Below are 55701 nucleotides of genomic sequence, written 5' to 3'. Positions count from 1 at the left end.
ATTGCCGAGATGGAAGCCCGGCGCCTTCGAGATCGCGTTGGCGATGAGTTCGGCGCCGGCGGGGATGCGCGCCATGCGCATGCGCGCCTCGTTGAGCTCGGCCGGCGAGAACCGCTCCGACAGCATCGCGACGGCGCGCGGGTCGTGGTCGATCGTGACGCCGAAGGCGGCCGCGACCGCATCGGCCGTGATGTCGTCATGGGTCGGCCCGATTCCGCCGGTGGTGAAGACGTAGGTATAGCGGGCGCGCAGCGCGTTCAGCGCCGCGACGATCTCCTCGGTGACGTCGGGGACGATGCGCACCTCGCTGAGGTCGATGCCGATCGCGGTGAGGTAATCGGCGATATAGCCGATGTTCTTGTCCTTCGTCCGTCCGGACAGGATCTCGTCGCCGATCACCAGGATCGCGGCCGTGACGATGGTGGCGGAGGAACTGGCTTCGTTGGCGGACATGGCGGCGCTCCTGGCTTGCGCTCAAGAGCTAGGCTTTCCGCGCGAAGCGCTCAAGCGGGCTTGCGCTCGAACACCAGGTTCAGCCGCGTCTGGGCGAGGAGCCGGTAGCCGCTGCGCTCGAGCAGCCCGGCAAGGTCGCTCTGCCAGCGCTGGCGCGAATCCTCGATGACGATGAAGCTCGGCCAGAGCGAAGGCGGCGCATCGCGCAGGAAGGGCTCGAGGATCAGGTCCTCGGCGCCCTCGACATCGAGCTTGATCGCGTCGATGCGCTCGTAGCCCTCGCCCTCGACCAGGGAGAGCAGCGTCATCGCCGGCACCCTGACCGAGGTCCCGGCGCTGGAATTGAGGATGCGCACGCTCGATTCGCCGCGATTGGTCGGGTCGATGAACAGCGTCAGCTCGCCCGGCTTGTCGGCGAGCGCGCAGGCGACCGCCTTGACCGTCCCGAACGGGTTCTGCGCGATGTTGAAGGCGAGGCGGGAGAAGATCTCCGGCTGCGGCTCGACCGCCAGGATGCGCGCGCCGCGCCCGGCGCGGGCCGCGACGAAGAGCGAATAGGCGCCGATATTCGCGCCGACATCGATGAAGGTGAAGCCCTCGCGCAGCCGCCCAGCCAAAAGCTCACGCTCGACCGCGTCGAAATATTGCGGGGTGAACAGCACGCGCTTCTCGCAGACGTTGCCGCTCGGATAGAGGCGCATCTTCGCGCCCAGCGCCTCGATGTCGACCGGCGCGCCGCCGAGCAGGCGCAGGCCCAGCCGCCGCAGCGCATAGGCGAGCTTGCGCCCGAGGAAGCTGTCGGATGCCGCGCGCGTGCGGGCGATGATCCCGGCGAGCCAGGCTTTCGGGGCGAAGGCGCCGAACGGCCGCTCTTCCGCCGGATTCTGATCGATGATGGCCATGGCGCCAGCCTGATACACCCCGCCGCGCCCGCGCGCCAGCTATCCACGCGACTTGCGCGCACCGCCAAACGCAATAGATATGTCGTCGAGGAGCTGTCCGCGTGCAATGACCTACGAAGACGCCATCGGCCGCTCGCGCTCGCGCGAGCCCGCCATCAAGATCCATGGGCCCGAAGCCTTCGCCGCCATGCACAAGGCCGGCCGGCTCACAGCCGAGGGGCTCGACATGCTCGGCGCCCATGTCAGGCCGGGCGTCACCACGCAGCGCCTCGACGATCTCGCCTTCCAGTTCGCCATGGACAACGGCGCCTATCCGGCGACCCTGTTCTATCGCGGCTACACCAAGTCGATCTGCACCTCGATCAACCACGTCGTCTGCCACGGCATCCCCGACGACAAGCCGCTGCGCGAAGGCGACATCCTCAACATCGACTACACGCTGATCGTCGATGGCTGGCACGGCGATTCGAGCCGCATGTACGGCGTCGGCGAGGTCTCGCGGAAGGCCGAGCGGCTGATCGAGATCACCTATGAGAGCCTTCAGCGCGGCATCGCGGCGGTGCGCGCCGGCGCCACCACCGGCGACATCGGCTTCGCCATCCAGCGCTATGCCGAGGCCGAGCGCTGCGCCGTGGTGCGCGATTTCTGCGGCCACGGCATCGGCCGGCTGTTCCACGACGCGCCCAACATCCTGCACTATGGCAGCCCCGGCGAGGGCATCCTGCTGAAACCCGGCATGGTCTTCACCATCGAGCCGATGATCAATCTCGGCAAGCCGGGGGTGAAGGTGCTCTCGGATGGCTGGACCGCCGTGACCCGCGACCGCTCGCTCTCGGCCCAGTTCGAGCATCAGATCGGCGTCACCGAGACGGGCTGCGAGATCTTCACGCTGTCGCCCGCCGGCCTCGGCAATCCGCTCGCCGCAAGATGAGCGCTCGCCGCGGCAAGGGCTCGGGCAAGGCAGCGGCTGCGGCGCCGGCCGAGACGCCCGCGCCCGCCGCCGCGGCAGAGGCGCCCGCCCCGCATTATCACGGCCATCGCGAACGCCTGCGCGCCCGCTTCCAGGAGGCCGGCGCCGAGGCGTTGCCGGATTACGAGTTGCTGGAGCTCCTGCTGTTCCGCTCGATCCCGCAGCGCGACGTCAAGCCGCTCGCCAAGGAGCTGGTCCAGCGCTTCGGCTCCTTCGCGGAGGTGCTGGCGGCTGCGCCCGCGCGCCTGACCGAGGTGAAGGGCGTCGGCGAGGGCGTCGCGCTCGATCTCAAGATCGTCGAGGCGGCGCTCAGGCGCATGGCCAGGGGCGCGGTCGGCAAGCGGCCGGTCCTCTCCTCCTGGTCGTCGGTGCTGGATTACTGCCGTACCGCGATGGCCTTCGCCGAGCGCGAGCAGTTCCGCATCCTCTTCCTCGACAAGAAGAACCTCCTGATCGCCGACGAGGTCCAGCAGACCGGCACGGTCGACCACACCCCGGTCTATCCGCGCGAGGTGATGCGCCGGGCGCTGGAACTGTCGGCCTCGGCGATCATACTCGCGCATAACCACCCTTCCGGCGATCCGACGCCTTCGGGCGCCGACCTCAGGATGACACGCGAGCTCGTCGATATCGCCAAGCCGCTCGGCATCGCCATCCACGACCACATCATCGTCGGCCGCGACGGCCATGCCAGCTTCCGCAGCCTGGGGCTGATCTGATGCCGACGCTGACGGTCAAGCGCGTCTACGATCCTCCCGCCGCGAGCGACGGCACGCGCATCCTGGTCGACCGGCTCTGGCCGCGCGGCGTCGCGAAAGACCGGATCGACCTCTGGCTCAAGGATCTCGCGCCGAGCGACACGCTGCGCCACGAATTCCATGCGCATCCCGGGCGCTGGGAGGAATTCCGCGCCGCCTATGCCGCCGAGCTCGGCCACCCGCCGGCACAGGCCGCCCTCGCCATTCTCGAGGCCCGGCTGAAGCAGGGCCCCGTCGTCCTGCTCTATGCGGCGAAGGACGAGGACCGCAACAATGCGCAGGTCCTGCGCCAATGGCTGGACGGCCGCGCCAGCTGATCGAGACTGCGCGTTAAAAGGGCCATGAGACCAATGGCGCGGCTGGCCCCCCTCTTCCCGAACGCCGGCGAATACGCATAGGCTGGCCCGAAAGGGGAAGAGGGCTCAATGGTCGCATTCGATGAAATGACCGGGTCGGGAACCGAGCTCAGGCCCGCCTACGAGGCTCTCGATCGCTGGCTGAAGGAAGCCCCGCCGGAGACGCTGGCGCTCCGGCGCAGCCAGGCGGAGCTGTTCTTCCGCCGCATCGGCATCACCTTCGCGGTCTATGGCGACGAGGAATCGACCGAGCGGCTGATCCCCTTCGACATCATCCCGCGCGTGCTGACCAAGCCCGAATGGACCAGGCTCGAAGCGGGCCTGCGCCAGCGCGTCACCGCGCTCAACATGTTCCTGGCCGATGTCTACGGCCCGAAGGAATGCCTGAAGGCCGGCATCCTCCCGCCCGATCTGGTCTATCGCAACGCCTGCTACCAGCTCGAAATGGTCGATTTCAAGGTGCCGCACGGCATCTATTGCCACATCGCCGGCATCGACGTGGTGCGCGTCGACGCGGATACGTTCTACGTACTGGAAGACAACGCGCGCACGCCGTCCGGCGTCTCCTACATGATGGAGAACCGCGAGGTGATGCTCAGGCTCTTCCCGGAGCTGTTCTCCACCCATCGCGTCGCGCCGGTCGACAACTATCCAGACCAGTTGCTCGCGACGCTGCGCTCGGTCGCGCCGCGCAGCGCGCCCTCCGACCCGACGATCTGCCTCCTGACGCCCGGCCAGTACAATTCGGCCTTCTACGAGCACTCCTTCCTCGCCGACAAGCTCGGCGTCGAGCTGGTCGAGGGCTCGGACCTCCTGGTCAAGGACGACATCGTCTATATGCGCACCACGCAGGGACCGAAGCGCGTCGACGTGATCTACCGGCGCATCGACGACGATTTCCTCGATCCGCTCGCCTTCCGCAGCGATTCCGTGCTCGGCGTGCCCGGCATCGTCGGTGCCTACAAGGCCGGCAACGTCACGCTCGCCAACGCCATCGGCACCGGCGTCGCCGACGACAAGGCGGTCTACAGCTACATGCCGGAGATCGTGAAGTTCTTCACCGGCGAGGAGCCGATCCTGAAGAACGTCCCGACCTACAGATGCCGCGAGCCGGAAGCCAACGCCTATGTGCTCGACAATCTCGAGAAGCTCGTGGTCAAGGAGGTCAACGGCTCGGGCGGCTACGGCATGCTCGTCGGCCCGCACGCCAACAAGGCCCAGATCGAAGCCTTCCGGCGCAAGCTCAAGGCGGCGCCCGAGGGCTTCATCGCCCAGCCGACGCTGGCGCTCTCGACCTGCCCGACCTTCGTCGCCTCGGGCGTCGCGCCGCGCCATGTCGACCTGCGCCCCTATGTGCTCTCCGGCGCCCACGGCATCTCCTGCGTGCCGGGCGGGCTGACGCGCGTCGCGCTCAAGGAGGGCTCGCTCGTCGTCAATTCGAGCCAGGGCGGCGGCACCAAGGACACCTGGGTACTCGACGCATGAGCGACGCGCCCGCACCGGCCCTCCTCCCGCAACGGCCTGCCACCCCGCGGAAAGGCACACGCTGACCATGCTTTCGCGCACCGCAGACAGCCTTTACTGGGTTTCCCGCTATGTCGAGCGGGCCGAATATCTCGCCCGCATCCTCGATGCCACGACGCGCCTGACCAACCTGCCGACGACCTATGGCGGCGCCGGCACGGAATGGCAGAGCGCGGTCTTGACCGCCGGCTGCGAGGAGGCCTTCGCCAAGGCCTATGGCGAGGCGAACGAGCGCAATGTCTGCGATTTCCTGACCTTCAACCCCGACAACCCCTCCTCGATCCGCAACTGCCTCGCCCAGGCGCGCTCGAATGCGCGCGCGGTGCGCACGGCGCTGACCTCGGAGATGTGGGATGCGCTGAACAGCGCCTGGCTCGAGCTCCAGCGCTTCGAGAAGAAGCGCATGGACCGCGAGGAGTTCGCCCGCTTCCTCGACTGGGTGAAGCACGTCTCGCTCACCTTCGACGGCTCGGCCTACCGCACCATGCTGCGCGACGACGGCTACTGGTTCTCGCGGCTCGGCGTCTATCTCGAGCGCGCCGACAACACCGCCCGCATCCTCGACGTGAAATACCATGTGCTGCTGCCGGCCGACGAGCAGGTCGGCGGCTCGCTCGATTATTTCCAGTGGACCACGGTGCTGCGCGAGGTCTCGGCGCTGACCGCCTATCACTGGGTCTATCGCGAGGCGGTGAAGCCGATCCTCGTCGCCGACCTCCTGGTGCTGAACCGGCGCATGCCGCGCTCGCTCGCCGCCTGCTACGAGAGCATCTCGCGCTTCCTCGACTCGCTCGGCGACGCCTATGGCCGCCAGGGGCCGGCGCAGCGCCAGGCGCGCAAGACGCTGGCCAACCTCAGCAACACCCGCATCGACGATGTCTTCCAGCACGGGCTGCACGAATTCATCGAGGAGTTCATCACCGAGAACAACCGCCTCGGCAACACCATCTTCGAGCAGTATCTGCAATGAGGCCGTAACCCGGACTGGACCATGCGGATCAGGATTTCCCATACGATCGGCTATGATTATGCTGAGCCGGCGCGCCACATCACGCAGATCCTGCGGCTGACCCCGCGCGACCATGACGGCCAGCACGTGATGTCCTGGCGCATCGAGCCGAATATCGACGGGCGCCTGCGCGCCTCCCAGGACGCCCATGGCAACATCGTGCACTCATTCTATGCCGAGGGCCCGATCTCGGCGCTCACCATCCGCATCGACGGGCTGATCGAGACCATCGACCTCGCCGGCGTCGTGCGCGGCGGCCTGGAGCGCGTGCCCTGCGAGGTCTATCGCCGCGACACGCTCTTGACGGCGCAGGACGAGGCGCTGCGCGCCTTCGCCGAGGAGGCCGCCGCCGGCGCCGCCACGCCGCTTTCGCGGATGCATGCGCTGATGGCCGCCCTCAGCGAGCGGATGACATGCGTCAGGGCGAGCGGGCGCAGCGGCGTCGGCGCGCCCGCCGCCTTCGCCGCGCGCGAGGCGATCGCGCAGGACATCGCCCATGTCTTCATGGCCTGCGCGCGCCATCTCGGCCAGCCCGCCCGCTACGTCTCGGGCTATGTCGCCAAGTTGGATACCCTGCCGCACGGCAACGGCGCCCATGCCTGGGCCGAGATCCATCTCGACGATTACGGCTGGATCGGCTTCGACTGCGCCAACGGGCTCTGCCCGATCGACAGCCATGTCCGCGTCGCGATCGGGCTCGACTATGCCGATGCCGCGCCGGTCCGCGGCTCGCGCCAGGGCGGCGGGGGCGAAAGCCTCAACGTCCTCGTCAGCGCCCATGAGGCCGAAGGCCGCCTGGCCAACCAGTGAGCGCCCCGACGCGGGCAGCCTGACAAGACAAGGATGTGAAACCCCGTGACCTATTGCGCCGGAATCCTCGTGCAGGATGGGCTCGTCATGATCGCCGACACGCGCACCAATGCCGGGCTCGACGACATCTCGACCTTCCGCAAGCTCCATGTCTTCTCCTGGCCGGGCGAGCGCAATTTCGTGCTGATGACGGCCGGCAATCTCTCGATCACCCAATCGGTGGTGAGCTTCCTGCACGAGGGGCTGCCGGCGCCTGAGACCGGCGAGCTCGAGACGCTGCAGAATGCGGGCTCGATGTTCCGGGCCGCCCAGCTCGTCGGCCGCTCGATCCGCCATGTCCGCGAGATCGACGGCCCGGCGCTGGAGGAGGCCGGCGTCAAGTTCGAGATCGGCATGCTGTTCGGCGGCCAGATCAAGGGGCAGCCGATGCGGCTCTTCATGGTCTACGGCGCCGGCAACTTCATCGAATGCGGCATCGATGCCCCCTTCCTCCAGATCGGCGAGCACAAATACGGCAAGCCGATCCTCGACCGGGCCGTCACCTTCAAGACCCATCTCTACGACGCGCTCAAGGTCGGGCTGATCTCGATGGATTCGACCATGCGCTCCAATCTCGGCGTCGGCCTGCCGATCGATCTCGTGGTGATGCGGCGCGATGCCGACGATTTCGAGCTGAACCGCCGCATCGAGGCGGGCGAGCCCTATTTCCACGACCTGCGCGAACGCTGGTCGGCGGCGCTCAGGGCCGCCCATATGGCGATACCCCGGCCGCCCTATGCCCCCTCGGGACGCTGACGGCCCGAAAGCCGGAAAGGTCCCGCAACGGGATATCAATCATTCAGGCATTAGGACGTAGGAAGAGAAGTCTGTCCTGGATCAACGATGCCTGCAGCAACGGCCGCGAAGATGACGAATGCGGGTTCTTCCGCGCGCATGTTCGCGAACACCATCGTCACGCTGGGCTGTGCCTTCCTGCTGCTGATGGCGGCCGGAATCGCCGTCGTCGTCGCGATCACCCGTGAGGCCAACCGGCTCGAGGCGCAGCGCCAGGGCGAGCGGATCGAGGCTGCCGTCAACGCCCAGATGAGGCTGGGCGAGCTCCGGCTCGAGCGCCTCGTCGCCGCCGGCGATCTCCCCAACGCGCTGCACCAGCCCGGCGCCGAGGCGACGCCACGCGCCACGCTCGAACGGCTGAGCGGACAGCTGATGGATTTCGACGGCGCCTATATCGGCGGGGCCGGCGAGACGGTGCTGGCATGGGTCGAGAATCCGAGCACGGCGGATCACCCCGCACAAGCCATCCCGCACCATCTCGACGCCTTGCAGCAGGGCGTGTGGAGTGCCTTCGTCGCCCCTGCCGGCACCGGCGCCGCCGCCCTGCCGGGTGCCGCCCGCTCGACCATCGTCACGGATGGCGGCGAGGTCCTGATCCTGACGGCGGTCGAGCTGCCGCAGATCGCTTCCCCGGCCGGGGCGGCCCCGGCGCCGCTGTTCTTCGTCGCCTACCGGCATCTCACCGACGCCCTGCTCGCGGATCTGGCGGCGGGCAACCGCATCGCCGGCATCCATCTCGTGAGCGCCCCGCCCGCCGACCCGCTGTCGCGGCTCAACCTGCGGGCCGCCGACGGGACGAGCGCCGCCTGGCTCGCCTGGTCGCCGGCCCGTCCCGGCGACGTGATGCTGCGCCGCTTCCTCTGGGCGCTGATCGCGGTGGCGCTGCTGTTCTCCGCGGTCTTCATCTTCGTCGTGCAGCGCCTGAGCGCTTCCGCCGAGCAGATCGCTCTGCGCGAGCGCCAGATCCAGCACCTCGCCGGCCAGGACGAATTGTCCCTCCTGCCGAACCGCCGCAGCTTCGACCTGACGCTCGACCAGACGCTGGCGCATATCGATGAGAACGGGCCGGGACTGGCCGTGCTGCTCATCGACCTCGACCGCTTCAAGGCCGTCAACGACACCTACGGCCACACCGCGGGCGACGAGCTCATCCGCCAGGTCGCGGCGCGCCTCTCGGGCGCTGCCCGGATCGGCGACACTGTCGCGCGGCTGGGCGGCGACGAGTTCGGCGTCATCCAGACCCGCTCGGCCACGCCCTCCGGCAGCAAGGCTCTGGGCGAGCGCATCCTCGCCGCCCTCACCGAGCCGTTCATGCTCGCAGGCGTCGAGGTCACGATCGGCTGCTCCATCGGCATCGCCATGGCGCTGCGCGACGGCACCAGCCGCGAGGCGCTGCTCAAGCGCGCCGACACCGCGCTCTACGAGGCCAAGAACAGCGGCCGCAACCGCTATGCCTTCTTCGAATCGCAGATGAACCGCTCGCTCCAGCTCAAGCGCATGGTCGAGGACGATCTGCGCCAGGCGATCGACAACGACCAGCTCGTCCTGCATTACCAGCCGCAGGTCTCCATCGACGGTTCGGCCATCGTCGGCGTCGAGGCGCTGGTGCGCTGGCCGCATCCGGTCCACGGCCTGATCCCGCCTTCGGAGTTCATCGCCATCGCCGAGGAGCGCGGGCTGATCGTGCCGCTCAGCGAATGGGTGCTGCGCCGCGCCTGCACCGAGGCCAGACGCTGGAAGGGCCTTCGCCTCGCGGTCAACGTCTCGCCGATCCAGTTCCGCCACAGGGATTTCGTCGCCAACGTCATCCGCACCATCGCGGAGACGGATTTCGACCCCGCCCGGCTCGAGCTCGAGCTGACCGAGGGCGTGCTGATCGAGGATGCCGACGCCGCCGAAACCGCGATGATGAACATCCGCGCGCATGGCGTCGGCCTCGCGCTCGACGATTTCGGCACCGGCTATTCGAGCCTGATCTACCTGCGGCGCTTCGCCTTCGACAAGATCAAGATCGACCGCTCCTTCCTCGAATACATGGAGGCGACGGGGGAATCGGCGATCCTCGTCCACTCGATGGCGCATCTGGGGCGGGCGCTCGGCCTGCGCGTCTGCGCCGAGGGTGTCGAGACCGCGGGCCAGCGCCGCTTCCTGCAGGCGATCGGCTGCCACGAGTTGCAGGGCTTCCTGTTCTCCAAGGCCGTGCCGGCGAGCGAGATCGACCACCTGCTCAGCCTGGACAACCCCTTCGCCGAGGTCCTCGCCGCCGCCTGAGACGAAGCGTCAGAAGAACAATTCCTTGATGCCGCTGAAGATCGCATAGGCGAAGCCGGCGCTGAGCATGAGGCCGGCGGCACCCACCACCGCGCCGATGATGATCAGGACCCCGTCGCGCTCGACGAGGCCGAGCCCGACGAGGCACACCGCCAGCCCCAGCGGAATCTGGCCGATGAACGGCGCCGCCACGATCAGCCCGAGCGCCAGGACGAGGATCACCAGCCCCAGGATCGGAATGGCCCATACGCCGCCCAGCATCGTCAGGCGCGGCCGCGAGAAGCGTTCGAGCCAGGTCAGCACCGGCAGCGCCCGCGCCACCGCCCGGTTGAGCTCCGGCTTGCCGATGCTGCGGGCGAGCAGCGCCTGCGGCAGCCACGGCATCCGCCGTCCCGCCAGCATCTGCACGGCGACGAAGGCCAGCACCAGCCCGCAGACGAGCGGGATCGGCGGCGGCATCGGCAGGCAGTTCGGCAGGCCGAGCAGCACGACGAGCAGCGCATAGGCCCGATCCTGCAGCGCGGCGACGATGGTGCCGACGGCGATGCGCTCTCCGGGCAAGCCCGCCAGCGCCGTCAGCAGTCCGGATGTACGCAAGGGAGAAGACAAGTGAGCAGGCCGTGCCGAAGCGGAAGCGCCCGCCTAGCACGGCGGCACCCGCGCCAACAAGCGAGCCGGACGCAGGCTTTCAATGCCCCTGGCTCAAGGCCGCAAGCCCGGCGCGGCGTCAGTGCAGCGTCAGCACGCCGTTCTGATTGCGGATCTCCGCCGGCCGGATCAGGCGCGAATGCGCCACGGTGACCGAATGGAGCGGCCCCTCGAGCTCACGCTCCCAGAATTTCAGGAAGTCCTGGAGAACGGGAAAGCGCGGCGCCAGATCGTACTGTTGCCAGATATAGGTTTGCAGCACGCTGAGATGATCCGGCATCCGGTAGAGGATCGTCGCCGTGGTCAGCCCATAGCCTTCGAGTTGCCGCATGAAATCGGTCGAAACCATCGCCACTCTCCTCCGTTGCGGAATGAAAGCTTTGCCGGACACAATCGAGCCTGCGCCCGCACGGTTAACAAAGGCTTGCCAGCCCGGCGCCGAACTGCTGCAATCCTGGGGCCTGCGGCCGGCGGCATGCGGGGTGGCAGGCGTCGGGGGCTTCGCGTGGCGTATCGGGTGGGCAGGTCCGGGTTGGCCGGGCTGGCGATGGCCTTCGCCGCCGCCCCGATCTGTGCAGCCGGCGCCACCGAGGACGAGACCGAACGCGCCGCGCTCTCGACGGTGATCTTCGGTTCCATGGAAGCGGGCCCGACCAAGACCCTTCTCACGGTCGGGGTGAAGCGTGCCATCGGCGGCGGCGGGCTTGCCGCCAGCGGCCCGCGCCTCTTCGTCAAGGCCGGCGGCACGCAGGAACAGACCCACCGCCGCAGGCCCCACGGCGTCACTTACAAGAGCGAGTCGCAAGCGCTCCTCGGCTATGAATGGCGCATCGGCGACAGTTTCCTCGCGCTCTATGCCGGTTCGGACGTCGAGAGCGAGCAGCCGGTCGAAGCCTTCGGCCCCTCCCGCACCACCACGCGCTACGGCGCCCGCCTGCAGGCGGATCTCTGGCTCGTCCCCGCGCCCGGTATCGTCGTCCAGGCCAATGCTTACGTCTCCTCGCTGAACGGGCGCGTCTGGGGTCGGCTCGCGCCGGGCTGGCGGGTTCCGGCCGGCTTCCATCTCGGGCCCGAATTCGAAGCCTATGGCGAGCACGGCTACCGCAAATACCGGCTCGGCCTTCATCTCACCGGCCTGCGCGCGCTCGGGCTGGAATGGCGCCTCGCCGGTGGCGTGGAGACGACGAGCGACCGGCCCGCCGCCTTCTACGGCACGCTCGGCCTGCACTGGCAGCGTTAGATGGTCGACAGCTGAACGCAGCGGCGTGCAGCCACACCCTTGTCATTCCGTCAATGCAGCCCCCTCAGCCGCGCAGCGCCCGCAAGGCTTCCGGCGTATCGACGTCGATGGCGATGGCCGGGTCCTCGAAGGGCACGTCGACGACGCGCTCGCCGGCCTCGTCGAGGAGCCGCCGCGCACCGCGATCCCCGCTGAGCAGCGAAACGGCCGGAAAGATCTCCCGCGTCAGCAGCACCGGGTTGCCGCGCTGGCCGAACAGGGTCGGCACCACCGCCAGCGCCTCCGGCCGCGCCCGATGCGCTTCGACCAGGCGCTCGATCACCGCCGCCGAGACGTTCGGCATGTCGCCGAGCGAGATCACCACGCCTTGCGCCTGCGGCGGCAGCGCCGCCACCCCGGCCTTCAGCGAGGAGGACAGGCCCGATGCATAATCGGGATTGGCGACGAAGCGGACCGGCAGCTCCGCCAGCGCAGCCTCCACCGCCGCGCTCTGGTGGCCGGTCACCACGATGACGGGGGCAAGCCCCGCCTCGAGTTGCGCCTCGACGACATGGCGCAGGATCGGCTTGCCGCGCAGCGGCTGGATGAGCTTGTTGTCCGCGCCCATCCGCGTCGATCGCCCGGCGGCGAGCACGATCCCCGCCGGCGGCCCGCCCCCGGGCAGGCCGGGCGCGCGCGGCTGCGGCCGCGAGACGATCTCCATCAGAAGCCCGCCGACGCCCATGCGCTGGACATCGGCGCGGCCGACCGGAACACCGGCGAGATGGCGCTGCAGCACCCAGTCGAAGCTGTTCTCCTTGGGCGAGCGGGCGCAGCCCGGCGCGCCGATCACCGGCTTGCCGGCGATGCGACCGAGCATCAGCAGATTGCCGGGATCGACCGGCATGCCCAGATGCTCGACATCGCCGCCGGCCTCGACCAGCGCCTGCGGGATCACGTCACGCCGGTCGGTGATGGCGGAAGCGCCGAACACGACGATGATGTCGGCCTCGCCCGCCGCCTGCTCGGCGATGGCCTTGGCCAGCGGCGCGGCCTCGTGCGGCACGCGCTGGTCCGCCGCCAGCACCGCCTCGGCCGGCTCCAGCCGCTCGCGCATGATCCTGAGCGTCTTGTCGACCACGCTCGGCTTCAGCCCCGGCAGCAAGGTCGAGATCACGGCGACCCCCGCCGGGCGATACGTCGCGACCGAGACCGCCGGGACATTGCCGAGCGCGGAAAGCGCATGGTCCACCAGCGCCTGGGGCACCGCATAGGGAATGATCTTCACCGTGGCGACGAGCTCGCCCGCCACCACCGCCTTCAGTGCCGGCAGGGTCGCGACCGTGATCGCCTCGTCGATGGCGTTGAAGGCGTCGATCGCCGCAACGTCGATGCGCAGCACGCCGGCTTCGGCTGCGAACAGGTTGACCCGCCCGGTGAAGGGCGGCTCCGCCGTGACCGCCTCCCCGGTCATCCGCTCCGCCAGTTGTGCGGCGGCGGCGTTCTCGTCGATGTCGCCGGGTTCCAGCCTGACCGCGACGATCTCGGCGATGCCGGCGGCTTCGAGCTTGGCGGCGAGCTCGGCCGTCACGGTCGCGCCCTTCTTCACGATGGTGCCGTCGGCGCGGATGGTATGCGCCGCGATGCAGCCGATGGCATCCGCGATGGCGACCGGTCCGAATTGCATCGCCTAATCCTCAGGCCGGCTTGCGGCGCGGGCCGCGCAGCGTCGCGACGATCTCGGCCAGGATCGCAAGCGCGATCTCGGCCGGCGAGACCGCGCCGATATCGAGCCCGATCGGCGCATGGATGCGCGCCGTCGCGGCGGCGTCGAAGCCGGCTTCGGCCAGGCGCTCCAGCCGCCTGCCATGCGTCTTGCGGCTGCCGAGCGCACCGACATAAAAGCAGTCGGAGCGCAACGCAGCGACGAGGCCGGGATCGTCGATCTTCGGATCATGCGTCAGCGCGACGAAGGCGGTGTAGGCGTCGAGCCCGATCCGGGCAAGCGCCTCGTCGGGCCATTCGGCGAGCAGCGTCCCCTCGGGGAAACGCTCGGGCGTGGCGAAGGCGGTGCGCGGATCGATGATGATGAGATCGAGCTCGAGCGCCTTCGCCATCGGCGCCATCGCCTGCGAGATATGAACGGCGCCGGTCACGATCACGCGCGGATGCGGCGCCTGCACGGTCAGGAAAAAGGATCGCCCCTCCACCTCCGCCATGCCGCTCTTGCCGGAGCGCAGCTGCCGCTCCAGCAAGTCCGCCAGCGGATCGGCCGCGATCCCGGCTTGCGTCACCAGCCGTTGCGCGCCGCTGGCGAGATCGCTCATCAGCACGGCGGCGCGGCGCGCCTGCCGTTCCGCATTGAGCGCGGCGAGGGTCGCAAGATCCACCGGTCAGCCCCCGTCCCCGGCGCGGACCGGCTCGACATAGACCTTGATGCGGCCGCCGCAGGAGAGCCCGACCTGCCAGGCCGCCGCGTCGGCGACGCCGAATTCGAGCATGCGCGCCTTGCCCTCGGCAATCACGTCGGCAGCCTCGGCGACCACCGCGCCCTCGACGCAGCCGCCCGAGACCGAGCCGAGGAAATTCCCCTCCCCGTCGATGACGAGATGCGAGCCGACCGGGCGCGGCGCCGAGCCCCAGGTCTCGACCACGGTCGCGATGGCGACACCGCGGCCTGAGCGCGCCCAGTCCTCCGCAGCCCGCAGGATGTCGGTGTCGGTGCTGATCATGGTCGCGTTTCCCTCATGGCGAGAAGCACCGCATCATGCCTCAAACCGCCCGCTTCAGCCACCGGCGCGGATCGCTCTCCCGCCCTGCGTCCAGCGACAGCGCGGCGCAGAGATCGGCCATCGCCGCGAGGTTGTGGATCGGCCGGAACGAATCGACATGGGGCAGCATCGCCTTGATGCCGCTGGCGCGCGCCGCGAAGGCTTCGTAGCGCAGCAGCGGGTTGAGCCAGATGAGTTGCCGGCAGGAGCGGTGCAGCCGGTCCATCTCGAAGGCGAGGTGATCGTCGAGATGCCGCTCCAGCCCGTCGGTGAAGAGCAGCACCACCGCCCCGCCGGCCAGCACGCGCCGCGACCAGACCCGGTTGAAATCATGCAGCGCGGTGGCGATGCGGGTGCCGCCCTCCCAGTCCGGCGCCGCCTTGCCGGCCAGCGCCAGCGCCTCGTCGGGATCGCGCGCCTTCAGCATCCGGGTGACGTTGGTGAGCCGCGTGCCGAAGACGAAGGAATGCACGCGCCGGCGCTTCTCGGTCAGCGCATGCAGGAAATGCAGGAAGATGCGCGAATATTCGGCCATCGAGCCGGAGATGTCGACGAGCGCCACGATCGGCGGATGCACCTGCCGCCGCTCGCGGAAGGCGAGGTCGATCGCGCCGCCCCCGCCCCTGAGCGAGCGCCGGAAGGTCAGCCGCGGATCGATGCGCTGACCGCGCTCGGCCGGCCGGAAGCGGCGCGTCGCGACACGGTCGTCGGGCAATCTCAGCGCGGCGATGAGCTGCTTGGCGCGCGCGATCTCGGCCGCGCTCATCTGGGCGAAATCGCGCGATTTCAACATCTCGCGATCGGAGACGGTGAGCCGGGCGGTGAGCTCGGTCAGCTCCGTCGGGGCCTCGTCCTCGCGGGGCGGCGGCGCGAAGGCTTCCGCCACGCGCAGCGCCCCGGCCTCGGCCTTCTCCGGCTGGCGGTCGTCGCCGGGCGAGACCGGCGACATCTGCGCCATGATCTTCTCGATCAGGTTGCGGCGGCGCCAGAACAACCGGAAGGCCTGATCGTATATGGGTGTATCCTCGTGCTTCTTCACGAAGATCGCATGCAGCGCCCAATAGACGTCGGCGCGCTCACCGAGCGCGCCATCGCTGAGCGCCGATACCGCCTCGACCACCGCGCCGGGCCCGACGGGAAGCCCCGCTGCCCTGAGCGCGCGGGCGAAAAAGGCGACGTTCCCGGCGAGCTTGCCGGTCACACGCGCGCCTCGGCCTTCGCCTGGTCCAGGAGCTCCTTCACCTTCGAGCCCTGCATCGCCTGGATGTCGTCCTGGTATTTCAGCAGCGCGCCCAGCGTATCCGAGACCACCGCCGGATCGAGCGAGACCGCGTCGAGCTCGACCAGCGCCGTCGCCCAGTCCAGCGTCTCGGCGACGCCCGGCGCCTTGAACAGCTCCTCCTTGCGGATCGCCTGCACGAAGGCGACGACCTGCTTCGAGAGCCTGGCGGGCGCCTCCGGCGCCCTCGCCTTCAGGATGGCGAGCTCGCGCGCCGCATCGGGATAGCCGACCCAGTGATAGAGGCAGCGCCGCTTCAGCGCGTCGTGGATCTCGCGGGTGCGGTTCGAGGTCAGAATCACGATCGGCGGCTCGGCCGCCCGGATCGTGCCGAGCTCGGGAATCGTCACCTGCGCATCGGCCAGCACCTCGAGCAGGAAGGCCTCGAACGCCTCGTCGGTGCGGTCGAGCTCGTCGATCAGCAGGATCGGCGCCCCGCCCTGCTGCGGCTCCAGCGCCTGCAGCAGCGGGCGCTTCACCAGATATCTCTCCGAGAAGACGTCGGATTCGAGCCTGTCGCGGTCGCTCGCCGCGCCGCCGGCCTCCGCGAGGCGGATCGCCATCATCTGCCCGGCATAGTTCCACTCGTAGACGGCGGACGAGAGATCGAGCCCCTCATAGCATTGCAGCCGGATCAGCCGGCGGCCGAGGCCCGCCGCCAGCACCTTGGCGATCTCGGTCTTGCCGGTGCCGGCCTCGCCCTCCAGCAGGAGCGGCCGCTTCATCCGAAGCGCCAGGAACAGCACCGTCGCCAGCGCGCGATCCGCGACATAGCCCTGTGCTTGCAGGAGCGCGAGCGTGGCATCGATGGAGGGAGGCAGAGGAGAGGACATAGATACTCACGTCTTCGGGGCGGCCGCAGCGCGGCCGAGCCCGGAATCCATAACCGCCGACGCAGCCGATGACGAGGTCGCGCCCGCGCCTATTTCCCAATCGCCTGCGCCACGGCCTGCTTCGCCATCACGCCGATCAGATGGGCACGGTATTCGGGATCGGCGTGGATATCGCCGTTGATGCCGCTCACGCCGTGCTTGAAGCCTTCGAGCGATTTCGGCGCGAAGCGGACCTTGAGCGCGGCCTCCGCTTCCGGCCAGCGGAAGACGCCGCCATCGCCCGCCCCCGTCACCGCGACGCGGATCTCGCTGCCCCGCTTGGCGACGAAGACACCGACCATGGCATAGCGCGAGGCCGGGTTGCGGAACTTGGCATAGCCCGCCTTCGCGGCCAGCGGGAACGAGACCCGGGTGATGATCTCGCCCTCCTCCAGCGCCGTCTCGTAGAGGCCGGTGAAGAACTCCTCGGCCGGGAGCTTGCGCCTGTTGGTGACGACGGTTGCGCCGAGCGCGAGCAGGGCCGCCGGATAATCCGCCGCCGGATCGTTGTTGGCGACCGAGCCGCCGATCGTGCCGCGATGGCGCACATGCGGATCGCCGATATGGCCGGCGAGAAAGGCCAGCGCCGGAATCGCGGCCTGCACCTCGGGAGAGGCCGCGACCTCGGCATGGGTCGTCATCGCGCCGATGACGAGGTTGCGGCCCTTCAGCGCGATGCCCTTGAGATCGGCGCAGGCTCCGAGATCGACGAGCGCCGCGGGCGAAGCCAGCCGCTGCTTCATCGTCGGCAGCAGGGTATGGCCGCCGGCCAAGAGCTTGGCGTCCTCCTTCTTGGCGATGAGCGTCGCCGCCTGACGGGCGCTGGTGGGCTTATGATAGGTGAAAGCGTACATCTGCCTGTCCTTTCAGCTCACTCGGCCGCCTGACGGCTGATCGATTTCTGCGCCGCGCGCCAGACCGCCTGCGGCGTCGCCGGCATCGCGATATCCTCGTGTCCGAGCGCGTCGGTGATGGCGTTGATCACGGCCGGCGGCGAGGCGATGGCGCCGGCCTCCCCGCAGCCCTTGATGCCGAGCGGGTTGGAGGGGCACGGCGTCACCGTCATCCCGACCTCGAAGGAAGGCAGGTCGTCGGCGCGGGGCATGCAGTAGTCCATGAAGCTCGCGGTCACGAGCTGGCCGTCGGCATTGTAGCGCGCGCCTTCCAGAAGCGCCTGGCCGACGCCCTGCGCGATGCCGCCATGCACCTGCCCCTCGACGATCATCGGGTTGATGACGTTGCCGAAATCATCGACCGCCGCCCAGCGCTCGATCCGCGTCACGCCGGTCTCGGGATCGATCTCGACCTCGCAGATATGGACGCCGGCCGGGAAGGTGAAGTTGGTCGGGTCGTAGAACGCGCCTTCCTTCAGCCCCGGCTCCAGCTCCTGCCCGTTGAATTTGTGCGCGACATAGGCCTGCAGGGCGCAGGAGCCGAAATCGAGCTTGCGGTCGGTGCCCTTCACCGAGAAATGCCCGTCCGCGAAGTCGATATCGGCCTCGTCGGCCTCCAGCACATGGGCGGCGACCTTCTTGCCCTTGGCGATCACCTTGTCGAGCGCCTTGAAGATCGCCGACATGCCGACCGCACCCGAGCGCGAGCCATAGGTGCCCATGCCCATCTGCACCTTGTCGGTGTCGCCGTGGACGATGGAGACGTTGTCGATCGGAATGCCGAGCCGGTCCGAGACCAGCTGGGCGAAGGTCGTCTCATGGCCCTGACCGTGGCTGTGCGAGCCGGTCAGAACCTCGACCGTGCCGATCGGATTGACCCGGACCTCGGCCGATTCCCACAAGCCGACGCCCGCGCCGAGCGAGCCGACCGCGGCCGAGGGCGCGATGCCGCAGGCCTCGATATAGGAGGAGAAGCCGATGCCGCGCAGCTTGCCGTTGCGGGCGGAATCGCGCTTGCGCTTGCCCAGCCCCTTGTAGTCGATCATCTCCAGCGCCTTCTTCATCGAGGCGCCGTAATCACCGGCGTCGTACATCATGATCACCGGCGTCTGGTGCGGGAACGACCTGACGTAGTTCTGCATCCTGAACTTCGCCGGGTCCTTGCCGAGCTGGCGCGCCGTCACCTCGATCAGCCGCTCGACCACGAAGGTCGCCTCCGGCCGCCCGGCGCCGCGATAGGCGTCGACCGGGGCGGTGTTGGTGTAGACCGCGTCGACCTCGCAATAGATCGCCGGGATGTCGTACTGCCCCGAGAGCAGCGGCGCGTAGAGATAGGTCGGCACCGAGGAGGAGAAGGTCGAGAGATAGGCGCCGAGATTGGCCGTGGTATGGACCCGCATGCCGAGGATCCTGCCGTCGGCATCGGTCGCCAGTTCGGCATGGGTGACGTGGTCGCGGCCATGCGCGTCGGCGAGGAAGGCTTCGGTGCGCTCGGCGGTCCACTTCACCGGGCGGCCGACCTTCTTCGCCGCCCAGACGCAGACCGTCTCCTCGGCATAGATGAAGATCTTGGAGCCGAAGCCGCCGCCGACATCGGGCGCGATCACGCGCAGCTTGTTCTCCGGCGCGATGCCGATGAAGGCCGAAAGCACGAGCCGCGCCACATGCGGGTTCTGGCTGGTGGTGTAGAGCGTGAAGACGCCCTCGCCGGCATCGTAGTCGCCGACCGCCGCGCGCGGCTCCATCGCGTTCGGCACGAGGCGGTTGTTGACGAGGTCGAGCTTCGTCACGTGCCTGGCCGCCTTGAAGGCCTTCTCGGTCGCGTCCTTGTCGCCGAGATGCCAGTTGAACACCGTGTTGTCCGGCGCCTCGTCATGGACCACGGTCCTGGCGCCCGCCGCCTTGCCGGTATCGACGACGGCCGGCAGTTCCTCGTAGTCGACGACGATCGCCTCGGCGGCGTCCTTCGCCTGCGCAAGCGTCCCGGCCACCACCACGGCGACATGGTCGCCGACATAGCGCACCTTGCCCTGGGCCAGCGCCGGATGCGGGCCGGCGCGCATCGGCGAGCCGTCCTTGTTGTGGATCATCCAGCCGCAGATCAGCCCGCCGATCTTGTCGGCGGCGAGATCGGCCCCGGTGAAAACGCCGACGACGCCCGGCATGCCGGCGGCGGCTTTCGTGTCGATCGCCCTGATCTTCGCATGAGCGTGCGGCGAGCGCAGGAAATAGGCGTGGGCCTGGCCCGGCCGGTTGATGTCGTCGGTGTAGCGGCCCTGGCCGGTGATGAAACGATGGTCTTCCTTGCGGCGGACTGCGGCGCCGATTCCGGTGGCGGACATGGTGTTCCCTCCTCGCACGCGGCGCCTCTGCCGGACGCCTCACTGCTGGAACGCATCACGAATGGGTGGATCGCGCCCTGGGGCGCGTCCTACTCGGCGGCCTGGCGGGTGGCTGACCCGGCCCCGCCCATGGCCTCGGCTCCGGCGGCGATCGCCTTGACGATGTTGTGATAGCCGGTACAGCGGCAGATATTGCCGTCGAGATCCTCGCGGATCGTCTTCTCGTCGAGATGGTTGCCGCGGCGGTTCACCATGTCGACGGCGGACATGATCATGCCCGGCGTGCAGAAGCCGCATTGCAGGCCATGATGCTCACGGAAGGCTTCCTGCATCGGGTGCAGCGCGCCATCTGTCGCCAGCCCCTCGATCGTCGTGACGCTCGCGCCGTCGACGGCCACAGCGAGCGTGGTGCAGGCTTTCACCGCCTTGCCGTCGAGATGCACGACGCAGGCGCCGCACTGGCTGGTGTCGCAGCCGACATGGGTGCCGGTGAGCCTGAGGTTTTCGCGCAGGAACTGCACCAGAAGGGTGCGCGGGTCGATGGTGGCGGTGACGGCTTTGCCGTTCACCGTCAGCGAAACAGTGGTCATGAGCACATCTCCTGTGACCCGTCTCTGACGCCGTCCCATCCCCTCCCCGGGCCATGGGCCGTGCTGATGCCGAAGATCACCTCGCCTCATCAGGCAGGTTTTCCTTGGAACAGCTCGAAATTGAGTGTGGACCGGCAATTTTTCGGGGTCAAGCGAAAGCGACCACGCAGAAAGCTGCGGTTTGAGCCCGAATTGGCGCAGTTTGTGCGACGCCGGGCGCCGCGATCATGCCGGCCCTGCCGTTCCCGAACCGGGGAGGCTATCCCTCGCTCACGGCCCTGGCGAAATTGGCGAAGAACTCGTCGGCGAGCTTCTTCGAGACCGAATCGATCAGCCGCGAGCCGAGCTGCACCAGCTTGCCGCCGACCTGGGCCTCGACCTCGTAGCGCAGCAGGGTCGCGCCCGCTTCCGCGTCGCTCAGGCTCACCCGCGCCCCGCCCTTGGCGAAGCCGGCGATGCCGCCCTCGCCCTCGCCGGCGATGCGGTAGCCATTCGGCGGGTCGAGCTCGGCGAGCTCGACCCTGCCCTTGAAGCTCGCCTTCACCGGCCCGAGCTTGACCTTCACCAAGGCGGAGAAATGCGTGTCGTCGTCCTTGTTGAGCTGCTCGCAGCCGGGAATGCAGGCCTTCAGCACCTCGGCGTCGTTGAGCTTGGCCCAGACCACTTCCCTGGCGGCCGGCAATACCACCTCACCGCTCATCGTCATCGCCATAGCGTCCCTCCCGAAGCGTCTTCAAGACCGCACATCGGCCTGAAGATTGTCCCGTTCCCTATCCATGGCCGCAATGCCCGCGACCGCACAAGAGGCACCTGCCGGAAAGCCCCGAGGAATCGGGAAACGCCTCAAGCCGAGCCGAAGCGGCGGCCACGGTAGATCAGCCCCGGCCCCGGCCCGGCCCCGCCGAGCCCTGCGACCTCGCCGATCAGGATGCGATGGCTGGCGACGTCATGCGCCGCGACGAGCCGGCAGTCGAAGGCCGAGACCGCATCGAGCAGCACCGGCGCCCCGGTCACGAGCCGGCCCCAGCGGGCGGTGGCGAAGCGCGCCTCGCCCTCGATTCCCCGCCGGCTGGCGAAGATCTCCGCGAGCTCCGCGAGCGACTCCGGCAAGGTGTTGACGCAGAACGTCCCGCTCGTCTCGATCGCCGCCAGCGTTCGGCTGCCGCGCGCGATGCAGGCGAGCACCGTCGGCGGGGCGTCGGAGACGGACGCGACCGCCGTCGCCGTCAGCCCGATGCGCCCCTCCGGCCCCAAGGCGGTGACGAGATGCACGGCGCTCGCGACCCGGGCCATGGCGTCGCGGAAGGCAGGAGCGTCGGGATGGGCGTCGGAAGGCTCCAGCGGCGGCATGGGATGGACGGTCTTCGTCATTCGGCTCGATCGGTTGCGCGTGATATCCGGCGAAAGACCCCATGTAGAGGCTCGGGCGCGCCGGCGCCAGCCGCGGCGCCGGCCGGAAGGTGCGGAAAGCCGCCCTTTCGCCCACCGATTCGCCGATAGTCGCTTTTGACAGAAAAACGGCGGGGAGCGATTGTCCCCGGAGCAATCGGTTGCTAGCCATTGCTCTGCAATCGCATCCCGCATGCGCCGGCGTCATGCCGGCGACGAGAACGGGAGCTGGTTCGAGGGGTCGGCGTTTTCCATGGAAGTCTTCGTGCAGCAGCTCATCAACGGGCTGACACTGGGATCGATCTACGGTCTCATCGCCATCGGCTACACGATGGTCTTCGGCATCATCGGCATGGTGAACTTCGCCCATGGCGACATCTTCATGCTCTCCGCCTTCGTCGCGCTGATCTTCTTCATGCTGATCACCGCGGTCCTCGGCACCAGCGCCGGCATGGTCATGCTGGCGCTGGTCGCGGTGCTCGCGCTGGCGATGTTCGTCACCTCGTTGTGGAACTGGACGATCGAGCGCCTGGCCTACCGGCCGTTGCGCGGCTCCTTCCGCCTGGCGCCGCTGATCTCGGCGATCGGCATGTCGATCTTCCTGATGAACTTCGTGCAGGTCGTGCAGGGCCCGCGCAACAAGTCGATCCCGCCGATGCTCAACAAGTCGATCACGCTGATCGAGAGCGCGACCTATCCGGTGCAGATCTCCTACAAGCAGATCGTCATCATCGTGACGACCGCGGTGCTGCTCGCGGCCTTCTGGTACGTGGTGCAGAAGACCCCGCTCGGCCGCGCCCAGCGCGCCTGCGAGCAGGACCGCAAGATGGCGGCGCTGCTCGGCATCGACGTCGACCGCACGATCTCGCTCACCTTCGTCATGGGGGCGGCGCTGGCCGCCGTCGCCGGGGTGATGTTCCTCGTGCTCTACGGCGTGGTGAACTTCGCCGACGGCTTCGTGCCGGGCGTCAAGGCGTTCACCGCGGCCGTGCTCGGCGGCATCGGCTCGCTGCCCGGCGCCGTGATCGGCGGGCTGCTGATCGGGTTGATCGAGGTGATGTGGTCGGCCTATTTCACCATCGACTACAAGGACGTCGCCGCCTTCTGCATCCTGGCGATCGTGCTGGTGTTCATGCCCTCCGGCCTGCTCGGACGCCCGGAAGTCGAGAAGGTCTGACGCCATGGCGAGGAACCCGAGCGCGACCACGCCCGCCCCCGGCCTCGACCTGAAGGCGGCCTTCAGGGAGGCCGGCTTCGCCGCCCTCGTCACGCTCGGCCTGTGCATCCCGATCATCGCCTGGGGCACGCGCCAGAACCTCGACAACATCCTGGTGCTCGACCCGCGCTGGGACGCCGTCGCCTGGGCCGTCGGCATCGTCTTCGTCGGCCGCCTGCTGATGGCGCTGCGCCAGCAGACCCGCAGCCCGGAGAAGGCGGCCTCCCGCATCCTGCCCCCCGGCACGGTCGCCTTCTTCCAGCGCCATTCGCGGCTGTTCTCGCTGTTCGGGCTCGGCTTCCTCGTCACCTTCCCGGCAATCGCGATCGGGCTCGCCGGCTGGGGCGGCGCGCTGAAATGGATCGACAATTTCGGCGTCCAGATCCTGATCTACGTCATGCTCGGCTGGGGCCTGAACATCGTCGTCGGCCTCGCCGGCCTGCTCGACCTGGGCTACGTCGCCTTCTATGCCGTCGGCGCCTATTCCTATGCGCTGCTGGCCAAGAATTTCGGCCTGTCCTTCTGGCTCCTGCTGCCGCTCGCCGGCATCCTCGCCGCCTTCTGGGGCATGCTGCTCGGCTTCCCGGTCTTACGCCTGCGCGGCGACTACCTCGCGATCGTGACGCTGGCCTTCGGCGAGATCATCCGCCTCGTCCTGATCAACTGGACGGATTTCTCCAACGGCTATGCCGGCATCTCCGGCATCCCGCGCCCGACCTTCTTCGGCATCCCCTTCACGGCGGCAGACGACGGCTTCGCCGCCGTCTTCGGGCTGGAATTCTCGCCGCTCTACCGCACGATCTTCCTGTATTACCTGATCCTGTGCCTGGCGCTGCTCACCGCCTTCGTCACGCTGCGGCTGCGCCGGCTGCCGGTCGGGCGCGCCTGGGAGGCGCTACGCGAGGACGAGATCGCCTGCCGCTCGCTCGGCATCAACACCACCAACACCAAGCTCACCGCCTTCTCGATCGGGGCGATGTTCGGCGGCTTCGCCGGCTCCTTCTTCGCGGCGCGGCAGGGCTTCATCTCGCCTGAATCCTTCATCTTCATGGAATCGGCGGTGATCCTCGCCATCGTCGTTCTCGGCGGCATGGGCTCGCTGTGGGGCTGCGCCATCGCGGCGATCGCGATGATCGGCGGCACCGAGCTCCTGCGCGAGCTCGAATGGATGAAGCAGATCTTCGGCAACGACTTCGACCCGACGAAATACCGCATGCTGATCTTCGGCTTCGCCATGGTGGCGATCATGATCTGGAAGCCGCGCGGCCTGATCTCGGTGCGCCACCCCACCGCCTTCCTCAAGGAGAAGAAGGCGATCTCGTCGGATCTCGTGCAGGAGGGCCATGGCTGATGGCCGCACCCGCATTCGAGGCGCCGCAGGGGCGCCCGCTGCTCGAGGTCGAGCGGCTGACCATGCGCTTCGGCGGGCTCACCGCCGTCAACGGCCTCTCCTTCGCGGCGCGCAAGGGCGAGATCACCGCGCTGATCGGCCCCAACGGCGCCGGCAAGACCACGGTCTTCAACTGCATCACCGGCTTCTACAAGCCGACGCAGGGCCTGATCGCGCTGAACCACGACGACGGTGCGGGCTTCCTGCTCGAGCGCATGCCGGATTTCCGCATCTCCTGGAAGGCCAAGGTCGCCCGCACCTTCCAGAACATCCGCCTCTTCGGCGGCATGACGGTGCTGGAGAACCTGCTCGTCGCCCAGCACAATCCGCTGATGCGGGCGTCCGGCTTCACCTTCCTCGGCGTGCTCGGCATCGGCGGCTACAAGGCCCGCGAGAAGGAGGCGATCGAGAAGGCGCGGTTCTGGCTCGACAAGATCGGCCTCATCCATCGCGCCGACGATCCCGCCGCCGACCTGCCCTATGGCGACCAGCGCCGGCTCGAGATCGCGCGTGCCATGTGCACCGACCCGGTGCTGCTGTGCCTCGACGAGCCGGCCGCGGGCCTGAACCCGCGCGAGAGCCTCGACCTCAACACCCTCCTGCTCTCGATCCGCGCCGATCTCGGCACGGCGCTGCTCCTGATCGAGCACGACATGTCGGTCGTCATGGAAATCTCGGACCATGTCGTGGTCCTCGACTACGGCACCAAGATCGCCGACGGCACGCCCGCCGAGGTGCAGGCCGACCCGAAGGTCATCGCCGCCTATCTCGGCGTCGACGACGAGGAGGTCGAGGAGATCGAAGCGGAGGTCGGCATCTCGTGACTGAAGCCCGGCCCCACACCCAGCCTCTCCTCGCCGCCCGCGGCGTCAAGACCTATTACGGCAAGATCATCGCGCTGAAGGGCGTCGACATCGACGTCAATGCCGGCGAGATCGTCACCATGATCGGCGCCAACGGCGCCGGCAAGTCGACGCTGATGATGACGATCTTCGGCAATCCGCAGGCACGCGAGGGCACGATCACCTATGAGGGCCGCGACATCACGCGGCTGCCGAGCCACGAGATCGCCCGCCTGGGGATCGCGCAGTCGCCGGAAGGGCGCCGCATCTTCCCGCGCATGACGGTGTTCGAGAACCTCCAGATGGGCGCCGCCGTCGACGGCTTTTCCCATTTCGACGAGGATCTGGAGCGGATGTGCACGCTGTTCCCGCGCGTCAGGGAGCGCCTGCAGCAGCGCGGCGGCACGCTGTCGGGCGGCGAGCAGCAGATGGTCGCGATCGCGCGCGCGCTGATGGCGCGCCCGAAGCTGCTCCTGCTCGACGAGCCCTCGCTCGGCCTCGCTCCCCTCGTCGTGAAGCAGATCTTCGAGGCGATTCGCGCGCTCAACCGGACGCAAGGCTTGACCGTCTTCCTGGTCGAGCAGAACGCCTTCCATGCGCTGAAGCTCGCCCATCGCGGCTATGTGATGGTCAACGGCGTCGTCACCATGAGCGGCACGGGCAAGGAGCTGCTCGCCAACCCGCAGGTGCGCGCCGCCTATCTCGAAGGCGGGAGGCATTGACCATGCAAGGCGTCCTCTACGAAGAACCGACGGTCTGGCTCTTCCTCCTGGTCACGGTCGCCATGGGCGGCTGGCTCGCCTGGATGGCGGGCCGCGCCATCGCGCTGACCTGGCGGCCGAACTGGCAGCTTTTCGTCTACATGATGGTGCTCGGCCTGTTCGTCCGCTTCATCCATTTCGCGCTGTTCGAGGCGACGCTGCTGACGCTGCATTATTACACCGTCGACACGCTCGTGCTGATCGCCTTCGGCTATGCCGGCTGGCGCTACACCCGCGCCAGGCAGATGACGCGGCAGTATCACTGGCTGTTCGAGCCGGCCGGCCCCTTCGGCTGGAGGCCGCGTCAAGGCGTCGAGATCCGGCCCGAACTGCTCTGAAAGACTAACGCGCTTGTCACGTGACAGACCCTCGGAAAAGCGCAAGACTGCGGCTTACGGTGATCAGAACACGCCGCGACGGGCGGCCCGTCCAGCCCGTCGATCAATCAATGCAGGGGAGTTGCATCATATGAAAAAACTGCTGTTGGGCAGCATTGCGCTGGGCGCGGTCCTCGCCTTCTCGGGCGTCGCCAGCGCGCAGATCAAGATCGGCGTCGGCGCCCCGCTGACGGGCCCCAACGCCGCCTTCGGCGCGCAGATCAAGAATGGCGCCGAGCAGGCGGCCGCCGACATCAACGCCGCGGGCGGCATCAACGGCCAGAAGATCGAGATCGTGCTCGGCGACGACGTCTCCGATCCGAAGCAGGGCGTCTCCGTCGCCAACAAGTTCGCCGGCGACGGCGTCAAGTTCGTGGTCGGCCACTTCAACTCCGGCGTCACCATGCCGGCCTCCGAGGTCTATGCCGAGAACGGCGCGCTGATGATCACCCCGGCCGCGACCAACCCGCAGGTCACCGAGCGCGGGCTGTGGAACACCTTCCGCATCTGCGGCCGCGACGACCAGCAGGGCGAGGTCGCCGCCGCCTACATCGCCAAGAACCTCAAGGGCAAGAAGATCGCGGTCGTCCACGACAAGACCACCTATGGCAAGGGCCTGGCCGACGAGACGCTGAAGGGCCTGCAGAAGGCCGGCATCAAGGAAGTGCTCTACGAAGGCGTGAACGCCGGCGAGAAGGACTTCTCGGCGCTCGTCTCCAAGATCAAGTCGACCGGCGCCGACTATGTCTACTGGGGCGGCCTACACACCGAAGGCGGCCTGATCGTGCGCCAGATGCGCGACCAGGGCATCCAGGCCACGCTGATCTCGGGCGACGGCATCACCACCGACGAGTTCGCCACGATCGGCGGGCCGGGCGTCGAGGGCACGCTGATGACCTTCGCCCCCGATCCGCAGAAGCGCCCCGAGGCCGCCGCGGTGATCAAGCGCTTCGAGGCCCGCAACTTCAAGCCGGAAGCCTACACGCTCTATGCCTATTCCGGCGTTCAGCTCATCGCCGACGGCATCAAGCGCGCCGGCTCGACCGACTCGAAGAAGGTCGCCGCGGCGCTGAAGGACGGCAACGCGACCAAGACGGTGCTCGGCGATATCGCCTTCGACAAGAAGGGCGACATCACCCGCATCGACTACACCATGTACACTTGGAAGAAGCAGCCCGACGGCAAGATCACCTATATCGAGAACTGATCGCGCCGGCTGACCGCCAGACGATGCAAACGAGACCGCCCCGGTGAGAGCCGGGGCGGTTTTGCATTCCACGTCCGCTGCGCCGGGCGGCCGGTCGGAACCGCTACTGAATCGATCTCTCCGGAACCGCGCCCAAGCTCTTGAGAAAGCCCGCGAAACGCAAAAGGCCGTCCGGCCAGGGGCCATGGCCGGATTCGCTGTTGAGATGGCCGCTGTCGCCGGCATCGACGAATTCCGAGCCCCAGGCCTCGGCCAGATCGCGCGCCTCTGCGTGCGTGCAATAGGGGTCGTTGGCGCTGGCGATCAGCACCGAGCGGAAGGGCAGCGTCTCGCGCCGATGCGCGATGAAGTCCGGCCCCATGCCGGGAACCGCGCCCTTCGCCCGTTCGGAAGCCGGCGCCACCAGGAAGCCGCCGGCGACCTCGCCTCGATGCAGATGCTCGGCGGCGAAGGCGACCGCGCTGCAGCCGGCCGAATGCGCGACGAGCACGACCGGCCGGGTCGCAGCCCGCACCGCCTCGACGATCCGCTCGGCCCAGAGCTGGCGGGAAGGCTTGTACCAGTCCTCCTGCGCGACGCGGCGCGCCGTCGGCAGGCGGGCCTCCCAGCGGCTCTGCCAGTGGTCCGGCCCGGAGCCGGACCAGCCGGGGATGAGGAGGATGTCGGCGTCGGAGGATTTCATCAGGCTTAGATAGCCCCGCCTCCGCCGAAGTCCAGCCCGTCAAGCCTCCCCGAAAACCCGCCGGAAGATCGTGTCGACATGCTTGAAGTGATAGCCCTCGTCGAACATCGCCTTGAGCTCGGAGGCCGGCAGCTTCTCGGCGACGTCCTTGTCGGCCATCAGATTGGTCAGGAAATCCTCGCCATGCTCCCAGGTGCGCATGGCATTGCGCTGGACCATGGCATAGGCGTCCTCGCGGCTGGCGCCGGCCTGCGTCAGCGCCAAGAGCACGCGCTGCGAATTGTGCAGGCCACCGAGCCGGTCGAGGTTCTTGCGCATGTTCTGCGGATAGACCAGGAGCTTGTCGACGACGCCGGTGAGCCGCGCCAGGGCGAAATCGAGCGTCACGGTGGCATCCGGCCCGATCATGCGCTCGACCGAGGAATGCGAGATGTCGCGCTCGTGCCAGAGCGCGACGTTCTCCAGCGCCGGCGTGACCATGCCGCGCACGAGGCGCGCGAGCCCGGTCAGGTTCTCGGTCAGCACCGGGTTGCGCTTGTGCGGCATCGCCGAGGAGCCCTTCTGGCCCGGCGAGAAATACTCCTCCGCCTCGTAGACCTCGGTGCGCTGGAGATGGCGGATCTCGATGGCCAGCCGCTCGATGCAGGAGGCGACGACGCCGAGCGTGGCGAAATACATGGCGTGCCGGTCGCGCGGGATCACCTGCGTCGAGACCGGCTCGACGGAAAGCCCCATCTTCTCAGCGACATAAGTCTCGACCGCGGGGTCGATATTGGCGAAGGTGCCGACCGCGCCCGAAATCGCGCAGGTCGCGATCTCGGCCTGCGCCGCGACCAGCCGGGCGCGGCAGCGCGCGAATTCGGCATAGGCCTGCGCGAGCTTCAGCCCGAAGGTGACGGGCTCGGCATGGATGCCGTGCGAGCGGCCGATGGTCGGGGTCAGCTTGTGCTCGAAGGCCCGGCGCTTGAGCGCCGCCAGCAGCGCGTCGACATCGGCGATCAGGATGTCGGTCGCGCGCTTGAGCTGCACCGAGAGCGTGGTGTCGAGGATGTCGGACGAGGTCATGCCCTGGTGGACGAAGCGCGCCTGCGGCCCGACGATCTCGGCCAGATGCGTCAGGAAGGCGATGACGTCGTGCTTGGTGACGCGCTCGATCTCGTCGATGCGCTCGACGTCGAAGACGGCGTCCTTCGCCTTGGCCCAGATCGTCGCGGCGGCCTCCTTCGGCACCACGCCGAGATCGGCGAGCTTGTCGGTGGCGTGCGCCTCGATCTCGAACCAGATGCGGAACCGCGTCTGCGGCTCCCAGATGGCGACCATTTCGGGGCGGGAATAGCGCGGGATCATCGCAAGCCTTTCACAGTCAACCGCAGTCGCTCAAACCCAGTCGCCGCGGGCGGTTTCCGCCGCCTTGCGGATCGCCGCGATATTGCCGGCATAGGCGGATGGCCCGCCCTTGAACACGGCCGAGCCCGCGACCAGCGTATCGGCACCGGCCTTCACGACCAGCGGCGCGGTCTGAGGCGTGACCCCGCCGTCGATCTCGAGCGCGATCGGGCGGTCTGCGATCAGCGCCCTGACCTGCGCGACCTTCTCGACCACGGAGCCGATGAAGCTCTGCCCGCCGAAACCGGGATTGACCGTCATCAGCAGGATAAGGTCGACATCCTGGATCAGCGCCTCGGCGGCGCCCGCCGGCGTGCCGGGGTTGAGCACGATGCCGGCCTGCTTGCCCTGCGCCTTGATCGCCTGGAGCGTGCGGTGCGGATGCGGGCCCGCCTCGACATGGAAGGAGATCAGGTCGGCGCCGGCCTTGGCGAAGGCTTCGATGTAAGGATCGACCGGCGCGATCATCAGATGCACGTCGAAGAACTTCCTGGTGTGCGGGCGGATCGCCTTCAGCACATCGGGGCCGAAGCTGATATTGGGCACGAAATGCCCGTCCATCACGTCGCAATGGATCCAGTCCGCCCCGGCTTCGTCGATGGCGCGGATCTCCTCGCCGAGCCTGGCGAAATCGGCGGAGAGGATGGAGGGGGCGATGCGGATCGGGCGGCTCATGGCGGGCGGTTTAGCCTCCCCGGGCGCCTGCCGCAATCCTGCCCGGCCTCCCGGCGGCGGATGCGGGCCGCGACGCCGCGCAACAGCCAGGGCAAGAGGTAGATCGGGAACTGCGCCAGCGCGAAGAACAGATAGGTCTTCGGCGAGACGCCGGCCCCCAGCGCCGCGACCAGGAGCCCCATGTTCCGCTGCCCGGTGCCGTAGCTGATCATGAAGCGCTCGGCCGCCGGCAGCCGCCACAGCACCATCAGGCCTGAGGCGAGCCCCGCCGCCGCGACGGCGAAGACTGAGGCGAGCACCGCCAGCACGAGCCCCGGATCGCCGAGCGCGGCCGCGGTGACGCCGTCCATCGCGGCAATGGCGAAGACGACATAGGTCAGCATGCCGAAACCGTCGAGATGGGCCTTCATCGCCTTGATCCGCGGAAAGCCGAGCCAGAGCCGGATCGCGGCGGCCACCGCCATTCCGCCGCCGATGAAGACGAGGAGCCTCAGCGTCAGCACCCAGCGATCGAGCGGCACGGCCGCGCCCGCGATGAGCTCGGCCAGCAGCGGGGCGGTGATCGGGCTTGCGATCGTCGCCACGACGACGCCGGCGATGATCAGCGACGGCTCGAAGCCGTAGAGGATCGCCACCGCCGGCGAGGACATGATCGGCGGCGCCGCCGCCATGATGGCGAGCCCGAGCACGATGCCCGGATCGAGATTGCCGCGCCCGACGAGAGACAGCGCAACCCCGATCAGCAGCACCGGCCCGGCGAGGAGCCACAGCACGCTCGCGGCCAGCTTCGCCGGGCGCCGCAGCAATCTCAGCGTCACGCCGATGTCGAGGCGCATGAACACCACCGTGGTGAAGCAGAAGATCGTCACCGGCAGCGCCGGCCGCGCTGCCGCCGCAAGCTCGGGCAGCGCCAGGCCGAGGAAGATCGAAAGCGCGAAACCTTGCGTGCCGTAGCGGCCGAACCACGCGAGCGCGGCGGCAAGGAAGGCGGCTGGACGCATCGGCTCGAGGCTCTGGAATCGTTTGCGAAACAGCCGGCACACTGGCCCATGCCGGACACGGCGTCACCTGCAGGCGAGACGGCGCGGTTCGACTCCGGCATAAAATTGCGTGATTTTTCGACATCGGCCAGACATTGCAGGCAATGGCGCAAAATCAGCGCATAAACAGCGAAAGATCAGGCCATTCGGCGCAAAATCCGCTCATGCCGCTGACAAGCCGGCGCAAACCGCTATTTTCGCAGAAAAGCGGTTGGAAGGAAGAAGCCATGAAGGTGGACACGATCGTTCTCGGCGCCGGCATCGTCGGCATCTCGGTCGCGCTTCACCTGCAGAAGGCCGGGCGCTCCACCCTCCTCGTCGACCGGCGCGGAGCGGGCGAGGAGACGAGCTACGGCAACGCCGGGCTGATCCAGCGCGAGGGCGTCTACCCTTACGGCTTCCCGCATGATTTCGGCGCGCTCATCCGCTACGCGATGAACAACACCATCGACGCCCATTACCACTGGAGCGCGATCCCGAAGCTCGCCCCTTTCCTGTTCTCCTACTGGATGCATTCGCGCGCCTCGCAGCACGAGGCGATCGCCCGCCAATACGCGACGCTGATCGAACATTGCGTCACCGAGCACGACGCGCTCGCCACGGAGGCCGGCGCGACCGGCCTCCTGCGCCGCGAAGGCTGGATGAAGGTGTTCCGCACGCAGAGGGAGCGCGACACCCGCCTCGCCGAGGCCGCGCGCTGGAACCGCGATTTCTGCCTGAACTACCGCGCGCTCGACATCGCCGCGCTCAAGGCCGCGGAGCCGCATCTCGACCATGGCAGCCTGATCGGCGCCCTGCACTGGACCGACCCGACCACCGTCGTCGACCCGCTCGGCCTGTCGAAGGCCTATGTCGCGCTGTTCGAGACGCTCGGCGGCAAGCTCGCCCTCGGCGATGCCGGCACGCTGGCGCAGGAGGGGGCCGAATGGAGCCTCACCCTCGCCGATGGCACGAAGGCGCAGGCGAAGGACGTCGTCGTCGCGCTCGGCCCCTGGGCCGACGTCCTGACCGGCAAACTCGGCTACCGGCTGCCGCTCGCGGTCAAGCGCGGCTACCACATGCATTACAAGCCGCAGGGCAATGCGGTGCTCAACCACCCGGTGCTCGACACCGAGCGCGGCTATTTCCTCGCCCCGATGCTGCAGGGCGTGCGCCTGACCACCGGCGCCGAATTCGCCGACCGCGACGCGCCCAAGACCCCGGTTCAGCTCGCCCGCGCCGAGCCGATCGCCAGGGCGCTGTTCCCGCTCGGCGAGCGCCTCGATGCCGAGCCCTGGCTCGGCCGGCGCCCCTGCACCCCGGACATGATGCCGATCATCGGCCCGGCACCGAAGCACAAGGGCCTGTGGTTCTCCTTCGGCCACGCCCATCACGGGCTGACGCTCGCCGCCGTCACCGGCCGGATGATCGCGGAGATGGTGACGGGCCGGCCGGTCTTCGTCGATCCGGCGCCGTTCGCGCCGTCGCGGTTCTGACGGCCCTGCGCGAGGCCCTCTCGCCGGGCGCGGGCGGGCCTGCCACCATGGCCTCCCGATTCCCGACCGAGACCCCGCCATGGCCCTCGCCGCACCGCCCCTTCAGGACAACGCCCATGCCGCCGCGCTGGCTCTGCTCGAACGCGTGCCGCTGATCGACGGCCATAACGACCTGCCCTACGTCATCCGCACGGACGCCCGCGCGAAGGGGGACGTCGCGGCTTACGGCCTCGACCGGCTCCATCCCGAGGGCGACACCGACATTCCCCGCATGCGGGCGGGCAGGCTCGCGGCGCAGTTCCTCGCGGCCTATGTCCCGCCCAAGCGGGCGCGGCCCGCCGGCTTCGCGCTCGCCCAGATCGCGCTGATGCGCGCTATCCTCGAGCGCCACGCCGACGTCTTCCGGCCGGGCCTCTCGGCCGCCGATGTCGAGGCGGCCCGGGCCGAGGGGCGCATCGCCCTCTTCATGACGATCGAGAACGGAACCGCGCTCGACGGCGAGCTCGACGCCCTCGACGCCTATCACGCGCTGGGCGTGCGGCTGATGACGCTGTGCCACAACGACACCACCGACTGGTGCGATTCCGCCACCGATGCAGCCCGCCATGGCGGCCTCTCCGGCTTCGGCAAGGATGTCGTCGCCCGCATGAACCGGCTCGGCATGGTGGTCGACCTCGCCCATGTCTCGCACAAGGTGATGCACGATGCGCTCGACGTGACGCGCGCGCCCCTCGTCTGGTCGCATTCCAACGCCTTCTCGCTCTGCGACCACCCGCGCAACGTGCCCGACGACGTGCTCGACCGCGTCGCCGGCAATGGCGGCGTCGTCATGGCGACCTTCGTGCCGGATTTCATCAGCCAGGCCTCGCGCGACTGGCACCGCCCGGCCAAGGACCGCTACGGAAAGACGCCCGAGGGCATCGACTACGCGAAGGCCGAGGCCGAGATCGAGCGCAAGGCCGGCCCGCGCCCCAGGGCGACGCTTCCCCAATATTGCGACCATGTCGACTATCTGGCGCAGCGCATCGGCCACGACCATATCGGCATCGGCTCGGATTTCTTCGGCTGGGTCAATCCGGACGGGCTCGAGGACACCTCGACCTTCCCCGCCGTGATCGCCGAGCTGATCCGCCGCGGCTGGTCGGAAGCAAACCTCGCCAAGCTCGCCGGCGGCAACACGCTGCGCGTGCTGCGTGCGGTGGAGCGGGCGGCGGGCTGAACGCTCCATGACCGGTTCCGGCACAGACCGCACCCGCCCGGCCGTCGAGGGCCCGGCTCCCGTCGTCATCCTGATCGAGCCGCAGCTCGCCGAGAATATCGGCATGTGCGCTCGCGCCATGGCGAATTTCGGCCTCTCCGAGATGCGCCTCGTCGCCCCGCGCGACGGCTGGCCGAGCGGCGGCGGCCTGAAGAAGGGCGCCACCGCGGCGGCCTCCGGCGCGACCCATATCCTCGCCAACGCCCGCCTCTTCGCCAGCGCGGCCGAGGCGATCGCCGACCTGAACCACGTGCTCGCCACCACCGCCCGCGAGCGCGGCCAGATGAAGCGCGTCATGACCCCGGCCGAGGCGATGCCGGGGCTGGCGGAGCGCATCGGCGGCGGCGAGCGCGTCGGCATCCTGTTCGGGCGCGAGCGCATCGGCCTCACCAACGAGGAGATCAGCCTCGCCGACGCCATCCTGACCTTTCCGGTCAACCCGGCCTTCGCCTCGCTGAACCTCGCCCAGGCGGTGCTGCTCGCCGGCTATGAATGGTTCAGCACGACGGGCGGGCAGCCGCCCTTCCGCGAGACAACCCTCTCCCCGCCCGCCAGGCGCGAGACGATCCTGTCGATGTTCACCTATCTCGAAGCCGAGCTCGACATCTGCGGCTTCTTCCCGCCCGGCAAGAAGCCGGTCATGACCGCCAATCTGCGCGACATCCTGCACCGCCTCGCCATGACCGAGCAGGAGGCGCGCACGCTGCGCGGCGTCTTCAAGTCACTGGTCGAGGGACCGAAGAAGGCGCGTCTCGCGGCGCGGCGGGAAGAGGCCGGGGACTGACGCCCAGCCAGCAAAAAAGCCGGCCCCGAAGGGCCGGCCCGTCTGGTCGGGGGGTCTCGAAACGTCCCGCTCAGAACTGGTACTTCAGCGTTGCCTTCACGGTGCGGCCGGGCTCCGTGTAATAGTCGCGCGCCTGCGCCAGCACGCCCGTCGGCACCGTGACCGCATCCCAGTATTTCCGGTCGAAGATATTGTAGACGCCGATCTGCAATTCGAGGTCCGCGATCTGCGGCATCGGCCGCCACCAGGCCATGGCGTTGAAGATCGCGTAGCCGGGCGCCTGGAAGCCCTGCGTCGTGCCGAGTGCGGCGGAGGTGGTCGTGGCGACGCCCTTGCGTGCGCCGGCGAGCTTGGTGGAAACCTCGCCGCCCCAGTTCTCGTTGCCATAGGCGATGGCGAAGATGCCCTGCACCGGCGGGATCGAGTTGAGACCGATTCCGTTGATCCTGTTCTTGCCGTCGACATAGGCGAAGGAGCCGCGCACCAGCCAGTTCGGCGCGAAGGCGTACTGCATATTGGCCTCGACGCCGGAAATCTCGGCGCGCGCCACGTTCTGCGGGCCCTGGATACCGCCCTGCGGATAGAGCCCGCCCGGAGGCGCGATCTGCACCGTCTCGATGAAGTTGCGGTAATTGGTGTGGAAATAGGTCACCGAGCCGCCGAAGGCCTTGTCGCCGAAGCGGAAGCCGACATCGATGCCGTTGCTGGTTTCCGGCCGCAGATCGGGATTGCTGGAGCGCAAATAGGTGCCGACCGCGCCGAAAGTCGCATAGAGCTCACTGGCGGTCGGAGCGCGGAAGCCCTTCGACCACTGCGCGAACAGCGTGACGTCCTTCAGAACGGGCGCGTTCTTGATGATGTCGTATTCCAGCCGGACGCGCGGCGACCAGGCATCGCCGCTGGACGAGGCCGGCATCCCCGCGAAGGACGAGCTCGCCAGATAGGCCGCCGTCGCCTTCGGCTTCTCCTCATACCAGTCGAAGCGGGCGCCCGGCGTCAGCCGCAGCGTGTCGTTGAAGAAGCCGAACTGGTGATGCGCGTAGAACGCCGCCATCTTGCCCTCGACGTGCGGCGTGTCGGACTGGTTGGTGTGCAGGTTGTTGCAGGCCGTGAAAGCGCCCGTATAGGGACGCCGGCAGCTATCGAGCCCGGCCGAGTACTGGTCGAGTTCCGACGAGCGCAGCTCCGTGCCGAGCGTCAGCTTGTGCGAGACAGGACCGGTGATGAAGCTCTTGATCAGGTGGCCGTTGAAGCCGAAGGCCTTCTCCTCGACCTCGTTGTTGCGGGCATAGGGCCCGATCACGCTGGTGAAGCGATAGGCGTTGAGGATCGAGTTGCGCGTCACGCCCTGCCAGTAGAGGCTGGCATGGGCCTCGTCGAGGAAGCCGCCGGGCTGCTTGTAGTCATAGTTCAGCGAGATGCGCCTGCGCTCGACCTCTTCTTCCGTCTGGTGCGCGCCGGGGCGGTAGTTGCCGTTGAGCGAGACGGCGTTGGTGCGCGTCTGGAACTTGTCTTCGCGCTTGAAGATCTCGCCGGTCAGCCCGAAGCGATGCACCTCGTTCACATATTGATGCAGCTTGGCGAGGAAGCTGTACTGGGTGAAATCGGCAGGGTTCGGCACGGTGCGGGCCGCCCCGATCGTCGGATCGGTGCCACGGCTGTCGGTCTCGTTGCCTTTCCGGAAGCCGCCCTGCAACAGCACCCAGGTATCGTGGAAGCGGCCGGCCACGGCGCCGCTGCCGAACACGGCCTTGTCGGTCGAGTCGTAACCGGTCTTGGCGAGCGCGCCGAAGCTCTTGCCCGCGCGGATCAGGTCCTCCGGGTCGAGGGTGCGCACCGCCAGCGCGCCGCCGAGCGCGCCCGAGCCGAGCGTGGCGCCGCCGCTGCCGCCGCGCAGCAGGTCGAGCGTCGAGAGCGAGTCGAAATCGAAGGCCGTGCCGATGCTGCGGTCGATCCGGTTGTCCAGGATGAAGGGCTGGCGGATCCCGTCGACCGTGGTCAGCACGCGCGCGCCGTCGAGGCCGCGGATGTTCACCGAGCCGTTCACCCGGTTGAAGCTGATGCCGGCCTCGACCCGGCGCGACAGATCCGCGACGCTCTGGATCTGCTGGCGGCTGAGCTCCTCGCGCGTCATCCGCGTCGTCGTCGGCCCGTTGAGCAGCGCGCCGCCGGGCACGCCCTCACCCTGCACAGTGATCTGGTCGAGCTGGACCTGCGCCTCGGCGGCGGGGGCCGGAGCCGGCGTCGTCCGCCGCCTCTGTTGCTGCGCATCCGCAGGAGAAGCCAGAAGCGCCAGCGCCAAGCTGCCGAGTGCCACGCCGCCGCGAAGCCGGCCGGAAAAAGTCTCCATAGCCCGAGTCCCGTCCTTGCCGCCCGGATCAGGACCGGTGCGGTCTTTTAAAATGAGTAAAAAGAAAGCCTTATACATTTCTGCAAGGCAATTCGCTCGATATTGATCGCAATGACGCATGTCAATTTCAAATATTACCTGACGAAAACAATAGATTTCTTCTAAATAAGGACTATGCAGCCTTCAGCCATGAAAGCCGACCGGCATGACCCGCCCGGCATCTTCAAAGGGACCGCCGTTGCATAGCCGATAGGCAATTTGCACAGATCGAGCCGTGGCCACGAGACTGGCCCGGCGATCGATGATCGCCCGGAAATCCCTGTATCGCTGACAGTCCGAAGCCAGACGGCTGCAAGAACGCATGCGCCAGCCCCTTTCAGGCTCCGGCACACCATACGGAGCATCATTCTGGCGAGCTCCGCTGCCGTAACAAAAGCCTCGCCGATGGCGAGCGGACCATCCCGGTTGTCTTGAGTTGGCCGCACATTCTTTGTATTCGGATAATTCGAATCTGGCGGAGAACTCGTTTTGTACAAATGGCTGCACAATCTGGTTTTGACGCTGCTCGCCGTTGGCCTTTCTGCCGTGACTTTTCAGCTTTTCCAGTTTTCTCGGACCGAAAAGCAGCGCCACAGACAGAATGTTGCGGCAATCATGTCGATCAACGATAAGCTCGATAAAATCGAAGCCACAATACCAGCAAACAAGAATGCAGCCGGAATCGTCGAGAAAATAGGCCTGGTTGATAATTTTCTGATCAAATTCCCACAATTTACCAGATCGGAGGCATTATCTCTAACAAATGAAGAACTATCCATTGACGAAATTAGCATGGAAGCGTCCGAAATAAAATTTTCGGATAAATCTACTAAAGATAAACCTCAATACTCAAATAGAAACTACGAAGCAACGTATCAATATTACAAGAATAAAAACTCGCTTCCCGTCGATCTGAGAATAGACCCGTCTGTCGCGCCACCGGTCATTTCCGTCGAAGACACGGGAAAGGCTCGTCCAGTGCTGTCTGTTCCAAAGGCGTTCGACGCCCTTGGACGCGAGGCGAACTATTACTTCGAAGTCGATACCGACCCGTCGTTCTCGTCATCGAATTTGTGGCGCTTTCCCGCATTGCAGCAGACCGAGTTCCCTGACGACCCCACTTCGATTGCGGGCCTCAAATTCGACGTCTTCAGCACCACGCAACGCGGGGTCGACGGGAAGCAGAACCGCTATCGATTTCCGTTTCGGGTGACCGCTATGCGGCTTCCCGCCTGGGACAAGCTCGATTTCAACGAGATGCAGAAGCACGCGCGCGCATTGGCGTTCAACTTGCCGGCCGAGCGGCTGGTCAAGGAATTCTATCGTTACGTTCGGCAGAATTATCCGTGGAGCAGTGACACCGTCGAGCGATCTCCGCTGGATACCTTTGTCAGCGGTCTCGGCGAATGCGGCCACGTCAACGATCTGATGGGCGCCCTTCTGGAGATGAATGGGATCAGATATCGCGGCGTGGCCGGCTTCAGCCCCTCGGCGCGGGTCGTCTATCCCGGCGGCGGCCACTCGGCGATCGAGGTGATGAACCCCGAGACTTCCGAATGGTCATATGTCGATCCCTATCTCGATGTCCTGCTGATGGACGTATCAGCAGAGGAGATTGCTCGAAACAAGGAGTTTGAGAGGTTTTTCGTCTACGGGATCGAGAGCCGCTTTCGCGGCTTTGGTACAAGCGTAACGCTGAACCGGCTGTTTAAATATCGAATTTACTACGATAAATTGAAGCGGCAGCCAACCATCACGATGTCAAGGCTTTTCGGTGAAGAATATCGCTATGGAATGACCTGGCCCCTCAACATAGCTCCGAAATTCAGTGCTGAAGACCTGTTTGAGGAGAAAAAGACAATCTACGTGAGGGCCCGCTACATATTTTCTGGCTCGCAGCAGATCCAGTACAACCCTGAAAAGCGGGAGCCCATCGAAGGAAGCGTCATCGCGACTGAATGGGCCACCACATCCTTTGAGGTCGAGCCCCGGCGCCTGGTCGAGCGGAATGTGATCGTGAAATCCAGCGCGCAGCCATGACGGCGCGCCAGGATCCGGCGCAGGACCTGAAAGGCTCGGGCGTCGGGAACCGGCTCGAAATCCTCGCTCCCGAGGTCGTGATCGCCCTGAGGTCCGCAACCGGCTGCCGCGCCATTGCAAAGCCCGCGGCGGCGCGCATTCTCCTGTCATGGGACCACGCCGTTCAGGACTGAATCGCCGCGCGCTGCTGGCCGGTGGCGCCGCCGCGCCGTTCGCCATCGCCGGCCGGCCAGCAGCGGCGGCCGATGTCGATGCCGTGGTGATCGGCGCCGGCGCCGCCGGCATCGCCGCCGCCCATGCCCTGCGCGCGGCCGGGCGGCGGGCGATCGTGCTCGAGGCCCGCGGCCGCGTCGGCGGCCGTGCCTTCACCGACACCTCGCTCGGGCCAGCCTTCGATGCGGGCGCGAGCTTCATCCACTGGGCCGAGCGCAACCCCTGGGTCGCGATCGCCCGCGAGGTCGGCATCGCCACCACCGCGGAATCGCGGGGCGGCGGCTTCCAGCTCTTCGCCGATGGCCGGCCTATGGCGGAACCGGATCGCCGGCGCCGCCGCGACGCGTTCCGCCGGATCGAGCGCCGGCTGGAAGCGGCGGACCTCGATGCCCGCGACCTTTCGATCGCCGAACTCATCGGCGATCTCGGGCCCGAGCTTGCCCCCGTCGCGGCCTCCGGCCTGCTGCTTTCGATCGGCGAGGAAGCGGGCCGCATTTCCGCGCGCGACTATCGGCGCCTCTGGTCGGGCGACGACCTCGTCGTCCCCTCGGGCTACGGCGATCTCGTCGCGCGCTCGGCCGCGGGCCTCGACATCCGCTTGGCCGAACCGGTCGAGGCGATCCGCTGGGACGGGCCGGGCGTCGCCGTCACCACGCCTTCCGGAACGCTGCGGGCCGGCGCCTGCATCGTCACGGTGCCGGTCGGCGTGCTGAAGGCCGGCACGATCCGCTTCGTCCCGGAACTGCCGGCGGCGACGCGCGATGCGCTCTCCGGCCTGCATATGGGCGCGCTGACCAAGATCGCGCTGAAGCTCGAGGGCGACCGCTTCGGCATCGCCCCGGGCACCAGCCTGCTCGAGGCGGCCGCGCCGGAGCGCCTGCTCAACCTCCTGATGTTTCCCGGCGGCAAGGACCTCGTCATCGGCTTCTGCGGCGGCGATTACGCCCGCGGACTCTGCGAGGCGGGGGCGGCCGAGGCACGCGCCCATCTCGTCGACCTCCTGGCGAGCATGGTCGGCTCCGAGATCCGCAAGGCCGTGAAGCAGGTCTCCTTCCCGGCCTGGTGGACCGACCCTCACGCCCGCGGCGCCTATTCGGTCTGCGATCCCGGACACGAGACGGCGCGCGACGCGCTCGCCCGGCCGATCGGCGGGCGGCTCTTCATCGCCGGCGAGGCGACGGCGGGCGGCGGCGCCATGACGGTCGGCGGCGCCACCCTCGCCGGCCGGGCCGCGGCGGCGGCACTGCTGGCGCGGAAAGCCTGACGGCGCGCCGCATCGTTGACCCTCCCTTAACCGGTCTCTGGCGAAATCGGGCTTTGACGTCCCGCGGCTCCCCCATGCAAGTCGATCTCCTCGCCGGTACGGGCCACCGCCCTTTCGCCTGTCCCCGGCCCCGGCCCGCCATCCTCGTCTTCGATTCCGGCCTTGGCGGCTTGTCCGTGCTGTCGCGCACCACCGCGGCCTGCGCCGGCGCCGACATCGTCTATGCCGCCGACGATGCCGGCTTTCCCTATGGCCGGCTGAGCGAGGACGCGCTCGTCGCCCGCGTGCTCGCCGTGATGGAGCGCCTGGTCGCGCGCTTCCATCCCGATCTCGTGGTGATCGCCTGCAACACCGCCTCGACCCTGGTGCTGCCGGCGCTCAGGGCACGCTTCGCCATTCCCTTCGTCGGCACCGTGCCCGCGATCAAGCCGGCCGCCGCCGCGACGCTGAGCGGCATGATCTCCGTCCTCGCCACGCCCGGCACCGTGGCGCGTGACTACACCCGCGAGCTGATCGAGGCCTATGCCGGCCATTGCGAGGTCGCGCTCGTCGGCTCGACGCGGCTCGCCGGCCTCGCCGAGCAGGCGCTCAGGGGCGAGCCGGTCGACGACGCCGCGCTGATGGCCGAGATCGCGCCCTGCTTCATCGAGGCCGCCGGCCGGCGCACCGATGTCGTCACCCTCTCCTGCACGCATTATCCGCTGCTGCTCGAGCGGATGCGGCGTCTCGCCCCCTGGCCGGTCGCCTGGCTCGATCCCGCGCCCGCGATCGCACGGCGTGTCGCGCAGCTTCTCGGCACGGCCGATCCGGCGCCGGCGCCCTGCCCCGAGGCCGTCGCGGTCTTCACCTCCGGCGCCGGCCTGAGCGGACCTCTGCGCATCGCGCTCGCTGCTTACGGCCTCGCGCGGATCGCGATCGAGCCGATGCCTCTTACAAACTGAGCCGCTGGCGAACTGAGCCGCGCGACGTTTGACAAATCGGCCGGCGCGTGGTTGTAGAGCGCCGTTGCGCGGCTCCTTTCGGGGCCGCGCGGCTTTTCCGCACCCGCGATCCGCTTTCCTTCGGAAGCCGGATCTGTCGCCCCGGCCAATGCAGGGGAGCAGGAGGGCGCGGTCCTCAACTCGCGAACCTAGAGGACACGCGACATGTCGAAGCGCCACGAGGCGAAATACAAGATCGACCGCCGGCTCGGCCAGAACATCTGGGGCCGTCCGAAGTCTCCGGTCAACCGCCGCGAATACGGCCCCGGCCAGCACGGCCAGCGCCGCAAGGGCAAGCCCTCCGATTTCGGCACGCAGCTGCGCGCCAAGCAGAAGCTGAAGGGCTATTACGGCTCGATCTCCGAGAAGCAGTTCCGCCGCTACTACGCCGAGGCGATCCGCCTCAAGGGCGATTCCGGCGAGAACCTGATCGGCCTGCTCGAGCGCCGCCTCGACGCGGTGATCTACCGCGCCAAGTTCGTGCCGACGGTCTTCGCCGCCCGCCAGTTCGTCAACCACGGCCACGTCACCGTGAACGGCAAGCGCGTCAACATCGCCTCCTATCAGGTGAAGCCGGGCGACGTGATCGCGGTGAAGGAGAGCTCGCGCCAGCTCGCCATCGTCATCGAGTCGGCCACGCTCGCCGAGCGTGACGTGCCGGACTACATCGACGCCGACCACGGCAAGTCGACCGCCACCTTCACCCGCACGCCGACCCTGTCGGACGTGCCCTATGCGGTGCAGATGGAGCCGAACCTGGTCATCGAGTTCTATTCGCGCTGATCGGCGGCGGAGCCTCCGCCTTCCGGCGGGGACGGACTTTCGGGGGATGGCCTGCGGGCCGTCCCCTTTTTTCATGGCGACGAGCCGGAGAACCACATGCGGATTCCGAACACGGCCCTCGCGACACTGGCTACGGCCGCGATCCTCGTCACCGCCATAATGGGATTGAGCGTGGCGGCGGCCTCGTCAGCCTCGGCCGAAGTCCGCTTCGGACGCAATGTCCGCGTCGGCGGGCATGATTTCTCGCACCAGCGCTTCGACCGGAAGCGGCGTGCCGAGATTCATCTCTACGCTCGCACTCCGGCCCGCCCCGGCTGCGCCTGGCGCCCGGACGGCCGCGACGGACGGTTGAAGACCTGTCACCTGCGCCGGATCAGATAGGCATTGTCCTGCGGCTGGAGCGCCGGATACGAAAAGTTGAATCCACTTTTCGGAAAAATCCGACGCTCCGGTAATGGGATAGATCATCGTTACCGCGTCCGGCAGAACGCGCGATGATCTAAGCGGTGGGAGGGGCGTCAGAGATGCGAGCCGACCTCGTCGCGGAAGTAATAGCAGCCGAGGCCCAGGCAGCCGATCAGGATCGAAAGAGCATAAGGCCCAAACAGGCACGCGATGAAGACCGAGCCGATAAAGGCGCGCATCGCCCAAGCTGACCATGTCTGCTTCATGGCTAACCTCTCGCATCGAAATGACTGACAAAGCGTAAACGCAGAGCCATGAATTCAACCTGAACGGATATGGTAAATCACGAAATTCCTTTTGAATTCCGTGTGTTAGGAAATTTGGCGAAAGCGGGGCGCTCACCCCCCAAACGCAAACGCGCCGCGCCGGGCAAGCGCCGGCGCGGCGAGGTCTCACGCAATTGCGATGAGGGCGATCAGTCGCGCCGGTCGTCGCGGTCGCGCCCGCGGCGGCGCCCGTCGCGATCCCCGCGATCGCCGCGGTCGTCGTCACGCCAGCGGCGCATCTCGCGGAAGCGCTCGCGCCCTTCCGCCATCGCCTCGCGGACCGAACGGCGCAGCACCGTCTTCTGCTCGTCGCCGAGCGTCGCCCAGAGCGGGCGCACCGCATCGGCCAGTTCCTTGGAGCGCGCCGCGCGCTCGCCCTGGCTGTTGGCGGCGGCGTCGAGCCGCTCCATCAGATCGGCGTGGCGCAGCCCCTCGCGCCGCTCGCGCATCGCGTTCCCGCGCTCGCCGCGTTCGGCGCTGCGCTGCTTGATCAGCCCCTCGACCTTGTCGAACAGGGCGGTCTGCTCCGGCTTGAGCTTGAGATCGGCGCGCACCTTCGAGAGGCGCTCCTCGAGCCGCGCCTTGGCGCGTTCGGCCCGGCGCTCGCGCCCTTCGTCGCGGCGCTCGGCCCGGCTTTCCGTCCGCTCCTGCTTCTGGTCCCCGCCGGCGGAGGGAACCGGCTGCGGCTGCGCCAGGGCGAAGCTGCCCGCGAGCATCGCGATCGACGATGCGGCAATGAGAGCGATGGGTTTCACGGGCAATCTCCCTTGGAACAGTCCGGTCGAAGCGTCACGCGACGATAGCCATGAACCTGGCGTCGCCGACCTGACCCGGCAATGGCCGCCGGATGAAAAGATCGTAATGTAACGGCAACACCGTCAGTACGATTCGGTTCGCCAGCGAGCATCATCATGCGCAATCTCATCACAGATGTCCGTGGCCTGCGCATCGGACATGCCGATGACGCAGCGGCGGCGACGGGCGTGACCGTCGCGGTGTTCGAACGCCCGACCATCGCCTCGGCGGCCGTGCTCGGCGGCGCGCCCGGCACCCGCGACACCGCGCTCCTCCTGCCGGAGATGACGGTCGAGCATATCGATGCACTGGTCTTGTCGGGCGGCTCGGCCTGGGGGCTCGGCGCCGCCGACGGCGCGATGCGGTGGCTGGCGAAGGAAGGGCGCGGTTTCCCGGTCGGTCCGTTCCGCGTGCCGATCGTCCCCCAGGCGATCCTGTTCGACCTGATGAACGGCGGCGAGAAGCCCTGGGCCGCGGGCGAGGGCGAAACGCCCTATGCGAGGCTGGCGGCGCAGGCCGCCGAGGCCGCCTCGGCCGGCTTCGCGCTCGGAACCGCCGGCGCCGGCTACGGCGCCACCACCGCCACGCTGAAGGGCGGCATCGGCTCGGCGAGCGCGCGCGCCGCGACCGGGCAGATCGTCGGCGCGCTCGTCGCGGTCAATGCCGTCGGCAACGCCACGATCGGCGACGGCCCGCATTTCTGGGCGGCTCCCTACGAGCGCGAGGGCGAGTTCGGCGGCCGGGGCTGGCCGGCGGCGATCGGCCCCACCGACACGGCGCTGCGCTTCAAGGGCGGCACCGGCCAGAACACCACCATCGCGCTGGTGGCGACCGACGCCGTGCTGACCAAGGCGCAGGCGCGGCGCCTCGCGCTCGCGGCCCATGACGGCCTCGCGCGGGCCTTGCGCCCCGTGCACGCGCCGCTCGACGGCGACGTCGTCTTCGCTGCGGCGACGGGCTATAGCGGCGCTCCGTCCGACCCTTTCGCGATGACCGAACTCTGCGCCACCGCCGCCGATGTTCTGGCGCGTGCCGTGGCGCGCGGCGTCCATGCCGCAACCGCGCTGCCTTTCGCTGGCGCCCTCCCCGCCTGGCGGGACCGCTTCGGCGGCTGAGCCGTTTCCCCCGCCGGGTGCGAATGCGCTAGATCATCGCGCGTCCTGCCGGACGCGGTAACGATGATCTATCTCATTGTTGGAGCATCGGAACTTTCCGAAAAGCGGATTCCACTTTCGCATCCGATGCGCTATGGCGGGCCCATGTCCACCGACGATTTCCTCGCCCGTTTCGGCGCGTCCGGCACGAGCCGGCCCGACCCCGTCGCCGCCGCCCAGCAGGCGATGCGCACCTCCCTGCCCGCCCGCTTCTACAAGGAGGGCGGCGTCCTTACGCGCGACGGGCTGTTCCATGTCGCCCTCGACGGCCGCACCGCGCTGACGCCCGCCCGCAGGCCGCTCGCCGTCGCCACGCGTGCCGTCGCGGAAGCGCTGGCCGCGGAGTGGCAGGCGCAGGGCGAGCGCATCGATCCCGCCCGGATGCCGCTGACCCGCCTCGTCAACTCGGCGATCGACGGCGTCGCGGACCAGGAGGAGGCCGTGCGCGCCGAGATCGTCCGCTATGCCGGCTCCGACGCGCTCTGCTACCGGGCGGGCGAACCGGAAGCCCTGGTCGCGCGCCAGAACCAGATCTGGCAGCCGATCCTGAACGGCATCGAGGCGCTGGTCGGCGCCCGCTTCCTGCTGGCCGAGGGCGTCGTCTTCGCGCAGCAGCCGGAGGGGACGCTTGCGGCGATCGCCCGGCAGGTCGCGGCGATCCCGGCGCCGCTGGCGCTCGCCGGCGTGCACGCCGTCATGACGCTGACCGGCTCGGCCATCCTGGCGCTGGCGCTGGCGAAAGGGCAGATCGATGCCGACGCCGCCTGGGACGCCGCCCATCTCGACGAGGACTACCAGACCGGGATCTGGGGCAGCGACGAGGAGGCGGCCGAGCGCCGCGCGCTGCGTCGCCGCGAGTTCGACGCCGCCGTGCTGCTCCTAGCCAAAGGCTAGAGCATCGGATGCGAGAAGTGGAATCCACTTTTCGGAAAAATCCGATGCTCCAACAATGAGATAGATCATCGTTACCGCGTCCGATAGGACGCGCGATGATCCAGTCGCTCGAAAACCTCTGTCGTTCCGGGTTCTTCGCTGCGCGAAGCCCCGGAATGACAACCGTTCCGGCTTCAGCAAACGTCGCAATGGACTCATCTGCCCCCTCCGCTTAAGCCGGCTGAGGAGACGCGATTTCCGGCCCGGAGCCTGCCCCCATGAAGGACATCCTCGAACAGCTTGAAACCCGTCGCGAGGCCGCGCGCCAGGGTGGCGGGGAGCGGCGGATCGCGGCGCAGCACGGCAGAGGCAAGCTGACGGCGCGCGAGCGCATCGAGCTCCTGCTCGACCGGGGCTCCTTCGAGGAGTTCGACATGTTCGTGCAGCAGCGCTGCGTCGATTTCGGCATGGACTCAGCCGAGAAGATCCCCGGCGACGGCGTGGTCACCGGCTGGGGCACGGTCAACGGCCGCACCGTCTTCGTCTTCTCCAAGGACTTCACCGTCTTCGGCGGCTCGCTGTCGGAGACCCACGCCCAGAAGATCATCAAGATCCAGGACATGGCGCTGAAGATGCGCGCGCCCATCGTCGGCCTGTTCGATGCCGGCGGCGCCCGCATCCAGGAGGGCGTGGCGGCGCTCGGCGGCTATGGCGAGGTCTTCAAGCGCAACGTCGCGGCCTCCGGCGTCATCCCGCAGATCTCGGTGATCATGGGCCCCTGCGCCGGCGGCGACGTCTATTCCCCGGCGATGACCGACTTCATCTTCATGGTCCGCGACACGAGCTACATGTTCGTCACCGGCCCCGACGTGGTGAAGACCGTCACCAACGAGACCGTCACCGCCGAGGAACTCGGCGGCGCCAGGGTCCACACCTCCAAGTCCTCGGTCGCCGACGGCTCCTTCGAGAACGACGTCGAGGCGCTCTTGCAGGTGCGCCGCCTGATCGACTTCCTGCCGGCCAACAACACCGCGGGCGTGCCGGAATGGCCGTCCTTCGACGTGCCCGACCGCGTCGACATGAGCCTGGACACGCTCGTCCCCGACAATCCGAACAAGCCCTACGACATCAAGGAACTGATCCTGAAGACGGTCGACGAGGGCGATTTCTTCGAGATCCAGGAGGCTTACGCGAAGAACATCGTCACCGGCTTCGGGCGGATCGAGGGCCGCAGCGTCGGCGTCGTCGCCAACCAGCCGATGGTGCTGGCGGGCGTGCTCGATTCCGACGCCTCGCGCAAGGCCGCCCGCTTCGTGCGCTATTGCGACGCCTTCGAGATCCCGATCGTCACCTTCGTCGACGTGCCGGGCTTCCTGCCGGGCACGGCGCAGGAATATGGCGGGCTGATCAAGCACGGCGCCAAGCTGCTCTTCGCCTATTCGGAATGCACCGTGCCGCTGGTGACGATCATCACGCGCAAGGCCTTCGGCGGCGCCTATGACGTGATGGCCTCGAAGCATACCGGCGCCGACGTCAACTATGCCTGGCCCTCGGCGCAGATCGCGGTGATGGGCGCCAAGGGCGCCGTCGAGATCATCTTCCGCGGCATGGACGCGGAGGGCATCGCCGCCAAGACCAGGGAATACGAGGACCGCTTCATGTCGCCCTTCGTCGCGGCCGAGCGCGGCTATGTCGACGAGGTCATCATGCCGCACTCGACGCGGCGCCGCATCGCCCGGGCGCTCGCCATGCTGCGCACCAAGAATGTCGAGCGCCCCTGGCGAAAGCACGACAACATCCCGCTGTAAAACCCCTCGTCATTCCGGGGCTTCGCGTCAGCGAAGAACCCGGAACCCACGACTGGGTGAGACATCTCATGCCGGGTTGTAAGCCGCTCGCCCGGTCGTGGGTTCCGGGTTCGCGCCTGCGGCACGCCCCGGAATGACAAGGGGGTGGTTCCTCAATCCAGCGTGCTCCTGAACCGCATCAGCGCCAGCCCCGCATAGGCCGGCACGAACAGGCTGAGATAAAAGACCTCGTCGCCGATGTCGCGAAGTCCGGCGCCCTTCAACATGATCGCCCGGATGATGCGCAGGAAATGCGTCAGCGGGAACAGCTCTCCCAGCGCCTGCGCCCAGCCCGGCATGCCGGCGAAGGGGAACATGAAGCCCGACAGCATCAGCGAGGGCAGGAAGAAGAAGAAGGTGAGCTGCATCGCCTGGAGCTGCGTGCGCGCCATGGTCGAGATGGTGTAGCCGAGCAGCACCAGCGCCAGCACGAAGACGAGCACGCAGGCGAGCAGCAGCCAGAGCCCGCCGAGGAAGGGCACCGCGAACAGGAGCTTTGCCGCCCCCAGCACGATCGCGACCTGCACCGCGCCGACGACGAGATAGGGCAAGACCTTGCCGAGCATGATCTCGCCCGCCGTGATCGGCATGGCGAGCAGGTTCTCCATGGTGCCGCGCTCGATCTCGCGGGTCAGCGCCATCGCCGTCATCATCACCATGGTCATCTGCAGGATGACGCCGAGCAGGCCCGGCACGATGTTGTACTGGGTGACGCTCTCCGGGTTGTAGCGCCGGTGGATGACGAAGGAGAGGCCCTCGCCGCCGCCGGCCGGATCGGTCACGGGCTCAAGCCCCTGCGCCCGCTGCAGGGCGCGCCCCGCGATGGTGCCGAGCGCCGAGACCGCCCCGCTCGCCGCCGCCGGATCGGTCGCATCGGCCTCGACCAGGATGCGCGGCTCATCGCCACGCTCGACGCGGGCGCCGAAATCGCTGGGAATGGTGACGAGGAAGGAGATCTCGCCCCTGGCCATCAGGCTCTCGGCCTCGGCCGCGCTCTGCGGCCGCTCGGCGAAGCGGTAATAGTTCGAGACCTCCAGCGCCGAGACCACGGCGCGGGTGTAGTGGTCCTGCCCGAGCGCGAGCACCGCGGCGGGAAGGCCGCGCGGATCGTTGTTGATCGCATAGCCGAAGAGCAGGAGCTGGACGACCGGCACCACCAGCATCATCGCGAAGGTGATGCGGTCGCGCCGCATCTGCACGAATTCCTTGGCCAGCATCGCGCCGAGCCGGCTGAGCGAGAAAAGCCCGCTCACGCCGCCCGCTCCTGCGCCCCGGTCATGAACTTGATGAACACGTCCTCGAGGCTGGTCTCGCCAGGCTCGACCCTGATGCCGGCCTCGTGCCTGAGCGGTTCGAGCGCCGCCGCAAGCTTCTCCCGGTCGGTGCCGACGACATGCAGGCTCGCGCCGAAGGGAGCGACCTGCTCGACGCCCGGAGCGGCCGAGAGCGCGCGCATCTGCTCCGGCTTCAGCGCGCCATGGACGACGAAGGTGACGAGGCCGGAGCCGGCCACCACCTCCTCGACCGTGCCGGTCGCCAGCATGCGGCCATAGGCGATGTAGCCGATGCGGTGGCAGCGCTCGGCCTCGTCCATGTAATGGGTCGAGACCAGGACGGTGAGCCCCGCGCCGGCAAGCCGGTGGATCTCGTCCCAGAACTCGCGCCGCGCCTTGGGATCGACGCCGGCGGTCGGCTCGTCGAGCAGCAGGAGCCTCGGCTGATGCATGATGCAGGCGGCGAGCGCGAGCCGCTGCTTCCAGCCGCCGGAGAGCGTGCCGGCGAGCTGGTCCTTGCGCGAGGTCAGCCCGAGCCCGTCCAGCGTTTTCGCCACCGCCTCCCCGACCGGATCGAGCCCGTAGAGCCTGGCCACGAAGGTCAGGTTCTCGGCGATGGTCAAATCCTCGTAGAAGGAGAAGCGCTGCGTCATGTAGCCGACCTGGCGCTTGATCAGGGCGCTCTGCCGGCGGACGTCGAGGCCCAGCACCGTGCCCTCCCCGGCATCGGGCCTGAGCAGCCCGCAGATCAGCCGGATCGTCGTCGTCTTGCCCGAGCCGTTGGGGCCGAGGAAGCCGACGATCTCGCCCTCCGCCACGGCGAGATCGACATCGTCGACCACGGTGCGCTTCCCGAAGCGCTTGGTCAGGCCGCGCACGTCGATGGCGAGCGGGCCGCTCACCGCCGGGCTCTCAGCGTGACGTCGACGATCTGGCCGGGCTGGAGCGCCGATTGCGGCCCGCCATCGGGGCGCGCCTCGACCAGATAGACCAGCTTCTGGCGCGTCTGCGCCGAATAGATCACCGGCGGGGTGAATTCGGGCTCGGGCGAGACATAGGTCACGGTCGCGGTCAGCCCGGGCGCGCAGCCGTCGCAACGGACATCGAGCCGCAACCCCGTCGTGACGCCGGAAATCCACGTCTCCGGCACGTAGAGCATCAGCTTGACGGCGCCGTCCGGCAGCATCAGCAGGACCGGCGCGCTCGGCCCCGCGAGCTCGCCGACCCGGCGCAGCACGTCGCTGATCCGCCCGGCCGAAGGCGCGACGAGCCGGCGCTGCGTCAGCCGCCACTCAGCCTGCGCCAGCGCCGATTTCGCCTGCTCGACCCCATTCTCGCTCGCCTTGATCTCGTCGGGCCTTGCCGGCAGCCGCGCCACCGCGAGATTGGCGGCGATCTCGGCGACCCGCGCGCCGGCGACATCGCGCGCCGTCAGGGCCTGGTCGAGATCGGCCTGGGTCGAGACGCCGCGCCGGAACAGGTCCTGCCGGCGGTCGAGCGCCCGGTCCGCCTCGCGCTCCTGAGCCTTGGCGGAAGCCAGGCTCGCCTCGATCACCGCGATCTCTTCCGGCCGCTTGCCGCTTTTCAGGTTGTCGAGCTGCGCCTGCGCCTGCACCAGCCGCGCGCCCGCCTCCGCGACGGCGTTCTCCGCATCCGTGCGCTCGAGCTCGGCCACGAGCTCACCCGCCGCGACGCGGTCGCCCCGGCGCACCGCGATACGCTCGATCCGGGCGGTGTCGATCGGGCCGAGCCGGACATATTCGCCCTCGACATAGCCGGCGATCCGGATCGTATCGCCGCCACAGGAGGAGAAGCTCGCCGCGATCAGACCGAAGGAACAGAGGAACCCGAGGATCATGACCGTCCCTCCCGCGCAGCGGACCGGAGATAGAGCACCTGCCCGATCGATTCAATCGAGCCGCCGCCCGGGATCGGCCAGCCACGACATGACTCCCAACCCGGAATGGTCTAAGGCGGCAGCCAGCTTTTCCCTCGCCCCGCCCGATGCTGTTCAACTCCTTCGCCTTCCTGCTCGCCTTCCTGCCGCTGGCGCTTGCGCTCCACTGGCTGGCGGAGCGCTTCGCGCCGGCCTGGCGGCTGACGGTGCTGGTGGCGCTGTCCTTCGCCTTCTACGGCTATTGGGACTGGCGCTTCCTGCCGCTGCTGGCGCTCTCGATCGGCGTCAACTGGCTGATCGCCGAAGCGTTCCAGAAAACCAGGGCCGGCTCGCTCGTCACCCTCGCCATCGTCATGAACCTTTCCGTCCTGGCGGTGTTCAAGTACTTCAACTTCTTCGCCGATCTTGCTGGAATGATTCCGGGATTGCCGGCGCCGAAGCTCGACGTCGCACTGCCGCTCGGCATCTCCTTCTTCACCTTCCACCACATCATGTACCTGACGGATCTGCGGCGCGGGCAGGCGCCGCGCTATGATCTGATCCGCTACGCGCTCTACATCGCCTTCTTCCCGCAGGTGCTCGCCGGCCCGCTGGTGCGCTGGCGCGAGATCATGCACCAGCTCGACGAGCGGCCCTATCAGCGCCCCGACGCGGCCGAGCGGATCGCGCGCGGCCTGATGCTCCTGACCTGCGGCCTCGCCAAGAAGGTCATGATCGGCGATCCCTTGGCCGAATACGCCAACCCGGTCTTCGCCGCCGCCGCCGCCGGCAAGGTCGTCAGCGTGATGGAAGCCTGGCAGGGCACGCTCGCCTTCACCTTCCAGATCTATTTCGACTTCTCCGGCTACACCGACATGGCGCTGGGGCTCGCCCTGCTGTTCGGCATCGTGCTGCCGCAGAACTTCGAGGTGCCCTATCGCGCCCGCTCGATCCAGGATTTCTGGCGCCGCTGGCACATGACGCTGTCGCGCTTCCTGCGCGATTATCTCTACATCCCGCTCGGCGGCTCGCGCAGCGGCCTGCCGACGCAGGTGTGGGCGCTGTTCGCCACCATGGCGCTGGGCGGGCTCTGGCACGGCGCCGGCCTCACCTTCGTCGCCTGGGGCGTGGCGCATGGGCTGGCGCTGATCGCCGCCCTGTTCTGGCGCCGCGCCGGCTGGCCGATGCCGGCCCCGCTCGGCTGGCTTTTGACCTTCCTGTTCGTGACCCTGTGCTGGGTGCTGTTCCGGGCCCCGACCTTCGAGGCGGCGCTGACGCTCTACAAGGGCCTCCTCGGCCTCAGCCCTCTCGGCACCGGCTTCAAATGGCGCGCTCTGCTGCCGGCCGCCGCCTTCGCCATCATCGGCCCGACCGCCTGGAACCTCGTCCACAAGCTGCCGCCGGCGCGCTGGATCGCCGTGCTCGCCGGGCTCCTGTTCGTCATCATCCTGTTGAAGATCGGCGAAGACGCCAATTATGAGTTCATCTACTTCCAGTTCTGAGTGGGCGGGCTTCACCGGCGCTTTCCTGAGCGCGGCGGCGCTGATCGCGGCCGCCTTCCTTGCCGCTGCCTTCCTGCTCGACCCCTACGACACCGGCCGCTCGCCCCTGGCGCTCAAGGAGGGCGTGCGCCCGCAAGGGCCGCGCACGGCGCTGGCGAGCCGCGGCCGCGATCCGCGCTTCACGGCTGCGATCTTCGGCAATTCGCACATCCAGCTGATCTCGCCGGAGGAACTGCGGGCGAAGACCGGCATCCCCTTCGTATCGCTGATCGCGCCGGCCACCATGCCGCGCGAGACCTTCGCCACGATCGACTGGTTCCTGCGCCATCACCGCGCGACGCCGCCGAAGGCGATCGTGGTCGGCATCGACAATTACTGGTGCACCGCCGATCCGGCCCTGCCCAGCGAGAAGCCCTTCCCCTTCTGGCTCCTGAGCCGCAGCCTCGTCGATTATCTCGGCGGGCTGATGCGCTTCGACCTTATGGAGGAGCTGCCGCGCCGGGTCTCCTATCTCGCCTCGGGCAAGGCCGAGCGTGCCCGCCCCGACGGCTACTGGGACTACGAATCGGGCTACGACGTGCAGGGCTACGGCACCGATCCCGAAATCCGCGCCAAGCTGGAGAAGCCGCTCGAATCCGGCGGCGGCAACATCGACGGCCCCTTCCCGGCCGCGGCGGGGCTGGAGGCGCTGATGAGGACGGCGCCGGCCGAGACCGCGCTGATCCTGCTGCGCCCGCCGGTCTACGTCACCGCCCTGCCGAAGCCCGGCACGCCCGACGCCGCAGCCGACGCGGCCTGCCGCAAGGCTTTCGCCGATCTGGCGGCCAGGCGCCCGCGTAGCGCACTCGTCGACTGGCGGGTCGACCGGCCCGCGCTCAACGATTCCACCCTGTTCTTCGACCATAGTCACTACCGCCAGCCGATCGCCCGGCTGGTCGAGGCCGATATCGCCGAGGCGCTTCGCCGGCTGGATTTGCGCTGAAACAGCTGGATTCGCCGTGATTTCGGCTCCTGCCCCCGCGTTTTCACGAAGCCGTTGACGCCTTGCCGGAAGCGATTGTTCCGCTTGCGGCGGATCGCTATAAGGGCGCCAAATCGGCTCCCCTCCCACGGCACGGCCGAAGGGCGCGCGAGTCGGCAACGCGAGAGAATGCGCCCATGTCGAAGCAGATCATCCTCGAGGCGGATTACAGGCCGAGCGATGACGAGCCGTTCATGAACGACCGTCAACGCGAATATTTCCGTGGCAAGCTCCTCGTCTGGAAGGACGAGATCCTGCGCGAGGCCAGGGAGACCCTGGTCACCCTCCAGAGCGAGAGCGAGAATCACCCGGACATCGCCGACCGGGCCTCCTCCGAAACCGACCGCGCGATCGAGTTGCGCGCCCGCGACCGCCAGCGCAAGCTGATCGCCAAGATCGACGCGGCCATCGCCCGCATCGACGACGGCTCCTACGGCTATTGCGAGGAGACCGGCGAGCCGATTTCGCTGAAGCGCCTCGAGGCGCGCCCGATCGCGACGCTCTCGCTCGAAGCGCAGGAGCGCCACGAGCGCAACGAGCGGGTCTTCCGCGACGATTGAGGGAACGGAAAAGCCCCGCGTCGGGAGAACGCGGGGCTTCTGGCCGCCGGCCTTGAAGCTTGGGGAGCGTGGCGGACGGCCGGGGATGGCGGCGGCTCGGGAGGAACCGCCGGCCGGTCGGCACGGAAGACAAGGGGGAGCGTTCCGCGCCGTCCGGTGTTCCGGAGGCTCAGAAGGGCAGGAGGATATCCATGACCTGCTGGCCGTAGCGCGGCTGCTGGACATCGGTGATCTGGCCGCGCCCGCCATAGGCGATGCGGGCCTGGGCGATCTTGGTCGAATCGATGGTGTTGTCGGATTCGATGTCCTCCGGCCGGATCACCCCGGCGACGATCAGCTCGCGTATCTCGAAATTGACGCGGATCTCCTGCTTGCCCTCGATCACCAGATTGCCGTTGGGCAGGTTCTGGGTGACGACCGCCGCGACGTTGGTCGCCAGCGTCTCGGAGCGGTTGACCGAGCCCGCGCCCTCGCTCGAGGAATTGGAATCGAGATTCAGCAGCGAGGACGCCTTGGCGCCGTCGGGCAGGAACTTGTCGAGCTTGTTCTCGAAGCCGAAGGTGTTGTCGGCGCCGAAATCCTCGCCGTTCTTGCGGCTGCGCTTGGTCGTGTTGTTGAGCTGGGCCTTGTCGGTGACCTTGACCTTGACGGTGACGAGATCGCCGACATTGCGGGCGCGCTGGTCCTTGAAGAAGGCGCGCGAGCCGGTGCGCCAGAGCGAGTTCGGCGCATAGGAGGCGTGCGCCATCTCCGGCATCGGCATCTGCACCGGCTTGTAGCCCTTGGTGGCGGTGGGGTCCTCGATCGCCGACAGGGCCGGCGCCTGGCCGACATTGGCGAGGCGGTCTCCGATGCCGCAGGCGCCGAGCGAGGCGGTCATCAGCAGGAGGCCGGAGAGCTTGGCGAGGCGGTTGTGCATGGCTTTTTCCATGGGAATCACCGGGCGCTGGCGATGTGGCCGGCGGCGGAAGGCTGGACGGAAACCCGTGCCGGCCCGCTGACCTTGCCTTGCAGCACGCGCTTGGACTGGGGATTGGTGACGGAGACGACATCGCCCATCGCGCCGGCCTCGTTGGCCCGGCCGCGCAGCGTGATCAGGAGCCCCGGCCCTTCGTAGACGATGGTGACGAGATCGCCCTTGGCGACGATCTCCTCGCGCTGGACGTCGCTCGCGCGCAGCGGCACGCCGGCGAGCAGCGCGCGGCGCGCGACCTTGTCGATCGCGGCGCGGGCATCGGCGATGACCTCGCTGCCCTGCCCCTCGCGCGGACGGCGCTCGACGACGACATCGTCCTTGCCGAGCGTCTCGCCGCGCGCGATCAGCCGCTTCGGCACGATGACCTCCATGGTCTCGACGAGCTGGCCGGAGATGCGCAGCGGCTTCAGCCGCATCGCCATGCTGCCGGGAACGGCGAG

Annotated in this window: 56 protein-coding genes and 1 pseudogene (2 of these 57 only partly in view); 29 read left to right on the top strand and 28 right to left on the bottom strand. The window is 68.1% G+C overall.

Going from position 1 to position 55701, the window contains the following annotated elements:
• Window positions 1-453 carry the 5' portion of a competence/damage-inducible protein A gene (locus M9917_RS14730; protein WP_297254617.1) on the bottom strand. It extends 300 nt beyond the left edge of the window, so the window shows 453 of its 753 coding nt (coding positions 1-453); it begins with the start codon at window positions 451-453; its stop codon lies off the left edge, out of view.
• A gap of 50 nt (window positions 454-503) precedes the next feature.
• Entirely contained in the window at window positions 504-1355 is an 852-nt protein-coding gene (locus M9917_RS14725; RefSeq protein ID WP_297254616.1) for an FkbM family methyltransferase, read from the bottom strand.
• A gap of 106 nt (window positions 1356-1461) precedes the next feature.
• On the opposite strand from M9917_RS14725, the gene map reads away from it, so the two are divergent.
• From map to M9917_RS14685, 8 genes are all read left to right on the top strand, one after another.
• Window positions 1462-2286 carry a type I methionyl aminopeptidase gene (map, locus tag M9917_RS14720; RefSeq protein WP_297254615.1) on the top strand — a complete coding sequence of 275 codons (825 nt, stop codon included), beginning with the start codon at window positions 1462-1464 and terminating at the stop codon, window positions 2284-2286.
• The gene (gene radC / locus M9917_RS14715) at window positions 2283-3044 is read left to right on the top strand and encodes a RadC family protein (protein ID WP_297254614.1); all 762 of its coding nucleotides are present in this window, start codon (window positions 2283-2285) and stop codon (window positions 3042-3044) included. Before map ends, radC begins: the two co-directional genes overlap by 4 nt.
• Window positions 3044-3400, top strand: a complete 357-nt coding sequence (locus tag M9917_RS14710) for a DUF488 domain-containing protein (RefSeq protein ID WP_297254613.1) — start codon at window positions 3044-3046, stop codon at window positions 3398-3400. The genes radC and M9917_RS14710 overlap by 1 nt, the downstream gene beginning before the upstream one ends.
• 108 nt (window positions 3401-3508) lie before the next feature.
• Window positions 3509-4924 carry a circularly permuted type 2 ATP-grasp protein gene (locus M9917_RS14705; protein ID WP_297254612.1) on the top strand — a complete coding sequence of 472 codons (1416 nt, stop codon included), beginning with the start codon at window positions 3509-3511 and terminating at the stop codon, window positions 4922-4924.
• A 67-nt stretch (window positions 4925-4991) separates the two neighbouring features.
• Entirely contained in the window at window positions 4992-5933 is a 942-nt protein-coding gene (locus tag M9917_RS14700; RefSeq protein ID WP_297254611.1) for an alpha-E domain-containing protein, read from the top strand.
• Between the two features lie 21 nt (window positions 5934-5954).
• The gene (locus tag M9917_RS14695) at window positions 5955-6782 is read left to right on the top strand and encodes a transglutaminase family protein (protein WP_297254610.1); all 828 of its coding nucleotides are present in this window, start codon (window positions 5955-5957) and stop codon (window positions 6780-6782) included.
• Between the two features lie 45 nt (window positions 6783-6827).
• The gene (locus tag M9917_RS14690) at window positions 6828-7577 is read left to right on the top strand and encodes a proteasome-type protease (RefSeq protein ID WP_297254609.1); all 750 of its coding nucleotides are present in this window, start codon (window positions 6828-6830) and stop codon (window positions 7575-7577) included.
• A gap of 138 nt (window positions 7578-7715) precedes the next feature.
• Window positions 7716-9887 (top strand): putative bifunctional diguanylate cyclase/phosphodiesterase, encoded by a 2172-nt coding sequence (locus M9917_RS14685; RefSeq protein WP_297254608.1) that lies wholly within the window; start codon window positions 7716-7718, stop codon window positions 9885-9887.
• A gap of 9 nt (window positions 9888-9896) precedes the next feature.
• On the opposite strand, the gene M9917_RS14680 is transcribed toward M9917_RS14685, so the two are convergent.
• Both M9917_RS14680 and M9917_RS14675 read right to left on the bottom strand, forming a co-directional pair.
• Complete coding sequence (locus M9917_RS14680) at window positions 9897-10496, bottom strand: exopolysaccharide biosynthesis protein (protein ID WP_297254607.1); 600 nt, start codon at window positions 10494-10496, stop codon at window positions 9897-9899.
• 118 nt (window positions 10497-10614) lie between these two features.
• The gene (locus M9917_RS14675; protein WP_297254606.1) at window positions 10615-10884 is read right to left on the bottom strand and encodes an usg protein; all 270 of its coding nucleotides are present in this window, start codon (window positions 10882-10884) and stop codon (window positions 10615-10617) included.
• Window positions 10885-11052: 168 nt separating this feature from the next.
• On the opposite strand from M9917_RS14675, the gene bcsS reads away from it, so the two are divergent.
• Window positions 11053-11775, top strand: coding sequence for a cellulose biosynthesis protein BcsS (gene bcsS / locus M9917_RS14670; RefSeq protein WP_297254605.1), 723 nt, complete (start codon window positions 11053-11055; stop codon window positions 11773-11775).
• Between the two features lie 64 nt (window positions 11776-11839).
• On the opposite strand, the gene M9917_RS14665 is transcribed toward bcsS, so the two are convergent.
• From M9917_RS14665 to M9917_RS14620, 10 genes are all read right to left on the bottom strand, one after another.
• Complete coding sequence (locus M9917_RS14665; protein ID WP_297254604.1) at window positions 11840-13441, bottom strand: NTP transferase domain-containing protein; 1602 nt, start codon at window positions 13439-13441, stop codon at window positions 11840-11842.
• A 10-nt stretch (window positions 13442-13451) separates the two neighbouring features.
• Window positions 13452-14144: an XdhC family protein gene (locus tag M9917_RS14660; RefSeq protein WP_297254603.1), complete on the bottom strand. Its 693-nt coding sequence runs from the start codon at window positions 14142-14144 to the stop codon at window positions 13452-13454.
• 3 nt (window positions 14145-14147) lie between these two features.
• Complete coding sequence (locus M9917_RS14655) at window positions 14148-14486, bottom strand: XdhC family protein (protein ID WP_297254602.1); 339 nt, start codon at window positions 14484-14486, stop codon at window positions 14148-14150.
• 40 nt (window positions 14487-14526) lie between these two features.
• Window positions 14527-15726 (bottom strand): vWA domain-containing protein, encoded by a 1200-nt coding sequence (locus tag M9917_RS14650; RefSeq protein WP_297254601.1) that lies wholly within the window; start codon window positions 15724-15726, stop codon window positions 14527-14529.
• Window positions 15723-16637, bottom strand: coding sequence for an AAA family ATPase (locus M9917_RS14645; protein WP_297254600.1), 915 nt, complete (start codon window positions 16635-16637; stop codon window positions 15723-15725). The genes M9917_RS14650 and M9917_RS14645 overlap by 4 nt, the downstream gene beginning before the upstream one ends.
• Window positions 16638-16726: 89 nt before the next feature.
• Window positions 16727-17530: an FAD binding domain-containing protein gene (locus tag M9917_RS14640; RefSeq protein ID WP_297254599.1), complete on the bottom strand. Its 804-nt coding sequence runs from the start codon at window positions 17528-17530 to the stop codon at window positions 16727-16729.
• 17 nt (window positions 17531-17547) lie between these two features.
• Window positions 17548-19911, bottom strand: coding sequence for a xanthine dehydrogenase family protein molybdopterin-binding subunit (locus M9917_RS14635; protein WP_297254598.1), 2364 nt, complete (start codon window positions 19909-19911; stop codon window positions 17548-17550).
• A gap of 89 nt (window positions 19912-20000) precedes the next feature.
• On the bottom strand, window positions 20001-20501 hold the full coding sequence (locus tag M9917_RS14630) for a (2Fe-2S)-binding protein (RefSeq protein WP_297254597.1): 501 nt from the start codon (window positions 20499-20501) through the stop codon (window positions 20001-20003).
• Between the two features lie 259 nt (window positions 20502-20760).
• The gene (locus tag M9917_RS14625) at window positions 20761-21213 is read right to left on the bottom strand and encodes a CoxG family protein (RefSeq protein ID WP_297254596.1); all 453 of its coding nucleotides are present in this window, start codon (window positions 21211-21213) and stop codon (window positions 20761-20763) included.
• Window positions 21214-21344: 131 nt separating this feature from the next.
• Complete coding sequence (locus M9917_RS14620) at window positions 21345-21872, bottom strand: flavin reductase (protein ID WP_297254595.1); 528 nt, start codon at window positions 21870-21872, stop codon at window positions 21345-21347.
• 271 nt (window positions 21873-22143) lie between these two features.
• Here M9917_RS14620 and M9917_RS14615 point away from each other — a divergent pair, with 271 nt between their 5' ends.
• The 6 genes and pseudogenes from M9917_RS14615 (at window position 22144) to M9917_RS14590 (ending at window position 27683) form a co-directional block, all read left to right on the top strand.
• A complete protein-coding gene (locus M9917_RS14615; protein WP_297254594.1) occupies window positions 22144-23067 on the top strand; it encodes an ABC transporter permease subunit in 924 nt (307 codons plus the stop codon).
• 4 nt (window positions 23068-23071) lie between these two features.
• Window positions 23072-24457, top strand: a complete 1386-nt coding sequence (gene livM / locus M9917_RS14610) for a high-affinity branched-chain amino acid ABC transporter permease LivM (protein ID WP_297254593.1) — start codon at window positions 23072-23074, stop codon at window positions 24455-24457.
• Window positions 24457-25296 (top strand): annotated as a pseudogene (locus tag M9917_RS14605) (ABC transporter ATP-binding protein); the annotation flags it as partial. The gene livM and the pseudogene M9917_RS14605, both read left to right, overlap by 1 nt.
• A 20-nt stretch (window positions 25297-25316) precedes the next feature.
• Window positions 25317-26060 carry an ABC transporter ATP-binding protein gene (locus tag M9917_RS14600; RefSeq protein WP_297254592.1) on the top strand — a complete coding sequence of 248 codons (744 nt, stop codon included), beginning with the start codon at window positions 25317-25319 and terminating at the stop codon, window positions 26058-26060.
• 2 nt (window positions 26061-26062) lie between these two features.
• Window positions 26063-26437 carry a DUF6867 family protein gene (locus M9917_RS14595; protein WP_297254591.1) on the top strand — a complete coding sequence of 125 codons (375 nt, stop codon included), beginning with the start codon at window positions 26063-26065 and terminating at the stop codon, window positions 26435-26437.
• Window positions 26438-26567: 130 nt separating this feature from the next.
• The gene (locus M9917_RS14590) at window positions 26568-27683 is read left to right on the top strand and encodes a branched-chain amino acid ABC transporter substrate-binding protein (RefSeq protein WP_297254590.1); all 1116 of its coding nucleotides are present in this window, start codon (window positions 26568-26570) and stop codon (window positions 27681-27683) included.
• A 103-nt stretch (window positions 27684-27786) separates the two neighbouring features.
• On the opposite strand, the gene M9917_RS14585 is transcribed toward M9917_RS14590, so the two are convergent.
• The 4 genes from M9917_RS14585 to M9917_RS14570 are packed head-to-tail and all read right to left on the bottom strand — an operon-like array spanning window position 27787 to window position 31427.
• Complete coding sequence (locus M9917_RS14585) at window positions 27787-28365, bottom strand: RBBP9/YdeN family alpha/beta hydrolase (RefSeq protein WP_297254589.1); 579 nt, start codon at window positions 28363-28365, stop codon at window positions 27787-27789.
• 39 nt (window positions 28366-28404) lie between these two features.
• Window positions 28405-29712, bottom strand: a complete 1308-nt coding sequence (gene purB / locus M9917_RS14580; RefSeq protein ID WP_297254588.1) for an adenylosuccinate lyase — start codon at window positions 29710-29712, stop codon at window positions 28405-28407.
• A 30-nt stretch (window positions 29713-29742) separates the two neighbouring features.
• Window positions 29743-30426 carry a ribulose-phosphate 3-epimerase gene (gene rpe, locus M9917_RS14575; RefSeq protein WP_297254587.1) on the bottom strand — a complete coding sequence of 228 codons (684 nt, stop codon included), beginning with the start codon at window positions 30424-30426 and terminating at the stop codon, window positions 29743-29745.
• Complete coding sequence (locus M9917_RS14570) at window positions 30423-31427, bottom strand: bile acid:sodium symporter family protein (RefSeq protein ID WP_297254586.1); 1005 nt, start codon at window positions 31425-31427, stop codon at window positions 30423-30425. The genes rpe and M9917_RS14570 overlap by 4 nt, the downstream gene beginning before the upstream one ends.
• A 266-nt stretch (window positions 31428-31693) precedes the next feature.
• Between M9917_RS14570 and M9917_RS14565 the strand changes: the two genes are divergently transcribed.
• The 3 genes from M9917_RS14565 (at window position 31694) to M9917_RS14555 (ending at window position 34983) form a co-directional block, all read left to right on the top strand.
• On the top strand, window positions 31694-32941 hold the full coding sequence (locus M9917_RS14565) for an NAD(P)/FAD-dependent oxidoreductase (RefSeq protein WP_297254585.1): 1248 nt from the start codon (window positions 31694-31696) through the stop codon (window positions 32939-32941).
• Window positions 32942-33020: 79 nt separating this feature from the next.
• The gene (locus M9917_RS14560) at window positions 33021-34160 is read left to right on the top strand and encodes a dipeptidase (protein WP_297254584.1); all 1140 of its coding nucleotides are present in this window, start codon (window positions 33021-33023) and stop codon (window positions 34158-34160) included.
• A gap of 7 nt (window positions 34161-34167) precedes the next feature.
• Window positions 34168-34983, top strand: coding sequence for an RNA methyltransferase (locus M9917_RS14555; protein WP_297254583.1), 816 nt, complete (start codon window positions 34168-34170; stop codon window positions 34981-34983).
• A 70-nt stretch (window positions 34984-35053) separates the two neighbouring features.
• Here M9917_RS14555 and M9917_RS14550 read toward each other — a convergent pair whose 3' ends face one another.
• Both M9917_RS14550 and M9917_RS14545 read right to left on the bottom strand, forming a co-directional pair.
• The gene (locus tag M9917_RS14550) at window positions 35054-37333 is read right to left on the bottom strand and encodes a TonB-dependent hemoglobin/transferrin/lactoferrin family receptor (protein WP_297254582.1); all 2280 of its coding nucleotides are present in this window, start codon (window positions 37331-37333) and stop codon (window positions 35054-35056) included.
• A 183-nt stretch (window positions 37334-37516) separates the two neighbouring features.
• Entirely contained in the window at window positions 37517-38104 is a 588-nt protein-coding gene (locus M9917_RS14545) for a hypothetical protein (RefSeq protein ID WP_297254581.1), read from the bottom strand.
• Between the two features lie 60 nt (window positions 38105-38164).
• On the opposite strand from M9917_RS14545, the gene M9917_RS14540 reads away from it, so the two are divergent.
• From M9917_RS14540 to rpsD, 5 genes are all read left to right on the top strand, one after another.
• Window positions 38165-39412 carry a transglutaminase-like domain-containing protein gene (locus M9917_RS14540; RefSeq protein ID WP_297254580.1) on the top strand — a complete coding sequence of 416 codons (1248 nt, stop codon included), beginning with the start codon at window positions 38165-38167 and terminating at the stop codon, window positions 39410-39412.
• Window positions 39409-39585, top strand: coding sequence for a hypothetical protein (locus tag M9917_RS14535; protein ID WP_297254579.1), 177 nt, complete (start codon window positions 39409-39411; stop codon window positions 39583-39585). Before M9917_RS14540 ends, M9917_RS14535 begins: the two co-directional genes overlap by 4 nt.
• Entirely contained in the window at window positions 39561-40889 is a 1329-nt protein-coding gene (locus M9917_RS14530) for a flavin monoamine oxidase family protein (RefSeq protein ID WP_297254578.1), read from the top strand. Before M9917_RS14535 ends, M9917_RS14530 begins: the two co-directional genes overlap by 25 nt.
• Before the next feature lie 74 nt (window positions 40890-40963).
• Window positions 40964-41830, top strand: a complete 867-nt coding sequence (gene murI / locus M9917_RS14525) for a glutamate racemase (RefSeq protein WP_297254577.1) — start codon at window positions 40964-40966, stop codon at window positions 41828-41830.
• Window positions 41831-42034: 204 nt separating this feature from the next.
• Entirely contained in the window at window positions 42035-42652 is a 618-nt protein-coding gene (gene rpsD, locus M9917_RS14520) for a 30S ribosomal protein S4 (RefSeq protein WP_297254576.1), read from the top strand.
• A 186-nt stretch (window positions 42653-42838) separates the two neighbouring features.
• Here the strand turns inward: rpsD and M9917_RS14515 are convergent, their stop codons facing one another.
• The 3 genes from M9917_RS14515 to M9917_RS14505 form a co-directional block, all read right to left on the bottom strand.
• The gene (locus tag M9917_RS14515; RefSeq protein ID WP_297254575.1) at window positions 42839-43120 is read right to left on the bottom strand and encodes a hypothetical protein; all 282 of its coding nucleotides are present in this window, start codon (window positions 43118-43120) and stop codon (window positions 42839-42841) included.
• Between the two features lie 50 nt (window positions 43121-43170).
• A complete protein-coding gene (locus tag M9917_RS14510) occupies window positions 43171-43323 on the bottom strand; it encodes a hypothetical protein (RefSeq protein WP_297254574.1) in 153 nt (50 codons plus the stop codon).
• A gap of 209 nt (window positions 43324-43532) precedes the next feature.
• Window positions 43533-44138 (bottom strand): Spy/CpxP family protein refolding chaperone, encoded by a 606-nt coding sequence (locus M9917_RS14505; protein WP_297254573.1) that lies wholly within the window; start codon window positions 44136-44138, stop codon window positions 43533-43535.
• 156 nt (window positions 44139-44294) lie between these two features.
• Here M9917_RS14505 and M9917_RS14500 point away from each other — a divergent pair, with 156 nt between their 5' ends.
• The 3 genes from M9917_RS14500 (at window position 44295) to M9917_RS14490 (ending at window position 48013) form a co-directional block, all read left to right on the top strand.
• A complete protein-coding gene (locus M9917_RS14500; RefSeq protein ID WP_297254572.1) occupies window positions 44295-45293 on the top strand; it encodes a P1 family peptidase in 999 nt (332 codons plus the stop codon).
• A 144-nt stretch (window positions 45294-45437) separates the two neighbouring features.
• Window positions 45438-46226, top strand: a complete 789-nt coding sequence (locus M9917_RS14495) for an ATP12 family chaperone protein (RefSeq protein WP_297254571.1) — start codon at window positions 45438-45440, stop codon at window positions 46224-46226.
• 257 nt (window positions 46227-46483) lie between these two features.
• Window positions 46484-48013 carry an acyl-CoA carboxylase subunit beta gene (locus M9917_RS14490; protein WP_297254570.1) on the top strand — a complete coding sequence of 510 codons (1530 nt, stop codon included), beginning with the start codon at window positions 46484-46486 and terminating at the stop codon, window positions 48011-48013.
• Between the two features lie 152 nt (window positions 48014-48165).
• On the opposite strand, the gene M9917_RS14485 is transcribed toward M9917_RS14490, so the two are convergent.
• The 3 genes from M9917_RS14485 to M9917_RS14475 are packed head-to-tail and all read right to left on the bottom strand — an operon-like array spanning window position 48166 to window position 51184.
• The gene (locus tag M9917_RS14485; protein WP_297254889.1) at window positions 48166-49269 is read right to left on the bottom strand and encodes an ABC transporter permease; all 1104 of its coding nucleotides are present in this window, start codon (window positions 49267-49269) and stop codon (window positions 48166-48168) included.
• A gap of 32 nt (window positions 49270-49301) precedes the next feature.
• Window positions 49302-50228, bottom strand: coding sequence for an ABC transporter ATP-binding protein (locus M9917_RS14480; protein WP_297254569.1), 927 nt, complete (start codon window positions 50226-50228; stop codon window positions 49302-49304).
• The gene (locus M9917_RS14475; protein ID WP_297254568.1) at window positions 50225-51184 is read right to left on the bottom strand and encodes an HlyD family secretion protein; all 960 of its coding nucleotides are present in this window, start codon (window positions 51182-51184) and stop codon (window positions 50225-50227) included. Before M9917_RS14475 ends, M9917_RS14480 begins: the two co-directional genes overlap by 4 nt.
• Before the next feature lie 146 nt (window positions 51185-51330).
• Between M9917_RS14475 and M9917_RS14470 the strand changes: the two genes are divergently transcribed.
• From M9917_RS14470 to dksA, 3 genes are all read left to right on the top strand, one after another.
• Window positions 51331-52704 carry an MBOAT family O-acyltransferase gene (locus M9917_RS14470; RefSeq protein WP_297254567.1) on the top strand — a complete coding sequence of 458 codons (1374 nt, stop codon included), beginning with the start codon at window positions 51331-51333 and terminating at the stop codon, window positions 52702-52704.
• A complete protein-coding gene (locus M9917_RS14465) occupies window positions 52679-53686 on the top strand; it encodes a hypothetical protein (RefSeq protein ID WP_297254566.1) in 1008 nt (335 codons plus the stop codon). Before M9917_RS14470 ends, M9917_RS14465 begins: the two co-directional genes overlap by 26 nt.
• A gap of 176 nt (window positions 53687-53862) precedes the next feature.
• A complete protein-coding gene (gene dksA / locus M9917_RS14460) occupies window positions 53863-54285 on the top strand; it encodes an RNA polymerase-binding protein DksA (protein ID WP_297254565.1) in 423 nt (140 codons plus the stop codon).
• Between the two features lie 169 nt (window positions 54286-54454).
• Here dksA and flgH read toward each other — a convergent pair whose 3' ends face one another.
• Together flgH and flgA are read right to left on the bottom strand one after the other, a co-directional pair.
• Window positions 54455-55216, bottom strand: coding sequence for a flagellar basal body L-ring protein FlgH (flgH, locus tag M9917_RS14455; RefSeq protein ID WP_297254564.1), 762 nt, complete (start codon window positions 55214-55216; stop codon window positions 54455-54457).
• A gap of 5 nt (window positions 55217-55221) precedes the next feature.
• Window positions 55222-55701, bottom strand: the final stretch of a protein-coding gene (gene flgA, locus M9917_RS14450) for a flagellar basal body P-ring formation chaperone FlgA (protein ID WP_297254563.1). Its footprint extends 564 nt past the window's final position; 480 of the gene's 1044 nt are visible here — the last part of the coding sequence; the start codon falls outside the window, past its right edge; its stop codon occupies window positions 55222-55224.

The organism is Bosea sp. (in: a-proteobacteria) (genome assembly GCF_023953965.1).
Classification (GTDB): Bacteria; Pseudomonadota; Alphaproteobacteria; order Rhizobiales; family Beijerinckiaceae; genus Allobosea.
The sequence above is the reverse complement of the archived record's forward strand: the minus strand, read 5'-3'. Positions and strand labels throughout refer to the sequence as shown.

Coding starts and splice junctions, on each gene's coding strand:
- M9917_RS14475 (WP_297254568.1), bottom strand. CDS start 51,184: ATGATCCTCGGGTTCCTCTGTTCCTTCGGTCTGATCGCGGCGAGCTTC.
- M9917_RS14655 (WP_297254602.1), bottom strand. CDS start 14,486: ATGATCAGCACCGACACCGACATCCTGCGGGCTGCGGAGGACTGGGCG.
- M9917_RS14490 (WP_297254570.1), top strand. CDS start 46,484: ATGAAGGACATCCTCGAACAGCTTGAAACCCGTCGCGAGGCCGCGCGC.
- M9917_RS14635 (WP_297254598.1), bottom strand. CDS start 19,911: ATGTCCGCCACCGGAATCGGCGCCGCAGTCCGCCGCAAGGAAGACCAT.
- M9917_RS14725 (WP_297254616.1), bottom strand. CDS start 1,355: ATGGCCATCATCGATCAGAATCCGGCGGAAGAGCGGCCGTTCGGCGCC.
- M9917_RS14700 (WP_297254611.1), top strand. CDS start 4,992: ATGCTTTCGCGCACCGCAGACAGCCTTTACTGGGTTTCCCGCTATGTC.
- M9917_RS14560 (WP_297254584.1), top strand. CDS start 33,021: ATGGCCCTCGCCGCACCGCCCCTTCAGGACAACGCCCATGCCGCCGCG.
- M9917_RS14620 (WP_297254595.1), bottom strand. CDS start 21,872: ATGACGAAGACCGTCCATCCCATGCCGCCGCTGGAGCCTTCCGACGCC.
- rpsD (WP_297254576.1), top strand. CDS start 42,035: ATGTCGAAGCGCCACGAGGCGAAATACAAGATCGACCGCCGGCTCGGC.
- M9917_RS14555 (WP_297254583.1), top strand. CDS start 34,168: ATGACCGGTTCCGGCACAGACCGCACCCGCCCGGCCGTCGAGGGCCCG.
- M9917_RS14695 (WP_297254610.1), top strand. CDS start 5,955: ATGCGGATCAGGATTTCCCATACGATCGGCTATGATTATGCTGAGCCG.
- dksA (WP_297254565.1), top strand. CDS start 53,863: ATGTCGAAGCAGATCATCCTCGAGGCGGATTACAGGCCGAGCGATGAC.
- M9917_RS14495 (WP_297254571.1), top strand. CDS start 45,438: ATGTCCACCGACGATTTCCTCGCCCGTTTCGGCGCGTCCGGCACGAGC.
- flgH (WP_297254564.1), bottom strand. CDS start 55,216: ATGGAAAAAGCCATGCACAACCGCCTCGCCAAGCTCTCCGGCCTCCTG.
- M9917_RS14470 (WP_297254567.1), top strand. CDS start 51,331: ATGCTGTTCAACTCCTTCGCCTTCCTGCTCGCCTTCCTGCCGCTGGCG.
- M9917_RS14500 (WP_297254572.1), top strand. CDS start 44,295: ATGCGCAATCTCATCACAGATGTCCGTGGCCTGCGCATCGGACATGCC.
- M9917_RS14565 (WP_297254585.1), top strand. CDS start 31,694: ATGAAGGTGGACACGATCGTTCTCGGCGCCGGCATCGTCGGCATCTCG.
- M9917_RS14530 (WP_297254578.1), top strand. CDS start 39,561: ATGGGACCACGCCGTTCAGGACTGAATCGCCGCGCGCTGCTGGCCGGT.
- M9917_RS14630 (WP_297254597.1), bottom strand. CDS start 20,501: ATGACCACTGTTTCGCTGACGGTGAACGGCAAAGCCGTCACCGCCACC.
- M9917_RS14515 (WP_297254575.1), bottom strand. CDS start 43,120: ATGATCTATCCCATTACCGGAGCGTCGGATTTTTCCGAAAAGTGGATT.
- M9917_RS14710 (WP_297254613.1), top strand. CDS start 3,044: ATGCCGACGCTGACGGTCAAGCGCGTCTACGATCCTCCCGCCGCGAGC.
- M9917_RS14645 (WP_297254600.1), bottom strand. CDS start 16,637: ATGTCCTCTCCTCTGCCTCCCTCCATCGATGCCACGCTCGCGCTCCTG.
- M9917_RS14640 (WP_297254599.1), bottom strand. CDS start 17,530: ATGTACGCTTTCACCTATCATAAGCCCACCAGCGCCCGTCAGGCGGCG.
- M9917_RS14590 (WP_297254590.1), top strand. CDS start 26,568: ATGAAAAAACTGCTGTTGGGCAGCATTGCGCTGGGCGCGGTCCTCGCC.
- murI (WP_297254577.1), top strand. CDS start 40,964: ATGCAAGTCGATCTCCTCGCCGGTACGGGCCACCGCCCTTTCGCCTGT.
- purB (WP_297254588.1), bottom strand. CDS start 29,712: ATGATCCCGCGCTATTCCCGCCCCGAAATGGTCGCCATCTGGGAGCCG.
- M9917_RS14585 (WP_297254589.1), bottom strand. CDS start 28,365: ATGAAATCCTCCGACGCCGACATCCTCCTCATCCCCGGCTGGTCCGGC.
- map (WP_297254615.1), top strand. CDS start 1,462: ATGACCTACGAAGACGCCATCGGCCGCTCGCGCTCGCGCGAGCCCGCC.
- radC (WP_297254614.1), top strand. CDS start 2,283: ATGAGCGCTCGCCGCGGCAAGGGCTCGGGCAAGGCAGCGGCTGCGGCG.
- M9917_RS14485 (WP_297254889.1), bottom strand. CDS start 49,269: ATGCTGGCCAAGGAATTCGTGCAGATGCGGCGCGACCGCATCACCTTC.
- rpe (WP_297254587.1), bottom strand. CDS start 30,426: ATGAGCCGCCCGATCCGCATCGCCCCCTCCATCCTCTCCGCCGATTTC.
- M9917_RS14465 (WP_297254566.1), top strand. CDS start 52,679: ATGAGTTCATCTACTTCCAGTTCTGAGTGGGCGGGCTTCACCGGCGCT.
- M9917_RS14665 (WP_297254604.1), bottom strand. CDS start 13,441: ATGCAATTCGGACCGGTCGCCATCGCGGATGCCATCGGCTGCATCGCG.
- M9917_RS14705 (WP_297254612.1), top strand. CDS start 3,509: ATGGTCGCATTCGATGAAATGACCGGGTCGGGAACCGAGCTCAGGCCC.
- M9917_RS14595 (WP_297254591.1), top strand. CDS start 26,063: ATGCAAGGCGTCCTCTACGAAGAACCGACGGTCTGGCTCTTCCTCCTG.
- M9917_RS14550 (WP_297254582.1), bottom strand. CDS start 37,333: ATGGAGACTTTTTCCGGCCGGCTTCGCGGCGGCGTGGCACTCGGCAGC.
- M9917_RS14540 (WP_297254580.1), top strand. CDS start 38,165: ATGGAAGCGTCCGAAATAAAATTTTCGGATAAATCTACTAAAGATAAA.
- M9917_RS14675 (WP_297254606.1), bottom strand. CDS start 10,884: ATGGTTTCGACCGATTTCATGCGGCAACTCGAAGGCTATGGGCTGACC.
- M9917_RS14685 (WP_297254608.1), top strand. CDS start 7,716: ATGTTCGCGAACACCATCGTCACGCTGGGCTGTGCCTTCCTGCTGCTG.
- M9917_RS14535 (WP_297254579.1), top strand. CDS start 39,409: ATGACGGCGCGCCAGGATCCGGCGCAGGACCTGAAAGGCTCGGGCGTC.
- M9917_RS14510 (WP_297254574.1), bottom strand. CDS start 43,323: ATGAAGCAGACATGGTCAGCTTGGGCGATGCGCGCCTTTATCGGCTCG.
- M9917_RS14615 (WP_297254594.1), top strand. CDS start 22,144: ATGGAAGTCTTCGTGCAGCAGCTCATCAACGGGCTGACACTGGGATCG.
- M9917_RS14625 (WP_297254596.1), bottom strand. CDS start 21,213: ATGGCGATGACGATGAGCGGTGAGGTGGTATTGCCGGCCGCCAGGGAA.
- M9917_RS14570 (WP_297254586.1), bottom strand. CDS start 31,427: ATGCGTCCAGCCGCCTTCCTTGCCGCCGCGCTCGCGTGGTTCGGCCGC.
- livM (WP_297254593.1), top strand. CDS start 23,072: ATGGCGAGGAACCCGAGCGCGACCACGCCCGCCCCCGGCCTCGACCTG.